At 63.7% G+C, this 43,181-nt stretch carries 19 protein-coding genes and 1 pseudogene; 5 read left to right on the forward strand and 15 right to left on the reverse strand.

Annotated features, from left to right (window positions below):
- Positions 1–170: 170 nt before the first annotated feature.
- On the reverse strand, positions 171–11,498 hold the full coding sequence (locus ACTJLA_RS09195; protein WP_440841064.1) for an amino acid adenylation domain-containing protein: 11,328 nt from the start codon (positions 11,496–11,498) through the stop codon (positions 171–173).
- Entirely contained in the window at positions 11,495–24,406 is a 12,912-nt protein-coding gene (locus tag ACTJLA_RS09200) for an amino acid adenylation domain-containing protein (protein WP_440841065.1), read from the reverse strand. Before ACTJLA_RS09200 ends, ACTJLA_RS09195 begins: the two co-directional genes overlap by 4 nt.
- Before the next feature lie 329 nt (positions 24,407–24,735).
- On the opposite strand from ACTJLA_RS09200, the pseudogene ACTJLA_RS09205 reads away from it, so the two are divergent.
- The 3 genes and pseudogenes from ACTJLA_RS09205 to ACTJLA_RS09215 all read left to right on the forward strand — a co-directional run.
- Positions 24,736–24,894, forward strand: a pseudogene (locus ACTJLA_RS09205) (transaldolase); the annotation flags it as partial.
- 62 nt (positions 24,895–24,956) lie between these two features.
- Positions 24,957–25,952: a GlxA family transcriptional regulator gene (locus ACTJLA_RS09210; RefSeq protein WP_034127747.1), complete on the forward strand. Its 996-nt coding sequence runs from the start codon at positions 24,957–24,959 to the stop codon at positions 25,950–25,952.
- A 111-nt stretch (positions 25,953–26,063) separates the two neighbouring features.
- Complete coding sequence (locus ACTJLA_RS09215) at positions 26,064–27,263, forward strand: NAD(P)/FAD-dependent oxidoreductase (protein WP_314546371.1); 1,200 nt, start codon at positions 26,064–26,066, stop codon at positions 27,261–27,263.
- Positions 27,264–27,432: 169 nt separating this feature from the next.
- On the opposite strand, the gene ACTJLA_RS09220 is transcribed toward ACTJLA_RS09215, so the two are convergent.
- The 3 genes from ACTJLA_RS09220 to ACTJLA_RS09230 form a co-directional block, all read right to left on the reverse strand.
- Positions 27,433–28,623: a sugar transporter gene (locus ACTJLA_RS09220; RefSeq protein ID WP_047711121.1), complete on the reverse strand. Its 1,191-nt coding sequence runs from the start codon at positions 28,621–28,623 to the stop codon at positions 27,433–27,435.
- A gap of 112 nt (positions 28,624–28,735) precedes the next feature.
- A complete protein-coding gene (locus ACTJLA_RS09225; protein WP_034127749.1) occupies positions 28,736–29,098 on the reverse strand; it encodes a type 1 fimbrial protein in 363 nt (120 codons plus the stop codon).
- Positions 29,099–29,185: 87 nt separating this feature from the next.
- Positions 29,186–30,184, reverse strand: a complete 999-nt coding sequence (locus ACTJLA_RS09230; RefSeq protein WP_314546363.1) for a bile acid:sodium symporter family protein — start codon at positions 30,182–30,184, stop codon at positions 29,186–29,188.
- 85 nt (positions 30,185–30,269) lie between these two features.
- On the opposite strand from ACTJLA_RS09230, the gene ACTJLA_RS09235 reads away from it, so the two are divergent.
- Positions 30,270–31,058, forward strand: coding sequence for an AraC family transcriptional regulator (locus ACTJLA_RS09235; protein WP_032896737.1), 789 nt, complete (start codon positions 30,270–30,272; stop codon positions 31,056–31,058).
- Positions 31,059–31,150: 92 nt separating this feature from the next.
- On the forward strand, positions 31,151–31,582 hold the full coding sequence (locus ACTJLA_RS09240; protein WP_089042321.1) for a hypothetical protein: 432 nt from the start codon (positions 31,151–31,153) through the stop codon (positions 31,580–31,582).
- A gap of 206 nt (positions 31,583–31,788) precedes the next feature.
- Here the strand turns inward: ACTJLA_RS09240 and ACTJLA_RS09245 are convergent, their stop codons facing one another.
- The 10 genes from ACTJLA_RS09245 to ACTJLA_RS09290 all read right to left on the reverse strand — a co-directional run bounded on the left by ACTJLA_RS09245 (position 31,789) and on the right by ACTJLA_RS09290 (position 42,946).
- A complete protein-coding gene (locus ACTJLA_RS09245; RefSeq protein ID WP_314546358.1) occupies positions 31,789–33,033 on the reverse strand; it encodes a zinc-dependent alcohol dehydrogenase in 1,245 nt (414 codons plus the stop codon).
- A gap of 84 nt (positions 33,034–33,117) precedes the next feature.
- Positions 33,118–34,236, reverse strand: coding sequence for a carboxylate-amine ligase (locus tag ACTJLA_RS09250; protein ID WP_314546357.1), 1,119 nt, complete (start codon positions 34,234–34,236; stop codon positions 33,118–33,120).
- 7 nt (positions 34,237–34,243) lie between these two features.
- Entirely contained in the window at positions 34,244–35,188 is a 945-nt protein-coding gene (locus ACTJLA_RS09255) for a methyltransferase (protein ID WP_054898269.1), read from the reverse strand.
- An 11-nt stretch (positions 35,189–35,199) separates the two neighbouring features.
- Positions 35,200–36,579: an iron-containing redox enzyme family protein gene (locus ACTJLA_RS09260; protein WP_060766990.1), complete on the reverse strand. Its 1,380-nt coding sequence runs from the start codon at positions 36,577–36,579 to the stop codon at positions 35,200–35,202.
- A 295-nt stretch (positions 36,580–36,874) separates the two neighbouring features.
- Positions 36,875–38,617 (reverse strand): ABC transporter substrate-binding protein, encoded by a 1,743-nt coding sequence (locus ACTJLA_RS09265; RefSeq protein ID WP_003192009.1) that lies wholly within the window; start codon positions 38,615–38,617, stop codon positions 36,875–36,877.
- A 179-nt stretch (positions 38,618–38,796) separates the two neighbouring features.
- Complete coding sequence (locus tag ACTJLA_RS09270) at positions 38,797–39,069, reverse strand: DUF2160 domain-containing protein (protein WP_014718862.1); 273 nt, start codon at positions 39,067–39,069, stop codon at positions 38,797–38,799.
- 11 nt (positions 39,070–39,080) lie between these two features.
- The gene (locus ACTJLA_RS09275; RefSeq protein WP_003192012.1) at positions 39,081–39,881 is read right to left on the reverse strand and encodes a carbohydrate ABC transporter permease; all 801 of its coding nucleotides are present in this window, start codon (positions 39,879–39,881) and stop codon (positions 39,081–39,083) included.
- 10 nt (positions 39,882–39,891) lie between these two features.
- Entirely contained in the window at positions 39,892–40,758 is an 867-nt protein-coding gene (locus ACTJLA_RS09280) for a carbohydrate ABC transporter permease (protein WP_003192014.1), read from the reverse strand.
- The gene (locus tag ACTJLA_RS09285; protein ID WP_314546342.1) at positions 40,755–41,852 is read right to left on the reverse strand and encodes an ABC transporter ATP-binding protein; all 1,098 of its coding nucleotides are present in this window, start codon (positions 41,850–41,852) and stop codon (positions 40,755–40,757) included. The genes ACTJLA_RS09280 and ACTJLA_RS09285 overlap by 4 nt, the downstream gene beginning before the upstream one ends.
- Positions 41,852–42,946: an ABC transporter ATP-binding protein gene (locus ACTJLA_RS09290; protein ID WP_259038794.1), complete on the reverse strand. Its 1,095-nt coding sequence runs from the start codon at positions 42,944–42,946 to the stop codon at positions 41,852–41,854. The genes ACTJLA_RS09285 and ACTJLA_RS09290 overlap by 1 nt, the downstream gene beginning before the upstream one ends.
- Positions 42,947–43,181 lie beyond the last annotated feature (235 nt).

A 43,181-nucleotide genomic window follows, 5' to 3' on the forward strand; every position in this document is an offset into this window, starting at 1 on the left:
AGGTGCCGAGTGGTGGGGCGAAGGCCTTTTGGTTACTTTTGGGCCTTTCCAAAAGTGACCCGCTGTAAGAGCGGAACCATAAGTGGCCGTTACCGCAGGAATGGATATGTACGCAGACAGACCGCTATCGCAAGCAAGCCAGCTCCCATATCTGGATCGGTGCACACCCCTCAAGACACCACCTCCCCAACCCCAACAACTTCCAACCACCACCTGGCCAACCCCAAAACATTCGGCGCCTTGAGCAACGTAAAGTGATTCCCCCCGCCATACCAAACTTCCAACCCACCGCCCTGTCCTCGCCACCCCTCGATCATCACCCCCTGCTCACGCTGGTTCCCCGCCGAATCCAACGCCGGGTCCTGCGCCAACACCAGGCGCACCACCCCGTCATACCGCCCTTGCGGCTGATACACCGTGCGCAACGCCGCCGCGTAAGTGCGCGCCGGCCCATCCATCGCCTCCAGCGCCGCACGCGCCGGCAACAACCCCACGCTCACCATCCCCCCATGCAACGCTTGTCGCTGCGCCACTTCATCGCGCCCGGCAAAGTCCACAGGATCAATCCCGAGCGACTTCCCAGCCGCCAACTGCATCGCCTCGATCAACCGCAACAACGCCGCCGTCGAGGTATATGCCTTGCCCGCACGCCCCGGCGACTCGCTGTCGATCACCGTCAACGACCCCACCTCACGCCCCATTGCCTGCAAGCGCAGCGCCATTTCCAGTGCCACCCAGCCGCCGAACGAATGCCCGACCAGATGCACCGGCCCCTCGGGGCACTCCTGTTCCAGCGCCGCCAGGTAACACTGGGCCGCCGCTTCCACCTGGCTATGGGGCACCGCCTCGCCATCCAGCCCCCGCGGCTGCAAGCCATACAGCGGCCAGTCGCGCCCCAGCGCTTCGCTCAAACCCACAAAGCCGGTGACGCTGTCTCCCGCGCCTGGCACGCAGAACACCGGCGCATAACCGGCGCGCCCGCTCTGGATACGCAGCAAGGGTGAGTGCGCCGCGCAACTCACCGGAGTACTCGCCGCCAGCGCTCGGCTCATGGCCTGGCCAAGGCTCTGGATATGCGGCGCCTGCATCATGCTCTGGTGATCCCCCGGGACCTGCACCTGGCGCAGTTGCCCAGGCGCCAGGGCGGTGTCCCAACCCAGCGAGGCACTGCGCCGCGACAGTTCGGTAGGCCGCTGCTCGGCGCTGAACAAGTGAACCGGGATCGGCAGCGGGAACAGGCTGTAGTGGGCCAGGGCATGCCCATGCCCGACTTCCCGTTGCAAAAAGCTCAGCAGGTCGGCGTCCGTCGCCGCTGCCATTTGCGCGTATAGCAAACCTTGATCGCGACAGCGTTGCAGCAGAGCCGCAAAGTCCAGCTGTCCAAGGCCTGCCTCCAGTTGTTCCAGGTTCGCCAGTTCATCCACACCTCCCTGTGCCTTCCAATAGGCCGTGCACTGCAACAACAAATGCCGCTTGAGGGCATCCGGCCCGCTCCAGCGTGACTTGCCCTGGTCGGTCATGCGCGGCACGTAGCTGTCGATCAAGCCCAGAAACGCCACGGCCTCATCCTGCCCCAGCAACTGCATGGCAACTTCATAGGCCAGCACCCCCCCAAAGGACCACCCCGCCAACCGGTAAGGACCGTGGGGCTGGATCTGGCGAATCAGCCCGACCATGCGCGCGGCCAGGCCTTCCATGCTGTCCAGATGCGCCTCGCCGAGCGCCAGGCCCGGCAGGCCATAAATCGGGTAATCGCCAGGCAGGTGCTGGCCCAGCGCCGGGAAGTACACGTCCATGCCACTGAACTCATGCACCAGGAATAACGGTGCCTGCGCCCCGCGGCTACGCACTGTAATCACCGCCGTCTCAGGTAGCACGTCGTCACCGCGCAGGCGCAGCAGCGCCGCGACCGAGGCCACGCTGGCATGCTCGAACAGCTCGGCCAGCGACACCAACAACCCGGCCTCGTCCAGCCGATTGACCAGGCGAATCGCCAACAAGGAATGCCCGCCCAGTTCGAAGAAACTGTCATGGCGCCCCACCTGCTCAAGCTTCAATACCTCGGCCCACAGCTGGGCCAAGGTCTGCTCCAGCGCATCGACCGGTGCTTCAAATGTGCCGCTGGCCGAAGCGTCCCACTTCGGTACGGGCAAGGCTTTGCGATCGACCTTGCCATTGGCCGTCAACGGCAGTTGCTCAAGGATCACAAAGGCCGACGGCACCATGTAGGCCGGCAAGTGCGCCTGCAGATAAGCACGCACCGGCTCGATGCCGACCGGCTCGCCCGCCCAGGTGAAATAGGCCACCAGGCGTTTGTCCCCCGGCACGTCTTCGCGGGCCAGCACCACCCCCTCGCGGATTCCGGAGAATGTCGCCAAGCGTGCTTCGATCTCACCCAGCTCAATGCGAAAGCCACGGATCTTCACTTGGTCGTCATTGCGCCCGATGCACTCCAGCAGTCCGTCTGCGGTCCAGCGTCCGAGGTCGCCGGTGCGGTACAGCCAGGCGCCTGGATTGAACGGGTTCTGCACGAACTTTTCCGCCGTCAACTCAGGGCGGTTCAGGTAGCCCTGGGCGACACCGTCGCCGCCGATGCAGATTTCGCCGGTCACCCCCAGGGGCAGCAGGTGCAACTGCGCATCCAGCACGTAGACCTGCGTGTTGGAAATGGGTCGCCCTACCGGCACGCTGTCGGCTTCAGCGGCAATGGCGCGCACTTCAAAAGTGGTGGCGTAGGTGGTGGTTTCGGTCGGCCCGTAGCAATGCACCAGGCGCAGCCCCGGAGCCAGCCCCAGCAGGTTGCGGAACGCCGCCGGGTCGGCACGCTCGCCGCCGCACAGCAAAATACGCAAGTCGGCCAGGGCCTGGGGAATCAGTTGCACATACTGGTTGAACAGCGCCGTGGTAACGAACAGCACCGTCGCGCCCTTGAGTGCCGCGCCGAACGCCAGCGGGTCGAGCAAGGTGGCGTGGTCGATCACCTGCACCTGACCGCCGTTGAGCAACGGCCCCCAGACGTCCATGGTGCTGGCATCGAAGGCGGGGTTCGACGCGAAGGCCACGCGGTCATTGGCATTGAAATCGGCGTAGCCGTTGTTGAGCACCAGGCGCGTGATGCCACGGTGAGGCACCAATACGCCTTTGGGCATGCCGGTGGAGCCGGAGGTGTACATGATGTACGCCACGCTCTGCGAGGATTGCGGCAGGCCCGGGTTGTGGTCGGGGTGCGAGTCAAGGCCCAGGGTGTCCAGGTCCAGACGCTGCGCCGCGCTCTCCACGCTGCAGTCGCTACCGGTCAACAGCCAGGCCGCGCCGCTGTCTTGCAGCATGAAGCTCTGGCGTTCGGCCGGCGCGCTGATGTCCAGCGGCACATAGGCGGCGGCGCATTTGAGAATCGCCAGTTGGCTGACCAGCAACGCCACCGAGCGTGGCAGCAGGATCGCCACGTTATCGCCGGGGCACACACCCAGGCCGAGCAGGTGATGGGCCAGGCGGTTGGCGCGGCGGTTGAGTTCGCCATAGCTTATCCGTTGTTCGCCGTGCAACACCGCCACCGCGTCGGGGCGCGCCTGCGCCTGGGCTTCGAACACCTGCTGCACGCTGTGTTCACGAGGGAACGCACGAGCCGTAGCGTTGAAGCCCTCAAGCAGTTGCTGGCGTTCAGCCAGGGGCAGGATCGGCAAACCACTGAGGGCGATGTCGCTGCGCTCTTCCAGTGCCTGCACCACCTGCACCAAGGCGTTATGCAGGTAGTCGCCCAAGCGTCTGGCCCCCTGCCCCATGGCCGTGAGGCTGAAACCTTCACCCAGGTCATCCACGCTCATCGACACGCCGTAGTGGGTGTGTTCCTCGGTCTTGAGCACCTCGATCCCCTGCCACGCCTCGGCCACGCCCCCGGCCTGGAGCGCACTGTGGCGGTAGTTGAACAGCACGCTGAACAACGGCGTGGCCATGGGTACGCCGCTGCAACGCTGGGCCAGCGCCAAGGGCGCGTGTTCATGGCTGAGCAGTTGGGTCAGGCGCCCATGGGTGGCACGCAGCGCGGTCAGTACCGAGTGTTCACCCAGGTCGACTCGCAGCGGCAAGGTATTGATAAACACCCCCATGGCGCGCTCGGCACCTTCGCCGCCTTGCAGGCGACCGAGCATCACCGTGCCGAACACCACCTGTTCACGGGCGCAGACCGTGCCCAGCACATGGGCCCAGGCCAGGTGCATGAGGCTGGCGGCGCTGACTCCCGCTTGACGCGCCTGGTTGCGCAGGCGCCGACTCAACCCCAGGTCGAGACTCACCTTCACGCGCTCATCGGCACCCAGGTGCGGTACGTCGGTGGGTTCGTCGACCTCAGCGAGCATCTCGCGGAAAAACGGCTCGTGGTCCTCAGCGCCCAGACGAGTCTGGGCCACGTAGTTGCGGTACGGCACGGGCGCGGCCAAGGTGTCTTGCGTGCCCAACAGGAAGGCCTGCATTTCGTGTTGCAGGATGTCCAACGCAATGTGGTCCATCACCAGATGGTGGAACAGCAACGTCGCCACCACCCGCTGCGACTCCTCGGCATACACCAGGCGCATCAAAGGTGCCTGGGCGAGGTCCAGGCGTGGCGGCACCGAGCCGTTTTCAACACGTAATGAGGCGGTGCGCCATACCACCTGCACCGGCTCCTCCAGCCCGTCCCAGTGGAAGGATGAACGCAGGATGTCATGGCGCTGGATCACCGCCTGCAAGGCATGGGCAAAGGCGTCCAGGCGCAGGCGGCTGTCGAAGGCAAACTGCGCCTGCAGCACATAGGCATCGTCACCTTGCACGGCGCGATGCTGATACAGGATGCCGGCCTGCAAGGGTGCCAGCGGGTAAATATCCTGCACATTCGCCGCACCGCCGGGGATGCTGGCAACGATGCGCTCGATGGCAGCGGGGTCCAGGGTGATCAGCGCAAGCATGTCCGGCGTAATCCGGGTGCAATCGGCCGCAATGCGATTGGCCGGCACCGTCACTTCACGCCCACCGCCCAAGGCCGCAGCCAGGGCGGACAAGGTCGGTTGGCCGAACAGCACTTTCACATCCGCCGACAAGCCCAGGCGGCGCATGCGCCCGATCAGGCTGACTGCCAGCAATGAGTGGCCACCCAATTCAAAGAAATTGTCATGCCGACCCACGCGCTCCACGCTGAGCAATTCGGCCCACAGTGCGGCCAGGGTGATTTCCGTATCACCCACGGGCGCTTCATAGTCGCGCACGCTCAACGCGTCCAGGCCCGGCGCCGGCAGTGCCTTGCGGTCGAGCTTGCCGTTGGGGCTCAGCGGCAGCGCCTGAAGGTGCATAAAGCTCGTCGGCAGCATGAATTCCGGCAGGTGTTGCAGCAGGTGGGCGCGCAGGCTTTCGACGTCGCTCGGCACGCCGGTGTAATAGGCGATCAGGCGCTGCTCGCGGGCAATCACGGCAGCTTCCTGCACCGCTGGATGCTCGGTCAGGCGCGCCTGGATTTCCCCCAGTTCGATGCGCAGGCCACGAATCTTCACCTGGTCATCATTGCGCCCCAGGTACTCGAGAGTGCCGTCGGGCAAGTAGCGACCCACGTCACCGGTACGGTACATGCGCCCCGGGGTAAACGGGTCGTCGAGGAAGCGTTCGGCTGTCAGCTCAGGACGGTTGAGGTAACCCCGCGCCACCTGCACGCCGGCGATGAACAATTCACCGACCACCCCCAACGGCACCGGCTGCAACTGCTCGTCCAGTACATACAGGCGCGTATTGGCAATCGGCTTGCCGATGGGGGTGTTATCCGGCACCACGGCGCCTGCGCAGTCCCACGCGGTGACATCCACCGCCGCTTCGGTGGGGCCATACAGGTTGTACAAGCCAACCCCCGGCAATTGCTGTTTGAAGCGCCGTACCAGGCTGCCCGGCAGGGCTTCGCCACTGCACATCACCCGCACCAGCCCGGCGGCCTGGCTGACATCGCCGTGGGCCAGGAACACGTCAAGCATCGACGGCACAAAATGCAGCGTCGTGACCCCCTCGGCCTCGATCACCTGGCACAGGTAGTCAGGGTCTTTATGCCCACCAGGACGAGCCATGACCAGGCGTGCGCCGGTGAACAGCGGCCAGAAGAACTCCCACACCGACACGTCGAAGCTGAACGGGGTTTTCTGCAAGACCGTATCGCTGGCGGTCAACGCGTATTCGTCTTGCATCCACAGCAAGCGGTTGACCACCCCAGGGTGTTCGTTGATCACGCCCTTGGGCTGGCCGGTGGAGCCGGAGGTGTAGATCACGTAGGCCGCCACGCTGGCCGCCTGCGGGTTATGGGTGGGCTGGTGCTGCCAGGTGGGCGAATCCAGGTTTACCACCGGTACCTCGCCCAGCAACCCAAGGGTGCTGGACTGGCCCAGCACTACCGTCGGCGCGCTGTCGTGGAGCATGTAGGCGATGCGTTCCAACGGGTAGGCCGGGTCCAGCGGCACATAGGCGGCGCCGGCCTTGAGGATCGCGTACAGGCCGATGACCATGTCCAGGCCACGCTCCACGCAGATCGCCACCCGCGCCTGGGGCTGCACACCCAGGGCTTGCAGGTGATGGGCCAACTGGTTGGCGCGCGCGTTCAGTTCGGCATAGCTCAGTTGCTGCGCGCCCGCCTTCAGGGCAATGGCCTGGGGTGTACGCAGTACCTGGGCTTCAAACAGGCCGTGCAGGGTCTGGTCGAGGTTGTACTCAACGGCGGTGGCGTTGAAATCCACCAGCAGTTGCCGACGCTCGCGCGCATCCACCAGCGGCACCTGCGCCAGCACCGCCTGGTCGTTATCGACCATGGCCTGCAACACGCGGGTGAAATAACCGACGTAACGCTGCATCGTCGATTCGTCAAACAGGGCCACGGCATATTCCAGCGCACCGAGGATGCTGCCCTGCACTTCCCCCAGGTTCAACGACAGGTCGAACTTGGCGAAATGGCTGTTCTCGACAATGCTCTCCAGGGCCAGGTCGCCCAGGGCCAGGGTCGGCGCGCTGCTGTCCTGCCAGCTCAGCAGGGTCTGAAACAGCGGGCTGTGGGCCAGGCTGCGCGGCGGCCGGGTGATTTCCACCACCTGCTCGAAGGGCAAGTCCTGATGGGCCTGGGCTTGCAGCGTCAGCGCCTTGACCCGCGCCATCAACGCCTCGGTGCTCAGCTCGCCCGAGGTGTCGATACGCAGCGCCAGGGTGTTGACGAACAGGCCAATCAGCCCTTCGACTTCGGTGCGCATGCGGTTGGCCACCGGCGTGCCGATCACCAACTCGGGCTGCCCGGACAAGCGCGCCAACAGCGAAGCCCAAGCGCTCATCAAGGTCATGTACAAGGTGGTGCCATGGCGTTGGCTCAAGGCCTTGAGCCCGGCGGTGAGGCGTTCATCCAGGCGCACTTCGACGCTGCTGCCAGCGTAGTCCTGCTGCGCCGGGCGCGGGCGGTCGGTGGGCAGGGTCAGCAACGCCGGCGTACCGGCCAACGCCTGTTGCCAGTAGCTGCTTTGGCGCTGCAGCACCTCGCCGCTCAGCCACAGGCGTTGCCACACGGCAAAGTCGGCGTACTGGATCGGCAAGGGCGGCAGCGGGTCGGCGTGGCCGTGGCTGAAAGCCTGGTACAGCGCCATCAGCTCGCGGGTCAGCACGCCCATGGACCAGCCGTCAGAGACGATATGGTGCAGGGTCAGCAACAGCACATGGTGATCATCGGCCATCACCACCAGGCGCCCGCGCAGCAACGGGCCGCGCTCAAGGTCGAACGGTGCCGAAGCTTCGCCGTGAATCAGCGCGTCCAGGGCCTGTTGCGGCTGCGGATGGCGACGCAGGTCCTGCACTTGCAGCGGCAATACCTCTTCGGCCGGCACGACCAGCACCTGGGCCTGGTCACCCTGCTGGGCGAAGCGGCTGCGCAGGGTTTCATGCCGCCCCACAATGCGCGCCAGGGCCCGTTGCAACGCTTGCACATGCAACTGCCCGCGCAACCGCAAGCCGATGGGAATGTTGTAGGCGGTGTTGGCACCTTCCATCAAGGCCAGGAACCACAGGCGTTGCTGGGCGAAGGACAGCGGCACGTCCTCATCACGGTTGGCCGGCAAGATATCCGGCAAGGTGCTGCGACCGGCCTGGGCCAGTACCTCGGCGACCGCCGCCAGTTCGGCGTTGGCAAACAGGTCGCCCAGCGCCAACTCGACGCCCAGCCGCTGGCGCACCTGGGACACCATGCGCATGGCCAGCAGCGAATGCCCACCCAGCTCAAAGAAATGGTCATAGCGCCCCACGCGCTGCACCTGCAACACATCGGCCCAGATCTGCGCCAGCACGGTTTCGATTTCGCCCAGGGGCGCGGCGTACTCGCGGGTAAAGACGGCGGCCATGTCCGGCGCCGGCAGGGCCTTGCGGTCAAGCTTGCCATTGGCCGTCAGTGGCAGTGCGTCGAGCTTCATGAACGCGACGGGCACCATGTAGTCCGGCAGATGCGCCACCAGGTGAGCGCGAATCTGGGCCACCGTCAGCGGGTCCAACTGAGGGTTTTCGGTGAAGTAGGCCACCAGCCGTTCTTCACGCACCACCGCCACCGCTTCCAGAATCCCGGGCAACTGGTTGAGCTGGGTTTCGATTTCGCCCAGTTCGATGCGCACGCCACGGATTTTCACCTGGTCATCGTTGCGCCCCAGGTAATCGAGTGTGCCGTCCGGCAGCCAGCGCACCAGGTCGCCGGTGCGGTACATGCGTCCTTCGTTGAATGGGTCGCGCACGAAACGCTCGGCGGTCAGTTCCGGGCGGTTGAGGTAACCGCGTGCCACGCCCTTGCCGCCCACGTACAACTCCCCCGCCACCCCCAGCGGGACTGGGCGCAGGTGTTGGTCGAGCACGTAGACCTTGGCATTGGCCATGGGTTTGCCGATATGCAACGGCTGGCCCGCCTCGACCTTGCCGGAAGTGGCCACCACCGTGGCTTCGGTGGGCCCGTAGTTGTTGACCAGCTCAAAGCGCTGCGCCCGCCCGAACTGGCGCAGGCGGTCGCCACCGACCAGCAAGGTGCGCAAGGTCGGGTGCTCGATGTTCTGACTGAAGGCGTACTCCGCCACCGGCGTCGGCAGAAAGCTCACATCCAGTGGCTGCGCGCACCACCAGGCCAACAGTGCGTCGATATCTTCGCCGCCCTCATGGGCCGGTGGCAGGTGCAAGGTGGCGCCCACACACAGCGCCGGCCACACTTCCCAGGCCATCGCGTCAAAGCCGAAACCGGCAACACTGGCGGTATGCCGCCCGGCGCGCAGGTCGAAGGCGCTGCAATGCCAGTCCACCAGGTTGGCGACGCTGTGGTGTTCCACCATCACCCCCTTGGGCAAGCCAGTGGAGCCGGAGGTGTAGATCACATAGGCGAGATTCGTCGGGCCGACGGCGATTGTGGGGTTGCTCGCCGAATGGTGCTGCCAGGTGAAGCGGTCCAGGTTGATCACCGGCACTTCCAGCACCGGCAGGCGCGTCAGCAACGCATGCTGGGTGAGTACCGCCACCGGCGCGCTGTCGCTGAGCAAATAGTGGAGGCGCTCGGCCGGGTGGGACGGGTCCACCGGCACATAACCGGCGCCGGCCTTGAGAATCGCCAGCAACCCGGCCAGGGTGTCGAGGCCGCGCCGCGCGACAATGGCCACGCGGTCGTCGGGCTTGACCCCCAGCGCCAGCAGATGATGCGCCAGCAGGTTGGCTTGCTGGTTCAATTCGGCGTAAGTCAGTTGCCGGCCCTGATGCACAGCGGCAATCGCGTGCGGCGTGAGCGCGGCCTGGGCTTCGACGCGGCCATGCAGGGTGGTGCCTTGGGGGAAAACGGTCTGGGTGGTGTTGAACTGTTCCAGCAGCAAGCGCTGTTCGGCAACGGGCACCACCGAGAGTTGATCAAGCGCGGTATGGGGGGCCTGCTCCAGTGCGCTCACCAGGTTTTCCAGCGCGGTGTGCAGGTAGGCGCAGACGCGCTGAGGGTCAACCAGGGTGCTGGCCAGCAAACTCAGGCCGAAGCCCTCACCCAGGTCGTCCACGCTCAGGGTCAGCGGGTAGTTGGTGCGCTCCTCGGCGCGCAGTGCGGTGATGCCGTGCCAGGCCGACACCGCCTCGGCGCTGGCGGCGGGCGCGCTGTGGCGATAGTTGAGCAGCGCGCTGAACAGCGGCGTCGGCGCGAGCACGCCACTGCAACGCTGGGCCAGGGCCAACGCCGCGTGCTCATGGCGCAGCAAGGTGGTCAGGCGTGCGTGGGTGGCCTTGACTGCGGTGCGTACGTCCTGGGCGTCTACGTCCACGCGAAACGGCAAGGTATTGATGAAAATGCCCAAGGCGCGGTCGGTGTCATGGCTGCCCTGCATGCGCCCCATCAATACGGTGCCGAACACCACCTGGGCTTTGCCGGCCAACACCCCCAGCACCTGGGCCCAACCCAGGTGAAACAGGCTGGCGGCGCTCGCGCCCAGTTGGCGCGCCTGCCCGCGCAAGCGCTGGGCCAGTGCCGGCGCCAATGGCAGGCTGACTTCAGCGATACCCCGCGCATCACCTTGCACGTCCTGCAAACCGAACGGCAAGGTGGGCTCGCTGATATCACCGAGCATCTGCCGGAAGAAACGTTCGTGCTCCTGCTCGCTTATCCCCAACCGCGCCTGCGCCACATAGTTGCGAAACGGTACGGCCTGGCCCAAGGCCGCGCCTTGGCCCAACAGGCACGCCTGCATTTCGTGGCACACCACGTCCAGGGCGCTGTGGTCGAGCGCCATGTGATGGAACAACAGGGTGGCGACGATGCGCTGGTTGGCCGGGTCTTCAGCGCGCACCAGGCGCAACAACGGCGCCTGGGTGACGTCGAGGCGATAGTGGCGGGCATCAAACAGGTCATGCAGTTGCGCGGCGATATCGCCATCGGCCGGGTCCAGCATCAAGGCTTGCACCGGCAGGCGTGCCTGGCGCCACACCACTTGCGAGGGTTGCGTCAGGCCATCCCAGACCACCCCGGTACGCAGGATGTCGTGACGGTCCATCACCCGTTGCAGCGCCTGGGCAAACGCATCGAAACGCGCAAGGTTGTCAAAGGCGAACTGCGACTGCATCACATAGGGGTCACCCTGCTCGGCACTGACATGGTGGAACAGGATGCCTTCCTGCAACGGCGCCAACGGGTAGATGTCCTGAATATTCGCCACGCCGCCCTGCACCGTGGCGACAATACGCTCGATCTCGTCCTGGCTCAGGGTCGACAGGGTCAGCATGTCGGGGGTGATGCGCTCGGCATTGGCCGGGATGCTATTGGCCGGCACCTGCACCTCACCGGCCTTGGTCGCGGTGTATTCACCGGCCTTGATCAGCTCGATCAGCGCCGGCTTGTGTTCACGCAAGGCGGCCAAGATCGACGGGTCGCTCAAGGCTTGCTTGTTGCCGTTCACCGACAACTGCTCGCCCTTGAGCGCCAGTTGCACATCCTTGGTTTTCAGGGTTGCCAGCAGCTCGAGGATGTTCACAGGACGATCTCCATTCGTTCGGTCATTGCGGCGTAGCCGGCCAGGGTCGGTTGTTCGAACAAGCCCCGCACATCGGCTTCCATGCCTTCCTGGCGCAGGCGCCCGATCAAGCTCACGGCCAGCAGCGAGTGCCCGCCCAGTTCAAAGAAGTTGTCGTGGCGCCCTACCCGTTCCACCTTGAGCAGCTCGGCCCAGAGCTGGGCCAGGAGGATCTCGGTGTCGCCTTCGGGCGCCGCGTACTCACGTACCTGCAAGGCGTCCATACCGGGTGCAGGCAGGGCCTTGCGGTCGAGCTTGCCGTTGGGGCTCAGGGGCAAGGCGTCCAGGTGCATGAACAGTGCCGGCACCATAAAGTCAGGCAGGTGCTGCAACAGCTGGGCGCGCAGGCTTTCGATGTCGGTGGGCGCACCGGTGTAATACGCGACCAGGCGCTGGTCACGGGCGACGACCACGGCGTCCTTGACCGCCGGATGCTCGATCAGGCGCGCCTGGATTTCCCCCAGTTCGATGCGCAGGCCACGGATCTTCACCTGATCGTCGTTGCGCCCCAGGTACTCGAGCGTGCCGTCGGGCAAGTAGCGGCCCAGGTCACCGGTGCGATACATGCGCCCAGGGATGAACGGGTCGTCGAGGAAGCGCTCGGCGGTCAGCTCAGGGCGGTTCAGGTAACCCCGCGCCACTTGCACGCCGGCGATGAACAGCTCACCAACCACGCCCAACGGCACCGGCTGTAACTGCCCATCGAGTACATACAGGCGGGTGTTGGCAATCGGCTTGCCGATCGGGGTATTGTCCGGCACCTCAGGGCGTGCGCAGTTCCAGGCCGTCACGTCCACCGCCGCTTCAGTGGGGCCATACAGGTTGTACAAACCAATCCCCGGCAACTGCTGCTTGAAACGCCGCACCAGGCTGCCCGGCAAGGCCTCGCCGCTGCACATCACCCGCACCAACCCCGCCGCCTGGCTGACATCGCCGTGGGCCAGGAATACATCGAGCATCGACGGCACAAAGTGCAGGGTCGTGATCTGCTCCGCCGCGATCACCTCGCACAGGTACGCCGGGTCCTTGTGCCCTTCAGGGCGCGCCATCACCAGACGCGCGCCGGTGAACAGCGGCCAGAAGAACTCCCACACCGACACGTCGAAGCTGAACGGGGTTTTCTGCAACACCGCATCGTGGGCCTTGAGGCTATAGGCGTCCTGCATCCACAACAGGCGGTTGACCACCCCGGCATGTTCGTTGATCACGCCCTTGGGTTGGCCGGTGGAACCGGAGGTGTAGATCACATAGGCCGCGTGTTGGGCAATGAGGTTTGGTACTTGCGGGTTGGTGGCGGGTTGGTGTTGCCAGGTGCTGTGGTCGAGGTCGACTACCGCCACGTCCCCCAGCAGGGTGCGGGTGGCGCTTTGGGCCAGCACCACCACCGGCGCGCTGTCGTGCAGCATGTAGGCGATGCGCTCTGGCGGGTACGCCGGGTCCAGCGGCACGTAGGCACCGCCGGCCTTGAGGATGGCGAACAGGCCGACGACCATGTCCAGGCCGCGCTCGACGCAGATGCCCACCCGTGCATCCGGGCGCACACCGCTGTCACGCAGGTGATGGGCCAGGCGGTTGGCGCGTTCATTGAGTTGCTGGTAGCTCAAGGTGTGCTCGCCGGCCTTCACCGCCACTGCCTGCGGGGTGCGCATAACCTGGGCTTCAAACAGCCCGTGCAGGGTCTGGTCGAGGTTGTAGTTCACCTCGGTGGCGTTGAACTGCACCAGCAGTTGTTGCCGCTCTTGCAGCCCCAGCACCGGCAGGCGGTTCAGCGCCTGGTGCGGTGCCTGCTCAAGAGCCTCGACCAGGCCGCTCAACGCGTTATGCATATAGCCGCACACCCGTTGCGCATCCACCTGGGCCAGGGCGGTGAATGCATAGCCGTCGCCCAGGTCGTCCACGTTCAAGGTCAGCGGGTAATTGGTGCGCCCGTCATTGACCAAGGTCTGCATGCCTTCCCATGCCAACTGCGCATCCGCCGAACGGGTGGCGGCGCCGCGATGGCGATAGTTGAGCATCGAGCTGAACAAGGGCGCCGGGGCCGCTACGCCACTGCAACGCTGGGCCAAGGCCAGGGAGGCGTGTTCATGGCCGAGCAATTCGGTCAGCCGCGCATGGGTGGCCCGCACGGCGGCGCGGGCGCCCTGGTCGTCGATATCCAGGCGCAACGGCAAGGTGTTGATAAACACGCCCAGAGCGCGGTCGGCGCCCTCGCCGCCTTGCAGACGACCCACCAGCACCGTACCAAACACTACCGAATGGCGCGCCGATACCGCGGCCAGCACCTGCGCCCAGGCCAGATGGAACAGGCTGGCAGCACTGACCCCCAGCAGCCGTGCCTGGCTACGCAGGCGGCGGTTGAGCTGGCTGTCCAGTTGCAGGGTGTGTTCGTCGATGGCATTGCCGTCGCCGCGCACGTCCTGCCAGCCGAACGGCAACGTCGGTTCGTCGACATCGCCCAGCATCTCGCGGAAGAACTGCTCATGCTCCTGTTCGCTGACACCCAAACGGGCCTGGGCCACATAGTTGCGATACGGCATTGGCGCGGCGGTGGGCGCTGCGTGGCCCAACAGGTGGCCCTGCATTTCGCGCAACACCACGTCGAAGGCGGTGTGGTCCAACACGATATGGTGATAGAGCAACACCGCCACCACGCGCTGGTTGGCCGGGTCCTGGGCGTACATCAGGCGGATCAGCGGCGCCTGGCTGATCTCCAGGCGATACCGCCGCGCATCAAACCGCTCGTGCAGGCCGGCGAGTACGTCACCTTCCAGTTGCAGTTCCTGCACGCACAACTGCGCCTGGCTCCACACCACTTGCAGCGGTTGCGCCAGGCCCTCCCACACCACCCCGGTGCGCAGGATGTCGTGGCGGTCGATCACCTGTTGCAGTGCGCGCATAAAGGCCTGCAGGCGCTCGACACCGTCAAACGCCAGGTGTGATTGCAGCAGGTAAGGATCGCCCTGCGCCGCCGTGAGGTAGTGATAGAAAATCCCTTCCTGCAACGGCGCCAGCGGGTAGATGTCCTGCACGTTGGCAGCGCCGCCAGGCACCTGGGCCACCACCTGGTCGATCGCCGACTGATCGAGGTCCACCAGGGCCAGCATGTCCGGGGTGATGCGCTGGCAACCGGCACTGATGCGATTGGCCGGCACCTGCACTTCGCGGCCACTGCCGACAGCGGCGGCCAGTGCGGCCAGGGTTGGCTGGCTGAATAGCACGCGCACATCAGCGCTGAGGCCGGCCTGGCGCATGCGCTCGATGAGGCTGACGGCCAGCAATGAATGGCCGCCCAGTTCGAAGAAGTGGTCATGGCGACCCACTTGCTCCACCTGCAACACCTCGGCCCACAGCCGCGCCAGGGTGGTTTCGACGTCACCCTGGGGGGCTTGGTATTCACGGCTGAGCAAGGCGCACTGGTCTGGCTCTGGCAATGCCTTGCGGTCCAGTTTGCCGTTGGCGGTCAGGGGCAACTGATCAATCCGCATGTAGGCGACCGGCACCAGCGCCTCGGGAAGTTGGGCTTGCAGGTGCGCACGCAAGGTCTCGATCTGCAGCGGGCGCTGTTCGGTGAACCAGGCCAACAGGCGGCCTTCGCGCACCAGCACCACGGCCTCGCGGATGCCGTCCAGTGCCGCCAGGCGGCTTTCGATTTCACCCAGTTCCACCCGCACGCCGCGCAGTTTTACCTGGTCGTCGTTACGGCCCAGGTACTCAAGGTTGCCATCGGGCAGCCAACGCACCAGATCACCGGTGCGGTACATCTGCCCTGGGTTGAACGGGTCTTGCAGGAAGCGCTCGGCCGTCAGCTCGGGACGGTTCAGGTAACCCCGCGCCACGCCGCTGCCGCCCACATAAAGTTCACCGGCCACACCCACCGGTACCGGACGCAGGTGCGCATCCAGCACGTAGCTGGTGGCATTAGCGATGGGCCGGCCGATATGCAACACCTGCCCGGCCCGCACGCGGCCGGAGGTGGCAACCACCGTGGCTTCGGTGGGGCCGTAGTTGTTGACCACCGCAAAGCGCCGCTCCTGGGTGAACTGACGCAGGCGGTCACCGCCGATCAGCAGGATGCGCAAGGTGGGGTGCTGCTGGGGCAGGCTGAACGCGTACTCGGCCACCGGGGTGGGCAGGAAACTCACGTCCAACGGCTGTGCCAGCCACCAGGCCAGCAGTTCATCGATGTTTTCGTTGCCGATGTCGGCGGGTGGCAGGTGCAGGGTCGCGCCGACGCACAGGGCCGGCCAGACTTCCCAGGCCATGGCATCAAACCCCATGCCGGCCACGCTGCTGGTGTGGCTCACCGCTGTCAGACCAAAGGCCTCACAGTGCCAATGCACCAGGTTCTCCACGGTGCGGTGTTCCACCGTCACGCCCTTGGGCAGGCCGGTGGAGCCGGAGGTGTAGATCACATACGCCAGGTGCGCGGGCGTCAGGGCGGGCAGTTGCGGATTGCTGACGGCGTGGCGCTGCCAACCGGGGTCCTGCAGATCGACCACGGCGACGGGCCCCAGCAGCTCCCGCGTGCTGGTCTCGGCCAGCACCGCCACGGGCGCGCTGTCTTGCAACAAGTAGGCGATACGCTCGGCGGGGTACGCCGGGTCGATCGGCACATAGCCCGCGCCAGCCTTGAGAATGCCCAACAGCCCCACCAGCATCTGCGGGCCGCGGCGGCAACACAGTGCCACGCGTTCATCGGCTTGCACGCCGAGTTCCAGCAAGTGATGAGCCAACTGGTTGGCCCGTTGATTGAGCTGCTGATACGTCAGCGCCTCGCTGCCTTGCTGCACGGCAATGCGATGGGGTTGGCGCTCGGCCTGCACCTCAAACGCACCGTGCACCGTCTGGCCACGGGGGAAGTCGTGGGCAGTGGCGTTGAACTCGCGCAGCACCGTATCGCGCTCTGCGGCGGGCAGAATCGGTAACTGGCGCAGCGCACGGTGGGGCGCCGTCTCAAGGGTGGCAACCAGTTGCTCCACGGCGCTGAGCATGTAGTCGCACAGGCGCTGCGCGCCGATTTGCGGCACGGCCAGCACGCTCAGGCCAAAGCCTGCGCCCAGGTCATCCACGCTCAGGGTCAGCGGATAGTTGCTGCGTTCTTCACCGCCCAGCAGTTGCACGCCTTCCCAGATGCCGTGGCCGTCGCGGGCCATTTCGCCTGGGTTGCTGTGGCGGTAATTGAGCAAGGCGCTGAACAGCGGCGTGCTGGTCGGCACGCCGCTGCAACGCTGGGCCAGGGCCAGTGACGCATGCTCATGCCCGAGCAAGGCGCTCAAGCGTGCATGGGTGGCTTTGACCGCCTGCGCTGCGCCGGCTGCAATATCGACCCGCAGCGGCAAGGTGTTGATAAACATCCCCAGCGCACGGTCTGCGCCCTCGCCGGCTTGCATACGGCCCATCAGCACCGTGCCGAATACCACCTCGTCGCGGCCCGAGACCAGGCCCAACACCTGGGCCCAGGCCAGGTGCATCAGACTGGCGGCGCTGACGCCCAGTTGGCGCGCCTGCTGGCGTACACGCTGGGCCAGGCCCGCTTCCAGGTGCACCTCGGCTTCTTCGATTGCACGGCCATCGCCCTGCACATCCTGCAGGCCAAACGGCAAGGTGGGCTCGTCGACTTCGGCGAGCATGTCGCGGAAAAACTGCTCATGCTGCGCCACACTGACGCCCAGTCGCGCCTGGGCCACATAGTTGCGAAACGGCGCGGCGGCGGGCAAATCCTGGGCCTGGTTGAACATAAAGGCACGCATTTCCTGGCCGACCACTTCCATGGCGGTGTGGTCCAGCGCCAGGTGATGGAACAGCAGGATCGCCGCGACCCGGTTGTGCGCCGGGTCCTGGGCATAGACCATTCGCAGCAAGGGCGCCTGGGTAATGTCCAGGCGGTAGTGACGCGCATCGAAACGCTCATGCAGTTGCGCCATCACGTCGCCGTGTGCCGGGTCGAGCATCACCTCGTGCACCCCCAACTGGGCGGTGCGCCACACCACTTGCACCGGGCTTTCGAGCCCTTCCCACACCACAGCGGTACGCAGAATGTCGTGGCGCGCCACCACCTGTTGCAGCGCGCCCATAAAACCGTGCAGGCGCTCGGCAGTGTCAAAGGCCATGCGCGATTGCAGCAGGTACGGGTCGCCCTGCTCGGCGCTGATGTGGTGGTAGAGAATGCCTTCCTGTAGCGGCGCCAGCGGGTAGATATCCTGGATATTCGCTGCACCACCCGGCACGCTGGCGACAATCCGCGCGATGGCCTGCGGGGTGAGTTGCACCAGGCTCAGCATCGACGGTGTGATCTGTATGCAGCCGGTGGGGATGCCATTGGCGGGCACCACGATTTCTCTGCCGCTGCCCACGGCTGCCGCCAGCGCGGCCAGGCTTGGCTGGCTGAACAACACGCGCACATCGGCGCTCAGGCCCACCTGGCGCATGCGTTCGATCAGGCTGACCGCCAGCAACGAATGCCCGCCCAATTCGAAGAAGTGATCATGGCGCCCCACGCGTTCAAGCTTGAGCACGTCCTGCCAGATCTGCGCCAGCAGGCTTTCCACCTCGCCTTGTGGGGCTTCGTAGCCACGGCTGATCAAGGCGGCCTGGTCGGGTACCGGCAATGCCTTGCGGTCGAGCTTGCCGTTGGCGGTGAGCGGCAACTGCGCCAGCCACACATAAGCCGAAGGCACCATGTAATCGGGCAACCGGCCTTGCACATGAGCTCGCAGGGTTGCGATATCCAACGTTGCGTCGGCGGTGTAATAGGCCACTAACCGTTTGTGGCCAGGCTCGTCTTCGCGAACCGATACCACAACGTCCCTGATCCCGGCACAGGCACACAGGCACGCTTCGATTTCACCGGGTTCGATACGAAAGCCACGAATCTTCACCTGCAGGTCATTGCGCCCCAGATACATCAAATTGCCGTCGGCTCGCCAGCAGGCCAGATCACCGCTGCGGTAGAGTTGGCCATCGCCGAATGGGTTCGGGACGAATTTTTCCGCGCTCAGCTGAGGCAGATTCAAGTAGCCTTTCGCAACGCCCGCACCGCCGATATAGAGCTCGCCGGTCACACCCACGGGCAGCGGTTGCTGGCGCGCGTCCAGTACATAGGCCTGAGCGTTGGCAATCGGTCGACCAATCGGAATAGCGCCCTCGCCAAGGGTAGTGATCTCAAACGTGGTGGAGAACGTGGTGGCTTCGGTCGGGCCATACCCATTCAGCAGATGCTGGGGTTTGCCGAGCTTGAGTACCCGGCCAATCACCTGAGGGTCAAGCACGTCGCCGCCGACGATCAGGTAGCGCAATTGGCGGAACACCGGCATCAACGCATCGGCGTACTGATGAAATAGCCCGGCGGTCATCCATAACACGCTGACCGCCTGTTCCCGCAACAGCTCGGCGAACGCGGCTTGGGATAACAACTGCACCTGCTCGACCACCACCACACAACCGCCATTGAGCAACGGCGCCCACACCTCGAGGGTGCTGGCGTCAAATGCCGGGTTAGAAGCAAAGGCCACCCGGTCGTGGGCATTGAACTCGGCAAAACCGTTGTTAAGCACCAGCCGCGAGATAGCGAGGTGGGGCACTTGCACGCCCTTGGGCGTCCCGGTGGAGCCGGAGGTGTAGAGGATGTAGGCAACGCTCTGCGCGGATTGGGCCAAGTCTGGGTTAGCGGGCGACTGCGCGTCCAGATCCAACTGCGCCAGGTCGTCCAGCACATGGCGTGCGCCGCTGTCTTTGACGATGAAGGCCTGGCGTTCGACAGGCGCGTTGACGTCCAGCGGCACATACACCGCAGCGCACTTGAGGATCGCCAGTTGGCAGACCAGCAGATCCAGGCAACGCGGCAAGGCAATCGCCACGCTTTCGCCGGGCTGCACACCCTGGCTGATCAGATGATGGGCCAGGCGGTTGGCACGGCGATTGAGGTCACGGTAGCTCAGTGACAGCTCGCCCTGCACCGCCGCCGGCGCTTCAGGGCGGGCCAGCGCCTGGGCTTCAAACAGTTGCGATACAGTAAGTTGCGAGGGGTATTGCCGGGCGGTGGCGTTGAAACCTACCAGCACTTGATGACGCTCGGAAGGCGGCAGGATCGACACCGCCTGCAGCGGCGTGGTCGGCGCATGTTGCAGCGCGCTCACCACATGGCGCAACGCGGTGAGCATGTACTCACCCACGCGTTGCACATCCAGGTGCGCGACGCCTTGCACCGTCAGCGCAAAGCCACTCCCCAGGTCATCAACGTTGAGCACCAGCGGATAGTTGCTACGTTCTTCGGAGCTGAGAATCTCGATACCGGAAGCGGCAAAGGGGTTGTCCCCCGGCGCTTCATCGGCTGCGCTGTGTCGGTAGTTGAGCAAGGTGCTGAACAGCGGCAGCGAGCCCCGCACGCCACTGCAACGCTGGGCCAGGGACAACGAGGCATGTTCGTGCCCGAGCAGTTGCGCCAGGCGCGCATGGGTGGCGCGCACGCCGGCCTGCACGCCGACGCTGCCAACGCTGACCCGCAGCGGCAAGGTATTGATAAACATCCCCAGCGCCCGGTCCGCGCCCTCGCCGCCCTGCATACGGCCCAGCAACACGGTGCCGAATACCACCTCCTGCTGGCCAGACACCTGGCCCAGCACCTGGGCCCAGGCCAGGTGTACCAGGCTCGCGGTGCTCACGCCCAGTTGCCGCGCCTGTTCGCGCAAGCCCAGGTTGAGCGCAGGCTCCAGCGGCAGGCGCGCTTCATGGATGCCGCTGCCGTCACCGTTCACGTCCTGCAAGCCGAAGGCCAGGGTCGGCTCGTCGATGTCGCCCAGCATCTGGCTGAAGAAGGCTTCATGCTGGGCCTGGGTGACACCGAGGCGGGCCTGGGCCACGTAGTTGCGATACTGCACCGCGTCAGGCAGTTGTGCGCTGTGGCCATGCAGGCTGGCACTCATCTCTTTGACCAGCACGTGCAGGGCCGTGTGGTCGAGGAGGATATGGTGCAGCAGCAAAATGCCGACCAAGCCGTGGCTGTCCTGCGCATACGCCAGGCGCATCAGCGAGGCGCGTGACAGGTCCAGGCGATAGTGGCGTGGGTCGAAACGCTGTTGCAGATGCTCCAGTGCATCACTGCCCAGCGCATCCAGGCGTTCGATCACCAAGGGTGCCTGGCGTAACACCACTTGCACCGGCTCTTCCAGGCCCTCCCAGAGGATGGCGGTGCGCAGAATATCGTTGCGCTCGATCACCGTGTGCAGCGCGTTGACAAACCCGTCGACGGCGCCCTGGTCGTGAAACCGCAACTGCACCTGCAACACGTAGGGGTCGCCCTCGGTGGTCGCCAGGTGGTGGTAGAGAATGCCGGCCTGCAGCGGCGCCAGGCCGTAGATGTCCTGCACGTTGGCAACGCCACCGGGCACGGCCTCAAGGATATGGTCGATAGCGGCCTGATCCAGCTCGACCAGGGGCAGCATGTCCGGGGTTATGGCCTGCGTGTCTGCTTGAATAAGGTTGGCCGGCACCTGCACGGTCTGCTGGCCGCCCACCGCCGCAGCGAGCGCCGCCAAGGTCGGTTGACCGAACAGCACGCGCACATCGGCGCTGAGGTCGACCTGGCGCATGCGTTCGATCAGCTTGACCGCCAGCAGCGAATGGCCGCCGAGTTCGAAGAAATTGTCCTCACGACCGACACGGTCGACGTTGAGCAGGTCTTGCCAGAGCATGGCGAGGGTGGTTTCCACCGCCCCCTGGGGCGCCGCATACTCGCGCCGGGCCACGGCGTCGGCATCGGGTGCGGGCAAGGCCTTGCGGTCGAGTTTGCCGTTGGTAGTCAACGGCAGCGTATCCAGGCGCACGAAGGCGCTGGGCACCATGTGTTCGGCCAGGCTCAGCAGTAGATGGTCACGCAGGGCGGCCACGTTGAGTTCGCCATCGCTGATCACATAGGCCACCAGGCGTTTGTCGCCCGGCTGATCTTCACGGGCGATCACCACCGCATCGCGCACGCCGCTGGCAGTGGCCAGGTGCGCCTGGATTTCACCCAGTTCGATACGGAAACCACGGATCTTGACCTGGTCATCGTTACGCCCCAGGTACTCAACACTGCCGTCGGCCAGCAGGCGGCCGAGGTCGCCGGTCTTGTACATGCGCAAGCCGGTGGCCGGGTCGGCAAGGAAGCGTTCGGCATTCAGCGCCTGGCGGTTGAGGTAACCACGCGCCACCCCGGCACCGCCCACGTACAACTCGCCCACCACACCCAGGGGCAAGGGCTCATGGCGCTCATCCAGCACGTACAACTGCAAATCGGGAATACGCACGCCAATCGGGCTCACGCCGACCAAGTGCGCGTCGGCCGCTTCCAGCGCACGGTAGGTCACATGCACGGTGGTTTCAGTGATGCCGTACATGTTCACCAGTTGCGTACCGGCATTCACTGCCCGTGCGTACCACGGCTTGAGCATGCCCGGTTCCAGGGCTTCGCCGCCGAAAATCACTTGGCGCAAGGAATGGGACTGGGCACTGTTGCCCTGGGCCGCGATCAACTGGCGGAACGCGCTCGGCGTCTGGTTGAGGATGCTCACCCGGGCGTCGCACAACAGCGCGTAGCACTCATCCGGCGAGCGGCTGACCAGTTGCGGCACGATCAGCAACTGGCCGCCGTGCATCAGCGCGCCCCAGATTTCCCACACGGAAAAGTCGAACGCGAAGGAATGGAACAGCGCCCACACATCGTGCGGGTTGAACCCGAACCAGTGGTGGGTGGCGCTGAACAGGCGTGCGACCTGGCGATGCTCGATCATCACGCCCTTGGGCTGGCCAGTGGAGCCGGAGGTGTAGATGACGTAGGCCAGGTTGGCCGGGCTCAGGTGCAGCCCAGGGTTGGTGATGGGCAACGGGCCCAGGTGGTCCAGGTCGATCCGGGCCAGTGCGCCGGCCCGCTGCGCCGTGTTTGCCTGCACCAGCACCACCACCGGCTGGCTGTCGGCCAGGGTGTAGGCGATGCGTTCCTGGGGATAGGCCGGGTCGATGGGCACATAGCCCGCACCGGCCTTGAGAATGCCAAGCAGGCCGATGATCATCTGCGGGCCACGCTCCACGCAAATGGCCACGCGCGCGTCGGGGCACACACCGTGGGCCAGGAGCGCGTGGGCGACCTGGTTGGCGCGTTCGTTGAGTTGGCGGTAGGTCAGGGCGTGGTGCTCGAAGCGCAACGCAATGGCATCGGGCTGGGCAGCGGCGTGGGTTTCGACTTGCTGGTGGATCAGTTGGGTGTCGGCGTAATGCGTGGAGCAATGATTCAAAGTGTGCAGCAAATGGTGGCGTTCAGCGTCAGGCAGGATGTTCAGGCCGCAGAGCGGCATATCCGGTCGTTGTTCAAGGGCGTCGGCCAGGCTTTCCAAGGCCGTATGCAGATAACCCGCAACCCGCTGCGCGCCAATGGACGCATCGACCATCACGGTCAGGGCGAAGTCTTCACCCAGGTCATCGACGTTCAGCGTCAGCGGGTAATTGGTGCGCTCCTCGGCGCCCAACACCTGGATGCCGTCGGCGACTTTGATCACCGCCGCCATGTCGGTGGCAGCGCTGTGACGGTAGTTGAGTATCGCGCTGAACAGCGGCGTAGGCGCCGCCACGCCGCTGCACCGTTGTGCCAGCGCCAGGGACGCATGTTCGTGATCGAGCAAGCGCGTGAGGCGCTCATGGGTGACCTTGACCGCAGCGCGCACGCCCTGCTCACCCACATCCACCCGCAGTGGCAAGGTGTTGATGAACATGCCCAAGGCCCGTTCACCGCCCTCGCCTGCGCCCATGCGCCCGAGCATCACGGTGCCAAATACCACCGCCTCCCGCCCCGAAACCGCACTCAGCACTCGCGCCAAGGCCAGGTGCATCAGGCTCGCCACACTCACCCCCAGCGGGCGCGCCATGCTGCGCAGGCGGCGGCTCAGAGCGCTGTCGACGGGGATGCGCACTTCGTCGATCCCTTGGCCATCACCCTGCACATCTTGCAGGCCGAACGGCAGCGTCGGTTCATCGATATCCGCCAGCATGTCGCGGAAGAACGCCTCATGGGCCTGCTCGCTGACGCCATGGCGCACCTGGGCGATATAGCTGCGAAACGCTACCGGTGCAGGGGCCTGGGCTTGCTGCCCGGCCAGGTACAGCTGGATCTCATGCCGAACGCCATCCAGGGCCGTGTGATCAAGGATGGTGTGGTGGAACAGCAGCATCGCCACCACCCGCTGGTTGGCCGGGTCGTCAGCGAATACCAGGCGCAGCAGCGGCGCCTGGCCCAGGTCCATGCGATAAGCGCGGGCATCATAGCGAGCGAGCAATTGAGCGAGGCGGCCAGCACCGTCCAGAGGCACCTCTTCGCAGGCCAGCACAGCCTTGCGCCACACCACTTGCAGCGGCTCGTCCAGGCGCTCCCAGACCATCGAGGTACGCAGGATGTCGTGACGGTCGATGACCCATTGCAACGCCTCGGCAAAGGCCCCAAGGCGTGCGCGGCTGTCGAACACGAACTGCGCGTGCAGCACGTAAGGGTCACCCTTCTGCGCCGAAAGATGGTGATAAAGCATGCCTTCCTGGAGCGGCGCCAGGGGGTAGATATCCTGCACATTCGCCGCGCCGCCTGGGACCGCCGCGACGATGCGGTCGATGGCCGGCTGGTCGAGGTTGACCAGGGCCAGCATGTCCGGTGTGATGCGGTAGGCCGGGCTCAGCCAGTCACCGCCATGTTCGGCGACTAACTGCAACAGTTGGGGTTTGTGCGCGATCAATTGATCCCAGAGCGCGTCGTCCAACGCTTCGTCATCGCCCAGGACGATCAGGTCGCCCTCTTCGGTCTGCAGACGGATCGCATGGGTGGAGATCGCTGCCAGTAAGTCGCTGAACTGCATGGGTAACCTGCCTGATAATTCACGGTTGACGAGAATGTCCGTATTCAGTTTTGCCGCTTGGATCGGCAGTGCCGGGCGCCCAGGAAAAAATAGCGGGCGCAGCCGAGGGCCTGGAGTGGCTTCCGGCAGGCTTGGAAAATTAAGGTATCTGTGGGCTGGGGGGTGACATGGGAAGCGGGGACAAGTGCCCGGCTGAAGGGTTCCACCGAACTCTGGCGGTTACCCCTCTCTGTGGATGCCAAGGCGGCCCGGAGCTGACAGCCTCAGGGTAAACAAGGTGCGCGGGACATGGTAAAACAGCGCCGTGCCCTTTTCCGGAGAACGCGGCGATGACGTCCAAACTTGAACAACTCAAGCCATTCACCACTGTGGTCAGCGACACCGGCAATCTGGAAGCCATCAGCCGCCCGCGGCCCGTGGGCGCCACCACCAACCCGTCGCTGCTGCTCAAGGCCTGCGCCATCCCGGAATACGCCGAGCGATTGCGTGCCGAAGGGATCCGGCCGTTTGCGCGGGATCAGGAAAAACTGGAAAAGCTGCTGGCCTGCGCATGACTGCACTCTCTGCTTTGGCCCAACCACGCACGTTGGTGTTCCTGACCTACCCGCACATGGGCTTGCTCGACCTGACTGGCGCCCAGACGGTGTTCTGGGCCGCGACCAAGGCCATGGCCGAGCGCGGTTTGCAAGGTTATGTGTTGCACAACGCCAGCCTGGCGGGCGGGCTGATGCCGACCGCCGAGGGCTTGAGCGTCGACACAGTCGCCTTGGCACAGTTTGACCCCGCTGCCATCGACACCCTGGTGGTACCCGGCGCGCCAGCCATTGAGCAAGCCATGCTGGAAAATACCGCGCTGGTGGACTGGTTGCGCAACGCCTCCGGCCAGGCGCGACGGACCGCCTCGGTGTGCAGCGGCACGTTTTTGCTGGCGCTGGCGGGCTTGCTGGAGGGGCGCCGCGCGGCAACGCATTGGGCCATGTGCGAGCTGCTCAAGCAACGTTTCCCGAGCATCGAGGTGGACGTGGACGCGATCTTCGTGCAGCAAGGCCAGGTGTGGACCTCGGCGGGCGTCAGCGCCGGGATCGACCTGGCGCTCGCGCTGGTGGAGGCTGACTGCGGGCGCGAAGTGGCGCTGCAAGTGGCACGCGAATTGGTGGTGTTCCTCAAGCGCCCCGGTGGCCAGGCGCAGTTCAGCCAGGTGCTGCAAGCGCAAACCGCCGACAGCGCCAGCTTTGATGCGCTGCATGCATGGATCAGCGACAACCTGCGCGACAGCGACCTCAGTGTCGAGCGCCTGGCCGCGCAGAGCCATATGAGCCCACGCAACTTTGCCCGGGTCTATAAGCAAAAAACCGGTCGCACCCCGGCCAAGGCCATCGAACTGTTTCGCATGGAAGCGGCGCGCCGCATGCTCGAAGACTCCCAGCGCAGCATCGACCAGATCGCCGGGCTTTGCGGGTTTGGCGATGAGGAACGCATGCGCTGCACCTTCCACCGCCACCTGGCCATCTCACCCCGCGACTACCGCGAGCGCTTTTCCCGCTAGGCCGGCAGAGGTGGCAGTCATCCAGGGTTATATGTCCTTTCGGACAGACCCTGCTGCTTTTACAGTGATCCGGCAATGCCTTGCGGCTTATCTGGTCTCTGGAGCAACCCCATGAAACAACACATTCTGATCATTGGCGCCGGGTTCGGTGGCGTGTGGAGCGCCTTGAGCGCGGCTCGGCTACTGGATAAACACGACCGCAACGATGTGCACATCAGCCTGCTCGCCCCCCAAGCGGAGCTGCGTATCCGCCCGCGGTTCTACGAGCCCGATGTGCATACCATGCTGGCCCCGCTTGATGCGCTGTTCGACGCCGTAGGCGTGACCTTTGTGCAAGGCGCCGCCGACAGCATCGACGCCACTAATAAGCAGGTGACCTACCGCAACGCGGCCGGCATCCCGGCCACCCTCGCCTACGATCGCCTGGTAGTGGCCGCCGGCAGCCGCTTGAACCGCCCCGGCATGGACGGCATCGAGCATGTGTTCGATGTGGATCAGATCGAAGACGCGGCGCACCTTGAAGCCCATATCAACGCCCTGAAAAACCTGCCCGACAGCCCGGCCCGCAATACCGTGGTGGTGGCCGGCGGCGGCTTTACCGGTATCGAGACCGCCACCGAAATGCCGGCGCGCCTGCGTGCGGCACTGGGTGAGACGGCCAGCATCCGTGTGATCGTGGTCGACCGCGGGCCGCAGATTGCCGCGTCGATGGGCGATGGCATACGCCCATCGATCATCGAAGCCAGCCAGGCACTGGGGCTTGAATGGGTACTGAACACCTCGGTCGCCTCGGTGGATGCCGGTGGCGTGACCCTGGCAGATGGGCAGCGGATTGAATCGAGCACCGTGATCTGGACCATCGGCTTTCGCGCCAACCCGCTGACCGAACAGATTGAGGGCACCCGCGATCCCCAGGGCCGCCTGCACGTGGACGCCCACCTCAAGGTCAAGGGCCAGGCTGCCATCTTCGCCGCTGGCGACGTGGCCTACGCCGCCACAGACGCGCTGGGCAACTTCGCTGCCATGTCCTGCCAGCACGCCATCGCGCTGGGCCGCTATGCCGGCAACAACGTCGCCGCCGATCTGATCGGCGTGGCCCCCATGGCCTACAGCCAACCCAAATACGTGACCTGCCTCGACCTCGGCGCCTGGGGCGCGGTGTACACCGAAGGCTGGGACCGTCAGCTCAAGCTGGTGGGCCAGGAAGCCAAGGAACTCAAACAGCAGATCAATAGCGTGTGGATCTACCCACCGGCAGCGGATAGAAAGGTGGCGTTGGCGGCGGCGGATCCGTTGATCCCGGTGGCGTAGGACAGTCAGTCAAGCGAACGCATTGCTCAAGGCAGTGAAGATCAAATGTGGGAGCTGGCTTGCCTGCGAAAGCGGTCGTGCAGCAACAGATGCAGTGGCTGACACACCGCCATCGCAGGCAAGCCGGCTCCCACACTTAGTCTGTAGTTATCCGGTAGATACGGGGCGATCAGCTTGGCATCGGGGCACCACCCTGCCCAAACCGCCGAATCGCCAGGCAATACCCCACCAACGCCAGCCCCGCCAACAAACCGCCCGCCGCGCCGATCCAGGCGAAGCCGAAGTGGCTGCCCACCCAACTGCCCATCAACGCGCCGCCGCCGATGCCAATGTTGTAGATCCCGGAAAACATCGCCATGGCCACATCCGTGGCATCCGGTGCCAGCACCAGCACCTTGGACTGCATGGCCAGGCCAAACCCCATGATCGCCATGCCCCAGAAAATGCTCAGCCCCACCAGGTAAGACTCGGCGCCGCTCAACGGCAGCATCAGCGCCAGGCACGCGGCGAGGATAGACACTGCGCCGATCACGAACAGGTGGGGGTTGAAGCGATGCACCAGGCTGAACAACAACGAGCCGATGATGCCAGCACCACCGAACACCAGCAGGATCAGGGTCACGGCACTGCCGCCCAGGCCGGCGACGCCTTCGACGAAGGGTTCGATGTAGCTGTAGGCGGTGAATTGCGCAGTGACAGTCATTGCGGTCAGCACATAGAGCGCCACCAGCGCCGGGCGCTTGAACAGCAACGGCAGGCTGCGCAGGGAGCCGGAGTTCTGGCTGGGCAGCAGCGGCAAGGTGCGCGCCAGCCAGAACACAAGGGCGGCGGCGAAGGCGGCGATCACCAGAAAGGTGGTACGCCAGCCCATGGCCTCGCCCAACAGACGGCCCAACGGAATGCCCAGTACCATCGCCAGGGACGTGCCGGTGGCCAGCAAACCAAGGGCCTGCACCTGCTTGCCCTCTGGCGCCAGGCGTACAGCCAGCGAAGCCGTGATCGACCAGAACAACGCATGGGCCAGGGCAATGCCGACCCGACTGACCATCAGCAAGCCGAAGCTGGTGGCCACGCTGGAGAGAATATGGCTGGCGATAAACAGACCGAACAGCACAATCAACAATTTTCGCCGTTCGACGTTGCGGGTCAGCAGCATCACCGGCAGCGAGGTCAGCGACACAATCCACGCGTAGATGGTGAGCATCAGGCCGACGCTGGCCACGGGCATGTCAAAGCTGGCACCAATGGCGCTGAGCAGCCCGACGGGGACGAATTCGGTGGTATTGAACACAAACGCGGCCAGCGCGAGGGCGATGACCGGTTGCCAATTGGCTTGGGGGGTTGCGGCTGAAAGGCTCATTGACGGGCGCGGTACTCTGACAGTGATCAAGCGGCCACCCAGGACAAGCGCCGCCGCCGAGCATTCTATAGGTTTCTCGCACCGCTGTTGCTGCGGATCGTCGCCCCAGGGTTTATGGCGAGGTCATGGTAATCACGTAATTGCCCGACTGAATCAGCTTGCCGGCGCGGTCTACCAGCACGTACCGCTGATCGTAATAGCGCCCCTCGCCGGTGTCCGCTACCAGCCGCACATGGGGTGCGTCGACGCTGACCACCGGCGCGACACTGCGCACCTCGATTCGGCTGCCACGACTGGATTGGGCGCAACCGCGCAGTTCCATTACCGAGCCGCTGCGCGCATTTGTCGCACACCCTGACTCGACAATCGCGCCGCTGAACCTGATGGTGCCCTGCCCCACGGTCTGGGCGGCGCCGCAGGTACTTGCCCACAGGCCCAGGAGGCCAGTCATTACCGCAACACGACGAACGTTCATGCCGACACTCCTTCTTGGGTTAGTTAAGAAGTAAGTCGTCGGCACGCCGGTTAACTTGAGCTTATTTACCCGCGAATGAGAGGTGCATCACGGATCGACCTGCCCCATCAATTCAGGAATGCTCTCCGGCCGCTGGGCATAGCGTTGGGCCAACGCCGCACAAACCATCAACTGGATCTGGTGAAACAGCATCAACGGCAAAATCAACACCCCCATACTCGCCCCGGCAAACAGCACCTGCGCCATCGGCACGCCGGTCGCCAGGCTTTTCTTCGAGCCGCAGAACAGGATGGTGATGCGGTCTTCCTGGTTAAAACCAAACGCCTTGCCCAGCAACGTAGACGACACCAACACCAGGGCCAGCAACACGCAGCAGGCCACCACCAAGCCGCCCAACTCCCACAGCGGGATCTGGTGCCAGATGCCTTCGTTGACCGCCTCGCTGAAAGCCCCGTAGACCACGAGCAGAATCGAGCCCTGGTCGACGAATTTCAGCCAGGCTTTGTTACGCCCGACCCAGCCACCGATCCATCGGCTGGCAATCTGCCCGGCAATGAACGGCAGCAACAACTGCACGCTGATTTTGACAATCGCATCGACTGTGGAGCCGCCATCCCCATGCACGTTGAGCAGCAGCGCTACCAGCAGGGGCGTCAGGAAGATGCCGAACAGGCTGGACGCCGCCGCGCTGCAGATGGCCGCCGGGATGTTGCCGCGGGCCAGGGAGGTAAAGGCAATCGCCGATTGCACAGTGGCCGGCAAGGCGCAGAGGTAGAGCATGCCCATGTACAGCTCGTTGCCGATCAACGGCGACAGCACTGGCTTGAGCGCCAGGCCCAGCAACGGAAACAGTACGAAGGTCAGGCTGAACACCAGCAAATGCAAACGCCAGTGGCCGGCACCGGCGACGATAGCCTTGCGCGACAGCTTGGCGCCGTGCAGGAAAAACAGCAGCGCGATGGCCAGGTTGGTGACCCAGCCGAACGCCACGGCTATCTGGCCGCTGGCGGGCAGCAGTGAAGCGAGGATCACCGTGGCGATCAGGGTGAGGGTGAAGTTGTCGGGGAGAAACCGGGGCCGGGTCATAAGCAATTCTTCCAGGGGTTGCCAAGAGCGTCGCGACGACTCTAACGTAACCATCTGTTACCGACTAACGCCAATGAGCCAGTAAATGCCGCCTAAAGGACATGAAAAAGCCGTGCGCCGCAGTGTACCTGGGCTTTCCAGCCTGCCGAGGCCGGTGTACGGGCGTACTGAATCATTGCCCAACCGGGCGCTGACACGACGCCACAGCCACCCGTGGGTGCAGTTGTCCTACGCGATTTCCGGGGTGCTGGAGATCCAGACCAGCGTCGGTCGTTTCGTCGCGCCACCGCAGCGCGCCGTATGGATTCCGGCCGGCATGCCCCATCGTGTGTTCAGTTCGCCCCATACGGAGATGCGCAGCTTGTACCTCGATTGCAGCGTCACCGCGTGGGCCGCCGAGCGTTGCCAGGTGCTGGAGGTGAGCAGTTTGCTACGCGAGCTGATCCGCAACTTCAGCCAATTGCCGGTGGAATATACCGAGGACGGGCCGGACGGGCGCCTGGCTCAGGTACTGCTCGATCAGCTCGCCGCCGCACCCCAGGTGGATTTGATGTTGCCGCTGCCTCACGACCCACGGCTGCGACAGATCTACCGCAGCCTGAACCTGCACCCCGAGCAGCAGACCACCTTGGGCGAGTGGAGCCGCAAACTGGGGGTCAGCGAAAAGACCCTCAGTCGGGTGTTCCTGAGTGACACCGGGCTGACATTCCGCGCGTGGCGCCAGCGCCTGCGCCTGTTGAGCGCCCTGCCCGCCCTGGAACAAGGCGAGCGGGTGACGGATGTGGCATTGGGGTGTGGCTATGAATCGACCTCAGCCTTTATCAATGCATTTCGTCAGCAGTTCGATTCCACCCCCGGTGAGTTCTTCCGCTGACCCTCCCACGACGCAAATAATCCCCAAACCCACGCTCGGCTGGTATTGTGCCGCGCTTTGAAACACAGCAACCGACTGCGAGGAAATGGACGTTGAACACTGACGAAAAAATGACCGGGGACCTGTTCGAGGTTGATAAGCGCCTGTCACTCAAGCCCGTGGTGGACTTCAACGCCTACCTGCGCAGCGCCTTCGGCGACGGCCCTTGCACCTGCGTGCGCTGCACGGCCAACGGCGGCGATGAAAGCGGCTATGAGTTCCAACACACCTTCACCTTCGAGGGTAAGCCGGTGCACCGTCGCTTCGCTTCGACGGCGGGGAGTGATGTGTTGATGGCGTTGAAGAAGGCATGGTTGTCGTACACCAAGGCCGAGCTGCCGCTCAGTGGAACGTTGGCGCTGGATACAGTCAAAGAGTTTGTCGAGCCACAGTTGCACAAACGCCTGGCGCCGCTGTTTGTCGCCAGCGGGTTGGTCAAAGATGTCGAAGGTGAATTGCGCATCCAGCCGCAAGCCGCAGCCTGACACCGGTTAATGTGGGAAACACCACTGTCGAAGCAAAGAAGAACCAGCTCCCACATTGGTCATGCATCGCCCACAAAATCAGCGTCCGGCACAGATCCCCTGTGGGAGCGGGCTTGCCCGCGAAGGCGGCGTGTCAGTCACTGAATATTCAACTGAACCACCGCTATAGCAGGCAAACCAGCTCCCACATTTTTCCGGTTATTGGCCTAGAACCCGGGAACGCTTTGTACGCGCAACTCAGGGGTCAGTTCGTCCAGCGGCTCGGTCAGCGGCCGGTCGCTCCCACCCGGCAGCAGGATCACCTTGCGGCATTCCTCCTCGGCTTTATCAAACAGCTCATACCCCCGCGCCGCCTGCTCCAGGGGCAGCCGGTGAGTGATGATCGCCTCCGGATGCAGATGCCCCAGCTCGATGTGCTCCAACAACTCCGGTAAGAACCGCTGCACATGGGTCTGGCCCATCTTGAAGGTCAGGCCCTTGTCGAAAGCATCGCCAAACATGAAGCCATGGATAAACCCGGCATACACCCCGGCGACGCTGACCACACCACCGCGACGTACGGCGGCGATGCACTGGCGCAGCGCCTTGCCGCTGCTGCCCTCGATCTTGAGCGCGGTGAGCAGGGTTTCCGTGGTGCTGCTCTTGGCCTCGAAACCCACCGCGTCCACCACACCATCGACGCCGCGCATGCCGGCGGTCTGGCGGATGATGGTGTCCGCCGGGTCTTCGTCTTCTTCGAAGTTGATCGGGATCACGCCGTACATTTTCTGCGCATAGGCCAAACGATACGGATGGTCGTCGACCATGAAGATCTGCTCGGCACCCAGCATCTGCGCGCAGGCCGCACTGAGCAGGCCCACGGGCCCGGCACCATAGATGGCCACGCTGGAGCCTTTGTCGATGCCAGCGTTGGTCACTGCCTGCCAAGCGGTGGGCAGGATATCGGAGAGGAACAGCACCTTCTCATCCGCCAGGGTGCCGGGCACCTTGAACGGCCCGGTATTGGCCTTGGGCACCCGCACCCACTCCGCCTGGCCGCCGGGTATACCGCCATACAGGCGGCTGTAGCCAAACAGCGCGGCACCCGGTGGGATGGCTTTTTTATTCAGGATCGCGCCGCGCCCATCGTTGGTGGTTTCGCAGGCGGCGAATTGCTGGAGCTGGCAGAAAAAGCAATCGCCACAGGCAATCACGAACGGAATCACCACACGGTCGCCGCGTTGCACGGCGGTGACGGCCGGGCCGGTTTCTTCGACGATGCCCATGAACTCATGGCCGAAGATATCGCCGTGCTCCACGGTCGGGATCTTGCCCCGGTACAGGTGCAGGTCCGAGCCACAGATCGCGGTGGCGGTGACCCGCAGAATGATGTCGTCGGGTTGTTCAATGATCGGATCGGGCACGGTATCCACCTGCACCTTGTGTGCGCCCTGGTAAGTCATCGCTCGCATGCTCTGCGCTCCTGCCGTTGAGGGGTTACTGATTAAGGGCGGAGCAAGACCATCAGTGTTCCATCAACCTCGTTCAAGACCCGATCAATGGTCGCCGCGAGTCTGGGCCAACAGCAGGTCGACTACCTGGCGCAAGCTGGCAAGCGCATCGGCGCCGCTCGCCTGGGCCTGGGCCTGCCAGCGCAACTGCTCGGCCGCGCTGTTGCCGCGTCGCAGCAGTGCCTGCAGGGTATCGAACAGCAGCGGCTCGCCCATGGCCTCTGCGGTGGCGGCAAAGGTCTGCCGGGCGCACTGCAGCCATTGCTCAGCGCTGCCCAGGGTGCCTGCGTCGTCTAACGCGAACGTGCCGGCGGCACCATAACGTTTGGCCTGCCAGCGATTTTCCTTGAGCAGCCAGCGCGCCTCGGCACTGAACCTGGCGCCAGGGCGCTGCATCGCGCAGGCATGGGCGACCATTACCCGAAACAGCGTGGCGAGGGCCAAGGCATCCGCCAGCCGTGGGCAGGCGTCGGTCATGCGCAGTTCAAGGGTGGGATAGCGTGCCGCTGGGCGGATTCCCCACCAGCCATTGCCATCGGCCTTGATCGCGCCGATGCGCTGTAACATGGCCAGGTAGCGCTGGTACTCGGCCCAATCGCTGAAGTGTTCCGGCACGCCCATGCGGGGCCACTCGTCGCACGCGGCCTGGCGGTAGCTCATGAAGCCGCTGGGCGCGCCGTCCCAGAAGGGGGACGAGCAACTGAGCAGCAGCAACAACGGCAACCACGGCGACACCTGGTTCATCACCGCGATACGGTCCAGCGTTTGCGGCACCTGCACATGCACATGCAGCCCGCACAACACACTGCGCCGCGCTACATATTGAATATCGTCGAACAGGTGCCGGAAATGCGCCTGATCGGTTGGCCGCTGCTCACGCCAATCGGCCAGGGGGTGGCTGCCGGCGCACACCACACCGAGGCCGAACTCAGCCAGGGATTGCGCCAGGTTGCCGCGCACTGCCCGGAAGTAGTCCGCCGCTTCGGCGCTGGAGGTGAACACCGGAGAGGCCGCCTCGATCTGGCCCTGGAACATCTCAAACGAGAAGCCCGCGCCAATCGCTTCGCGACAGGCCGCCAGCACTGCCGCCGAGGGCTCGCCGACCATCTGGCGGCTGTGCAGGTCGGTGATGAAGTATTCCTCTTCAATGCCAAAGGTGAGCATCGGGTATTCAGCGCAATCGGGTGACAGTCAGTGCGACCACGGCGATGCGCTCCACCTGCTCATAGCCTGGTTTTTCCAGTTCTTCACCGAAAACATCCGGGTCCAGTTCGCGGTAGGTCCAGCCGTAGGCGTCGCTGCCCAGCAGCGGCTTGACCGCCTCCACGAAGGGGTCGCTGCCGGCCACCATCGCCACCCCGGTATACAGCAACAGGCTACCGCCCAGGGCCAGGCGCCCGATGGACTCACTGACGATGCGCAGCGACAACTGCTCCCCCAAGGCGCCGCCGCCATGGCGATAGGCGCGCTGGCGGTCATCTTTCATGTACGGCGGGTTAGCGACGATCAGGTCGAATTCGCCCTCCACACTGGCCAGCACATCACTGTGGTACACGCTGACGTTATTCAGCGCGGCCAGCTCGGCATTCACCGCGGTCATGCGCAGGGCACGGGGGTTGATATCCACCGCCAGCACCTGGGCGTCATGCCGGGCTTTAGCAATCACCAGTGCACCGACGCCGGCGCCACAGCCAATGTCCACAGCGCGCTTGAGCGGCTCGAAACGCTGTTGCAGATAGGCTTCGATCACGTGGGCAAAGCGGTAGCTGTCGGGGCCGAAAAACACCGCGTCCGCCTGGTCGGTGGGATAAGGCGAATGGGCGAACAGCAGCCCGTCGAGGCTCGACCATCGCACTGCGCTGCGCCATAACGCGCCGTGCTTTTCGATCACATCCGCTTGCTGCAATTCTTCACGCAGGGCCTCGGGCAACAAGCCTTGATCGAACGGCATCGACCAACCGAACACATCGCGCAGTGTCATTGCCAGGGGCGTCGCCAGCCGCCGATAGACACGCTCATGGGTCAAGGGCGTTGGCGTGATAAAGCGATAACCACCCTCCTTCAACCCCCGGCCCAAATTCAACAAGGCACGATCAGCCAGTTGTTGCGCAGACATAGGCACATTCCTTAGCGCAGGCGCGCACGCAGTTGGATAAAGCGGCGAGTGGCATACAGCCCGGCAGGCGTGCAGTGACGGCGTGCCGACAGCCACGGGATCAGTGCATTGAGCTGCTGCACATCGGGCAAGTTGCACAATGACTCCGCCAGGGCCTGGGTATCAGGATCCGCGGGACGATGCTGCTCGCGGGAAAACCGGCTGCCGCGTCCCGGCCGCACGGGCGGCACGCGTTCGCTGGCAACCCATTCACCCGCAATCCAGTCATGGATCAGTTGTTTTTCATAACCGCTGAACACCCCGAACATCGCGGCGCCAGCGCCCTCGATCAATTGCCAGAAGCGACTGTTGGTGGGGTCCTGGTTGTGCTTGATCCAGCCTTTGTCTTCGAGGGCCTTGAGGAAAGCGCCGATCTGCCCAGGCCGGGCCAGCCATTGGTTGACGGTCTGCCCTTCAAAGCGGCAATAGTCCGAATGCATGTGCTGGCCGAAGGCGCGCTTGCGCTCAAGCATCGCCACCACCTCGTCCTGCAAGTTGAATTGTTTGATGATAGACGTGGTACCCAGGCCCAAATCATTCAGACGGTATCCTGCCGCCACACGGCGATAGAAGTCTGCCCTGCCCTCGCCCAGCGGCAACAGGTTCAGCACCGATTGTGCAGCTTTGCACGCGTGGCCACTGCTGGCGTTGTCGATGGTGACATGCAGCGTGAAGTAATAAGGGTCGATGCCTAGCTCACTGAGTTCATAGGCGGTGATCAACAGGTGCAGCGGCAGTTGCTCGTAACCCAGGTTGAAGCCAATGACCTCCGGCAGGAACTCGTCGGCGCACACGCCCAGCGCCAGTTGCAGCGCGCCTTGCAGGTAATGGTCATCCTCAAGGCCGGCGTCGCTGTCGGCATCGTGCTCGCTGAGCAACTTGCGGTAGATCACCACATGGTTCTGCGCAGCTTCACCGTCGCCCAATTCTTCCAGGTAAGTGGTGAGCAGGCCGTCGAAGCGCTGGTCTTGCCAATAGCGCAGCAAGCCGTATAGCCAGGCGCCGTCGACCTGTTTGGTCGGCGCCACGCACTGCAGAAAGTACAAAGCATGGGCCTTGTTCTGGAAATACCGCCGTGGCCCACCGTTTCGACGCTGTTCCAGATAGTCGGCATAGGCCTGGGCCACCTCGGCGCAGCGCTGCTCGACCCAGGCCAGCAGCTGTTCGGGGGCCTCTGGCAAGTCGCAGTCGGTGGCCTCTACCAGGGCCAATTGATCGTGCAGGTATTCACGCGCCAGTTCGGTGGCGTCTTGGGTTTCGCCATGCAGCTGTTGGTAGACCCGTTGATGGCGGCCCTGGGCCGAGTCGGTGAGAGAGGCCGGCTGGCCAGACAGCGCTGTAAGGAGTGTCATGATGGCAGTTTCCGCAAAGTCCGTTACAACGGGCCTCCCACAAGGTGGCCCCGCAAGAGCGCTCAACATCACGCGCTTCTAAAATGCAGAGCCTCGGGGCGTGCGGAAAATTCAAATGAGGTTGGGTTGGGAGGGATAAGCGGTCGTTTGTCAGGGCTCACAAAACCAAAAAATGCCTGTAGGAGCGAGCTTGCTCGCGAAAAACGTCAACGATAACGCGTGCTTCCTGAATAAACGCGGCGTCGGTGAGTTCTTCGCGAGCAAGCTCGCTCCTACAGGGGTTGAGATGGCGCTGTTACTTACGCGCCGCCTCCCACTGCTTGAGCAGGTCGTTGTAGTTCACGGTTTCGCCCTTGGGCTTTTCGTTGGCCAGTTTCGGCTTCGGTGCACCCGGCTGGTCGAACCAGTATTGCGCGTCACGCTCGGGGTTCATTTTCGGGCCGCACACCGGTTGCACCTTGGAGCGTTCCAGGCGCGTCATGATCGCATCCTGCTCCTTGGCCAGGTTGTCCAGCGCCTGTTGCGGGGTCTTCTCGCCGCTGGCCGCTGCGGCGATATTGCTCCACCACAGTTGCGCCAGGCGCGGGTAGTCCGGCACGTTGGTGCCCGTCGGGGACCACTCGGTGCGGGCCGGGCTGCGGTAGAACTCCACCAGCCCCCCGAGTTTGGGCGCCATGTCGGTCATGGCCTGGGAGTTGATATCGGACTCACGAATCGGCGTCAGGCCAACGATGGTTTTCTTCAGCGACACCGTTTTTGAGGTCACGAATTGCGCGTAGAGCCAGGCCGCGAGTTTCTGCTTTTCGGGCGTGGACTTGAGGAAGGTCCAGGAACCTACGTCCTGATAGCCCTTCTTCATGCCCTTTTCCCAATACGGCCCGACTGGGGACGGTGCCATGCGCCATTTCGGCGTACCGTCGGCATTCACCACCGGCAGGCCCGGTTTGACCATGTCGGCGGTAAACGCGGTGTACCAGAAGATCTGCTGGGCGATGTTGCCCTGGGACGGCACCGGGCCGGATTCGGAGAAGGTCATGCCCGCCGCTTCCGGTGGCGCGTAGGCTTTCATCCAGTCAACGTATTTCTGCGTGGCGAATACTGCCGCCGGGCCGTTGGTGTCGCCGCCGCGGGTGACGCTGGAGCCCACCGGGTGGCAGTCCTCTACACGGATGCCCCACTCGTCCACCGGCAAACCGTTGGGCAAGCCTTTGTCGCCGCCGCCGGCCATGGAGAACCAGGCATCGGTGAAACGCCAGCCCAGGGACGGGTCTTTCTTGCCGTAGTCCATGTGCCCATAAATGCGCTTGCCGTCGATTTCCTTGACGTCTTCGCTGAAGAACTTGGCGATGTCTTCATAAGCCGACCAGTTCACCGGCACGCCAAGGTCGTAGCCGTATTTCTCCTTGAACTTGGCCTTCAGCTCCGGCCGCTCGAACCAGTCGGCGCGGAACCAGTAGAGGTTGGCGAACTGCTGGTCGGGCAACTGGTAGATCTTGCCGTCCGGCGCGGTGGTGAAAGATAGGCCGATAAAGTCCTTGAGGTCCAGGGTGGGCGAGGTGAAATCCTTGCCTTCGTTGGCCATCAGGTCGGTGATGGATTCGGTCTTGCCGTAGCGAAAGTGCGTACCGATCAAGTCGGAATCGTTGACCCAGCCGTCATAGATGTTCTTGTCGGACTGCATCTGGGTTTGCAGCTTCTCCACCACGTCGCCTTCCTGCAGCAGGTCGTGGGTCAGCTTGATGCCGGTGATTTCACTGAAGGCCTTGGCCAGCACCTTGGATTCGTATTCATGGGTGGTGAGGGTTTCCGACACCACGTTGATCTTCATCCCACGGAACGGCTCCGACGCCTTGATAAACCACTTCAACTCCTCCAACTGCTGGGCTTCGGTAAGGGTCGAGGGTTTGAACTCGCTGCCGATCCATTTTTTCGCGGCATCTTCATACGCATCAGCCCAGGCCGAAGCGCTCAAACCACTGAGGGCCAGTACGGCGGCCAATGAAATGCTATGTCGCAGCTTATTGTTTTTATTCAACATAGAGACCTCCAGGTTAATTTCAAACGGGGCTTGCAGGAGCGAGCTTGCTGTGGCGAGGGAGCTTGCTCCCGCTGGGCTGCGAAGCGGCCCCAAAATAGATATCCGAGTCGATTATCGGTTTGGGAGTGCTGCGCACTCCAGCGGGAGCAAGCTCCCTCGCCACACAAGCCCGTGCACAGCTAGCCCCAACGCATCACACTCAACAGCCATACCAGGGAGAGCGCGGACGCCACCCAGATGCTCCAGTCGGTAACGCCGATCACCAGCAAATGCAGGTAAGCGCTGCCGAGAAGACCGATAAACAAGCGATCGCCACGGGTGGTGCTGATCGGCAGCAAACCGCGCCGCGGGATACTCGGCGAACGTAATTCCCAAGTGGTCATGCCCGCCAGAATCAGGGCAATGCCGCCAAAGAACAGCGCAGTGGGGGTGGTCCAGGCCATCCATTCCATCATCGACTCCTCTAGACCCGGCCCAAGGCAAAGCCCTTGGCCACGTGGTTGCGAACAAACCAGATCACCAGCATGCCCGGCAGGATGGTCAACACCCCCGCCGCTGCCAGCACGCCCCAATCAATGCCGGAAGCCGACACCGTACGGGTCATTACCGCTGCGATGGGTTTGGCGTTGACCGAGGTGAGCGTGCGCGCCAGCAGCAGTTCTACCCAGGAAAACATGAAACAGAAAAACGCCGTGACGCCGATACCGGAGCCGATCAGCGGGATAAAAATCTTCACGAAGAACTTGGGAAAACTATAGCCGTCGATGTAGGCGGTTTCGTCGATTTCCTTGGGTACGCCGGACATGAAGCCTTCCAGGATCCATACCGCCAAGGGCACGTTGAACAGGCAATGGGCCAGCGCCACGGCGATGTGCGTGTCGAACAGGCCAATGGATGAATACAGCTGGAAGAACGGCAGCAGGAACACTGCCGGGGGCGCCATACGGTTGGTGAGCAGCCAGAAGAACAGGTGCTTGTCACCCAGGAAGCGGTAGCGCGAGAACGCATAGGCCGCCGGCAGCGCCACGCTCAGGGAGATCACCGTGTTCAGGCTCACGTAGTACAGCGAGTTGAGGTAGCCGGTGTACCAGCTCGGGTCGGTGAAGATCACCTTGTAGTTGGCCAGGGTGAAATCCTGCGGAAACAGGGTCAGGCCGCCGAGGATTTCGGTGTTGCTCTTGAAGGACATGTTCAGCAGCCAGTAAATCGGCACCAGCAGGAACAGGATGTAAACGAGTAGTGGAATCAGCTTGCGCTTGCTCATGTTGGCGGCCTCAGCGGTTGGCGTCGGAATGGGTCATGGCGGTGTAGAACAGCCAGGACACCAACAGGATGATCAGGAAGTACACCAGGGAAAACGCCGCCGCCGGGCCCAGGTCGAATTGGCCGACGGCCATCTGGGTAAGCGTCTGACTCAGGAAGGTGGTGGCATTACCCGGCCCGCCGCCGGTGAGCACGAAAGGTTCGGTGTAGATCATGAAGCTGTCCATGAAACGCAACATCACCGCGATCAGCAGCACGCTTTTCATCTTCGGCAACTGGATATGTCGGAACACCGCCCAGGCCGATGCACGATCAATCCGCGCAGCCTGGTAGTACACGTCCGGAATGGCCCTTAAACCTGAGTAGCACAGCAGTGCTACCAGCGAGGTCCAATGCCACACATCCATGACCAGTACGGTGACCCAGGCGTCCATGGTGTTGGCAGCGTAGTTGTAGCTGATGCCCAGGGCGTTGAGGGTCGAGCCCAGCAGGCCGATGTCGGCACGGCCAAAAATCTGCCAGATAGTGCCGACCACGTTCCACGGAATCAGCAAGGGAATGGCAAGGATGATCAGCACCAGCGAGGACCAGCGGCCCTTGGTGGGCATGGTCAGGGCGATGGCGATGCCCAGCGGGATCTCGATCAACAGCACGCAGGCCGAGTAGATGAACTGGCGCAGCAGCGAGTCGTGCAGGCGTGGGTCGAGCAGCACCTGCTTGTACCAGTCGGCCCCGACGAAATAGCGGCTGGATTGGTCGAAAATGTCCTGCACCGAATAGTTGACCACGGTCATCATCGGGATCACCGCACTGAACGCCACCAGCAGGAACACCGGCAACACCAGCCACCAGGCCTTGTTGTTCTGCACTTTGTTCATGGCGCCACCTCCAGCAGGTAATCGTCGGCGTAGAGCATCAGCCATTGCGTCGGGAAGCTGATGGAGGCCTTGCCTTCCGGCACCGGCTTGTCCTCGGCCAGGCGCACCTTGAGGGTGGCGCCGTCGAGGTTGAGGGTCATGATCTTGTAGGTGCCCAGGTCCTCCACATGTACGACGTCGGCTTGCAGGGCGTCAGGGTTGTACTCGTCCCACACGTGGATAAATTCCGGACGAATGCCGACCTGGAGCTTTTTGTAGTCGGTGGTGTCGAGACGTTGCTGCATCGCTTCGGACAGCGGCAACAGGGTATTGGCGAACCCTACACCGCCAGCCTTGGCCTGCACCTCGATCAGATTCATCCCAGGGCTACCGATGAAGTAACCGACAAAGGTGTGGCTGGGCCGCTCGAACAATTCACGCGGCGTACCGAACTGCACGATCTGCCCGCCGTACATCACCGCGATCTTGTCGGCGAACGTGGAGGCCTCCAGTTGATCGTGGGTAACGTAGACCATGGTGATATTGAACTGCTCGTGAATCTGCTTGAGCTTGCGCCGCAGTTTCCACTTCAGGTGCGGGTCGATCACCGTCAGCGGCTCGTCGAACAGGATCGCCGACACGTCATCGCGTACCAGGCCACGGCCCATGGAGACTTTCTGTTTTTCGTCGGCGGTGAGGTTACGGGCTTTTTTGCTCAGCAGGTTTTGCAAGTCGAGGACTTCGGCGATCTCCTGCACCTTGCTGTGAATTTTCGCTTCGGCCATGCCCTGGTTGCGCAGCGGGAACGCCAGGTTGTCGAACACCGTCATGGTGTCGTACACCACCGGAAACTGGAACACCTGGGCGATATTGCGCTTTTCCGGGGTCAAGTCGTTGACGACTTGGGTATCGAACAGCACCTGGCCTTCGGACGGGCTGAGCAGGCCGGAAATGATATTGAGCAGCGTGGACTTGCCGCAGCCCGACGGCCCGAGCAAGGCGTAGGCACCGCCCTGCTCCCACACATGATTCATTTCCCGAATGGCGTAGTCTTCTGGCCCTGTAGGCGTAGGGCTGTAGCTATGGGCCAGGTTGCGCAAATGGATCTCGGCCATCAGGCAACCCTCGCGACACGGCGCCCGGGGGCCTGGACCAAGCGGCCCTGACCATCGAACACAAACAGTTTATGGGTGGGGATATACACGCGGATCGGCGCGTCGACATCGTATTCATGCACCCCCGGCAGGTGCAGCACCAGCAGGAAATGCTCACTGCGCACATGCAGGAAGGTTTCCGAGCCGCTGATTTCGGCGACTTCCACGGTCACCGCCAGCTCCAGGTCATCATCGTTGCTGGGCACCAGGCTGATATGGCTGGGACGCACGCCAAAGCGGAATTCGCCTTCGCCGATAGGACGCAGGTCAACATTGAGTGGGAAATGCACGTAATTGGCGAAGCTCACTTCGTTGCCGCTGATGCGCCCTGGCATCAGGTTGATCGGCGGCTCGGAGAACAGCTCAGCGGCGAGGACCGTTTGCGGCTGATGGTAGACCTCGGCGGCCTTGCCGCTCTGGATTACCCGCCCCTCGTGAAGAATGGTGGTGGTGCCGCCCAAGGCCAGGGCTTCGTTGGGCTCGGTGGTGGCATATATCGCGATGGTGTGGCGCGCCTTGAACAGTTCGCGCATTTCCTGGCGCAGCTCTTCGCGCAGTTTGTAGTCCAGGTTGACCAGCGGCTCATCGAACAGAATCAGTTCGGCGTCTTTCACCAAGGCGCGGGCCATGGCGGTGCGTTGCTGCTGGCCACCGGACAATTCCAGGGGGTGGCGCTGCAGGAATTTCTCGATGCGCAGCATCTTGGCGGTTTCCAGCACCTTGCTCTGGATCACCTCCTGGGACACACCGGCCTGGCGCAACGGCGAGGCGATGTTCTCGAACACGGTCATGGTCGGGTAGTTGATGAACTGCTGGTAGACCATCGACACATTGCGCAGCCGTACCGGCTTTTGCGTGACATCCACGCCGTTCATCAGGATGCGACCGCTGTCGGGCTTGTCCAGGCCGGCCATCAAGCGCATCAGGCTGGTCTTGCCGGACAGGGTGCGACCGAGCAGGACGTTGAAAGAACCGGCTTCGAACCGCAGGTTGGCGTCGTCGATCCAGGTTTGGCCGTCGACAACGCGGGAGACATGTTCCAGGGTCAATGACATGACACGACCTTTTTTATTATTGGAATGAATCTGGTGCGTTGTCAGAGCGAGTTTCGTGCCAAAACCGCAAGCGCTTGATGTGTAAGGAGATGGGTGAATCATGATGTTCAGGCGTGAACAATCCGGCTGAACAACTGAACACTGCCGGGGTTGACAATGAACAGTTGTGAACAACACTTTATGCGCGACGAAGATCAAATGTGGGAGCGGGCTTGCCCGCGATGGCGGTGCATCA

This window comes from Pseudomonas sp. 22072 (assembly GCF_052046095.1).
In the GTDB taxonomy this organism is placed as follows: domain Bacteria; phylum Pseudomonadota; class Gammaproteobacteria; order Pseudomonadales; family Pseudomonadaceae; genus Aquipseudomonas; species Aquipseudomonas paracarnis.

Bases quoted from the DNA above. Each gene is read 5' to 3' on its own strand.
- ACTJLA_RS09200 (WP_440841065.1), bottom strand. From the start codon at position 24,406: ATGCAGTTCAGCGACTTACTGGCAGCGATCTCCACCCATGCGATCCGT.
- ACTJLA_RS09210 (WP_034127747.1), top strand. From the start codon at position 24,957: ATGACTGCACTCTCTGCTTTGGCCCAACCACGCACGTTGGTGTTCCTG.
- ACTJLA_RS09215 (WP_314546371.1), top strand. From the start codon at position 26,064: ATGAAACAACACATTCTGATCATTGGCGCCGGGTTCGGTGGCGTGTGG.
- ACTJLA_RS09220 (WP_047711121.1), bottom strand. From the start codon at position 28,623: ATGAGCCTTTCAGCCGCAACCCCCCAAGCCAATTGGCAACCGGTCATC.
- ACTJLA_RS09225 (WP_034127749.1), bottom strand. From the start codon at position 29,098: ATGAACGTTCGTCGTGTTGCGGTAATGACTGGCCTCCTGGGCCTGTGG.
- ACTJLA_RS09230 (WP_314546363.1), bottom strand. From the start codon at position 30,184: ATGACCCGGCCCCGGTTTCTCCCCGACAACTTCACCCTCACCCTGATC.
- ACTJLA_RS09235 (WP_032896737.1), top strand. From the start codon at position 30,270: ATGCCGCCTAAAGGACATGAAAAAGCCGTGCGCCGCAGTGTACCTGGG.
- ACTJLA_RS09245 (WP_314546358.1), bottom strand. From the start codon at position 33,033: ATGCGAGCGATGACTTACCAGGGCGCACACAAGGTGCAGGTGGATACC.
- ACTJLA_RS09250 (WP_314546357.1), bottom strand. From the start codon at position 34,236: ATGCTCACCTTTGGCATTGAAGAGGAATACTTCATCACCGACCTGCAC.
- ACTJLA_RS09255 (WP_054898269.1), bottom strand. From the start codon at position 35,188: ATGTCTGCGCAACAACTGGCTGATCGTGCCTTGTTGAATTTGGGCCGG.
- ACTJLA_RS09260 (WP_060766990.1), bottom strand. From the start codon at position 36,579: ATGACACTCCTTACAGCGCTGTCTGGCCAGCCGGCCTCTCTCACCGAC.
- ACTJLA_RS09265 (WP_003192009.1), bottom strand. From the start codon at position 38,617: ATGTTGAATAAAAACAATAAGCTGCGACATAGCATTTCATTGGCCGCC.
- ACTJLA_RS09270 (WP_014718862.1), bottom strand. From the start codon at position 39,069: ATGGAATGGATGGCCTGGACCACCCCCACTGCGCTGTTCTTTGGCGGC.
- ACTJLA_RS09275 (WP_003192012.1), bottom strand. From the start codon at position 39,881: ATGAGCAAGCGCAAGCTGATTCCACTACTCGTTTACATCCTGTTCCTG.
- ACTJLA_RS09280 (WP_003192014.1), bottom strand. From the start codon at position 40,758: ATGAACAAAGTGCAGAACAACAAGGCCTGGTGGCTGGTGTTGCCGGTG.
- ACTJLA_RS09285 (WP_314546342.1), bottom strand. From the start codon at position 41,852: ATGGCCGAGATCCATTTGCGCAACCTGGCCCATAGCTACAGCCCTACG.
- ACTJLA_RS09290 (WP_259038794.1), bottom strand. From the start codon at position 42,946: ATGTCATTGACCCTGGAACATGTCTCCCGCGTTGTCGACGGCCAAACC.